Source organism: Adhaeribacter soli (genome assembly GCF_008727925.1).
GTDB classification, from domain to species: Bacteria; Bacteroidota; Bacteroidia; order Cytophagales; family Hymenobacteraceae; genus Adhaeribacter_A; species Adhaeribacter_A soli.
The window spans coordinates 346,030-391,335 of record NZ_VTWT01000005.1 but is presented as its reverse complement, the minus strand read 5'-3'; the positions used below and the strand labels follow the sequence as shown (position 1 = coordinate 391,335).

At 48.1% G+C, this 45,306-nt stretch carries 36 protein-coding genes and 1 riboswitch (1 of these 37 only partly in view); of the genes, 14 read left to right on the top strand and 22 right to left on the bottom strand.

The features are described 5' to 3' along the window. Positions 1 to 452: 452 nt before the first annotated feature. From F0P94_RS11335 to F0P94_RS11310, 6 genes are all read right to left on the bottom strand, one after another. Positions 453 to 1,730 carry a M16 family metallopeptidase gene (locus F0P94_RS11335; protein ID WP_150903991.1) on the bottom strand — a complete coding sequence of 426 codons (1,278 nt, stop codon included), beginning with the start codon at positions 1,728 to 1,730 and terminating at the stop codon, positions 453 to 455. Positions 1,731 to 1,736: 6 nt separating this feature from the next. Beyond that, the gene (porV, locus tag F0P94_RS11330) at positions 1,737 to 2,936 is read right to left on the bottom strand and encodes a type IX secretion system outer membrane channel protein PorV (RefSeq protein ID WP_150903990.1); all 1,200 of its coding nucleotides are present in this window, start codon (positions 2,934 to 2,936) and stop codon (positions 1,737 to 1,739) included. A gap of 48 nt (positions 2,937 to 2,984) precedes the next feature. Next, complete coding sequence (gene porU / locus F0P94_RS11325; protein ID WP_150903989.1) at positions 2,985 to 6,902, bottom strand: type IX secretion system sortase PorU; 3,918 nt, start codon at positions 6,900 to 6,902, stop codon at positions 2,985 to 2,987. A 129-nt stretch (positions 6,903 to 7,031) separates the two neighbouring features. Further along, entirely contained in the window at positions 7,032 to 7,283 is a 252-nt protein-coding gene (gene purS / locus F0P94_RS11320) for a phosphoribosylformylglycinamidine synthase subunit PurS (RefSeq protein ID WP_150903988.1), read from the bottom strand. Then, a complete protein-coding gene (pssA, locus tag F0P94_RS11315) occupies positions 7,280 to 7,990 on the bottom strand; it encodes a CDP-diacylglycerol--serine O-phosphatidyltransferase (protein WP_150903987.1) in 711 nt (236 codons plus the stop codon). The genes purS and pssA overlap by 4 nt, the downstream gene beginning before the upstream one ends. 30 nt (positions 7,991 to 8,020) lie before the next feature. Then, on the bottom strand, positions 8,021 to 8,656 hold the full coding sequence (locus tag F0P94_RS11310; RefSeq protein WP_150903986.1) for an MBL fold metallo-hydrolase: 636 nt from the start codon (positions 8,654 to 8,656) through the stop codon (positions 8,021 to 8,023). Positions 8,657 to 8,927: 271 nt separating this feature from the next. Between F0P94_RS11310 and F0P94_RS11305 the strand changes: the two genes are divergently transcribed. The 5 genes from F0P94_RS11305 (at position 8,928) to F0P94_RS11285 (ending at position 16,138) form a co-directional block, all read left to right on the top strand. Then, a complete protein-coding gene (locus F0P94_RS11305) occupies positions 8,928 to 10,277 on the top strand; it encodes a T9SS type A sorting domain-containing protein (protein ID WP_150903985.1) in 1,350 nt (449 codons plus the stop codon). 175 nt (positions 10,278 to 10,452) lie between these two features. Beyond that, positions 10,453 to 10,611, top strand: a complete 159-nt coding sequence (locus F0P94_RS19680; RefSeq protein WP_191907019.1) for a hypothetical protein — start codon at positions 10,453 to 10,455, stop codon at positions 10,609 to 10,611. A gap of 142 nt (positions 10,612 to 10,753) precedes the next feature. Beyond that, entirely contained in the window at positions 10,754 to 11,830 is a 1,077-nt protein-coding gene (locus tag F0P94_RS11295; protein ID WP_150903984.1) for an NAD(P)/FAD-dependent oxidoreductase, read from the top strand. Further along, positions 11,827 to 14,988: a hypothetical protein gene (locus tag F0P94_RS11290; protein ID WP_225307192.1), complete on the top strand. Its 3,162-nt coding sequence runs from the start codon at positions 11,827 to 11,829 to the stop codon at positions 14,986 to 14,988. Before F0P94_RS11295 ends, F0P94_RS11290 begins: the two co-directional genes overlap by 4 nt. A gap of 4 nt (positions 14,989 to 14,992) precedes the next feature. Then, positions 14,993 to 16,138 carry a serine hydrolase domain-containing protein gene (locus F0P94_RS11285; protein WP_150903983.1) on the top strand — a complete coding sequence of 382 codons (1,146 nt, stop codon included), beginning with the start codon at positions 14,993 to 14,995 and terminating at the stop codon, positions 16,136 to 16,138. Positions 16,139 to 16,738: 600 nt separating this feature from the next. Here F0P94_RS11285 and purQ read toward each other — a convergent pair. Next, positions 16,739 to 17,431 carry a phosphoribosylformylglycinamidine synthase subunit PurQ gene (gene purQ / locus F0P94_RS11280; protein ID WP_150903982.1) on the bottom strand — a complete coding sequence of 231 codons (693 nt, stop codon included), beginning with the start codon at positions 17,429 to 17,431 and terminating at the stop codon, positions 16,739 to 16,741. 173 nt (positions 17,432 to 17,604) lie between these two features. Between purQ and F0P94_RS11275 the strand changes: the two genes are divergently transcribed. Together F0P94_RS11275 and F0P94_RS11270 are read left to right on the top strand one after the other, a co-directional pair. Next, on the top strand, positions 17,605 to 18,492 hold the full coding sequence (locus F0P94_RS11275) for a YicC/YloC family endoribonuclease (protein ID WP_150903981.1): 888 nt from the start codon (positions 17,605 to 17,607) through the stop codon (positions 18,490 to 18,492). A gap of 114 nt (positions 18,493 to 18,606) precedes the next feature. After that, complete coding sequence (locus F0P94_RS11270) at positions 18,607 to 19,869, top strand: M43 family zinc metalloprotease (protein WP_150903980.1); 1,263 nt, start codon at positions 18,607 to 18,609, stop codon at positions 19,867 to 19,869. Between the two features lie 102 nt (positions 19,870 to 19,971). On the opposite strand, the gene F0P94_RS11265 is transcribed toward F0P94_RS11270, so the two are convergent. Continuing rightward, on the bottom strand, positions 19,972 to 20,256 hold the full coding sequence (locus F0P94_RS11265; RefSeq protein ID WP_191907018.1) for a DUF2798 domain-containing protein: 285 nt from the start codon (positions 20,254 to 20,256) through the stop codon (positions 19,972 to 19,974). Between the two features lie 273 nt (positions 20,257 to 20,529). Between F0P94_RS11265 and F0P94_RS11260 the strand changes: the two genes are divergently transcribed. Beyond that, positions 20,530 to 20,829 (top strand): hypothetical protein, encoded by a 300-nt coding sequence (locus F0P94_RS11260; protein WP_150903978.1) that lies wholly within the window; start codon positions 20,530 to 20,532, stop codon positions 20,827 to 20,829. 108 nt (positions 20,830 to 20,937) lie between these two features. On the opposite strand, the gene F0P94_RS11255 is transcribed toward F0P94_RS11260, so the two are convergent. Continuing rightward, positions 20,938 to 22,011, bottom strand: coding sequence for a DUF5074 domain-containing protein (locus tag F0P94_RS11255; protein WP_150903977.1), 1,074 nt, complete (start codon positions 22,009 to 22,011; stop codon positions 20,938 to 20,940). Positions 22,012 to 22,024: 13 nt separating this feature from the next. Next, positions 22,025 to 23,953, bottom strand: coding sequence for a TonB-dependent receptor plug domain-containing protein (locus F0P94_RS11250; protein WP_150903976.1), 1,929 nt, complete (start codon positions 23,951 to 23,953; stop codon positions 22,025 to 22,027). A 106-nt stretch (positions 23,954 to 24,059) separates the two neighbouring features. Then, positions 24,060 to 24,257: riboswitch (cobalamin riboswitch) on the bottom strand. 195 nt (positions 24,258 to 24,452) lie between these two features. On the opposite strand from F0P94_RS11250, the gene F0P94_RS11245 reads away from it, so the two are divergent. Further along, positions 24,453 to 25,052 carry a DNA-3-methyladenine glycosylase gene (locus F0P94_RS11245; protein ID WP_150903975.1) on the top strand — a complete coding sequence of 200 codons (600 nt, stop codon included), beginning with the start codon at positions 24,453 to 24,455 and terminating at the stop codon, positions 25,050 to 25,052. Between the two features lie 534 nt (positions 25,053 to 25,586). Here F0P94_RS11245 and F0P94_RS11240 read toward each other — a convergent pair. The 4 genes from F0P94_RS11240 to F0P94_RS11225 form a co-directional block, all read right to left on the bottom strand. Next, positions 25,587 to 27,764 (bottom strand): T9SS type B sorting domain-containing protein, encoded by a 2,178-nt coding sequence (locus F0P94_RS11240; protein WP_191907017.1) that lies wholly within the window; start codon positions 27,762 to 27,764, stop codon positions 25,587 to 25,589. 916 nt (positions 27,765 to 28,680) lie between these two features. Beyond that, complete coding sequence (locus F0P94_RS11235) at positions 28,681 to 29,868, bottom strand: THUMP-like domain-containing protein (RefSeq protein WP_150903973.1); 1,188 nt, start codon at positions 29,866 to 29,868, stop codon at positions 28,681 to 28,683. Positions 29,869 to 29,873: 5 nt separating this feature from the next. Further along, positions 29,874 to 31,022: a hypothetical protein gene (locus tag F0P94_RS11230; RefSeq protein WP_150903972.1), complete on the bottom strand. Its 1,149-nt coding sequence runs from the start codon at positions 31,020 to 31,022 to the stop codon at positions 29,874 to 29,876. Positions 31,023 to 31,130: 108 nt separating this feature from the next. Beyond that, on the bottom strand, positions 31,131 to 31,616 hold the full coding sequence (locus F0P94_RS11225; protein WP_150903971.1) for a PH domain-containing protein: 486 nt from the start codon (positions 31,614 to 31,616) through the stop codon (positions 31,131 to 31,133). A gap of 157 nt (positions 31,617 to 31,773) precedes the next feature. Between F0P94_RS11225 and ahcY the strand changes: the two genes are divergently transcribed. After that, positions 31,774 to 33,081: an adenosylhomocysteinase gene (gene ahcY, locus F0P94_RS11220; RefSeq protein WP_150903970.1), complete on the top strand. Its 1,308-nt coding sequence runs from the start codon at positions 31,774 to 31,776 to the stop codon at positions 33,079 to 33,081. A 98-nt stretch (positions 33,082 to 33,179) separates the two neighbouring features. Here ahcY and F0P94_RS11215 read toward each other — a convergent pair whose 3' ends face one another. The 6 genes from F0P94_RS11215 to F0P94_RS11190 form a co-directional block, all read right to left on the bottom strand. Next, complete coding sequence (locus F0P94_RS11215) at positions 33,180 to 33,920, bottom strand: LytR/AlgR family response regulator transcription factor (protein WP_150903969.1); 741 nt, start codon at positions 33,918 to 33,920, stop codon at positions 33,180 to 33,182. A 15-nt stretch (positions 33,921 to 33,935) separates the two neighbouring features. Beyond that, entirely contained in the window at positions 33,936 to 36,935 is a 3,000-nt protein-coding gene (locus tag F0P94_RS11210; RefSeq protein WP_150903968.1) for a two-component regulator propeller domain-containing protein, read from the bottom strand. Positions 36,936 to 37,261: 326 nt separating this feature from the next. Beyond that, complete coding sequence (locus F0P94_RS11205; protein ID WP_150903967.1) at positions 37,262 to 38,302, bottom strand: NAD-dependent epimerase/dehydratase family protein; 1,041 nt, start codon at positions 38,300 to 38,302, stop codon at positions 37,262 to 37,264. Between the two features lie 178 nt (positions 38,303 to 38,480). Further along, positions 38,481 to 39,578, bottom strand: a complete 1,098-nt coding sequence (locus tag F0P94_RS11200; protein ID WP_191907016.1) for a glycosyltransferase — start codon at positions 39,576 to 39,578, stop codon at positions 38,481 to 38,483. 92 nt (positions 39,579 to 39,670) lie between these two features. Next, entirely contained in the window at positions 39,671 to 40,438 is a 768-nt protein-coding gene (locus F0P94_RS11195) for a glycosyltransferase family 2 protein (RefSeq protein ID WP_150903965.1), read from the bottom strand. Next, the gene (locus tag F0P94_RS11190) at positions 40,431 to 41,738 is read right to left on the bottom strand and encodes an O-antigen ligase family protein (protein WP_150903964.1); all 1,308 of its coding nucleotides are present in this window, start codon (positions 41,736 to 41,738) and stop codon (positions 40,431 to 40,433) included. The genes F0P94_RS11195 and F0P94_RS11190 overlap by 8 nt, the downstream gene beginning before the upstream one ends. A 75-nt stretch (positions 41,739 to 41,813) precedes the next feature. Between F0P94_RS11190 and F0P94_RS11185 the strand changes: the two genes are divergently transcribed. From F0P94_RS11185 to nadD, 4 genes are read left to right on the top strand one after another with little or no spacing between them, the layout of a single operon-like run. Next, complete coding sequence (locus tag F0P94_RS11185) at positions 41,814 to 42,425, top strand: sigma-70 family RNA polymerase sigma factor (protein WP_150903963.1); 612 nt, start codon at positions 41,814 to 41,816, stop codon at positions 42,423 to 42,425. A gap of 21 nt (positions 42,426 to 42,446) precedes the next feature. After that, positions 42,447 to 42,722, top strand: coding sequence for a hypothetical protein (locus F0P94_RS11180; RefSeq protein ID WP_150903962.1), 276 nt, complete (start codon positions 42,447 to 42,449; stop codon positions 42,720 to 42,722). A 6-nt stretch (positions 42,723 to 42,728) separates the two neighbouring features. Further along, complete coding sequence (gene gmk / locus F0P94_RS11175; protein ID WP_150903961.1) at positions 42,729 to 43,313, top strand: guanylate kinase; 585 nt, start codon at positions 42,729 to 42,731, stop codon at positions 43,311 to 43,313. Then, positions 43,310 to 43,882 carry a nicotinate (nicotinamide) nucleotide adenylyltransferase gene (nadD, locus tag F0P94_RS11170; RefSeq protein WP_150903960.1) on the top strand — a complete coding sequence of 191 codons (573 nt, stop codon included), beginning with the start codon at positions 43,310 to 43,312 and terminating at the stop codon, positions 43,880 to 43,882. The genes gmk and nadD overlap by 4 nt, the downstream gene beginning before the upstream one ends. 224 nt (positions 43,883 to 44,106) lie before the next feature. On the opposite strand, the gene frr is transcribed toward nadD, so the two are convergent. Together frr and pyrH are read right to left on the bottom strand one after the other, a co-directional pair. Continuing rightward, complete coding sequence (gene frr / locus F0P94_RS11165; protein WP_150903959.1) at positions 44,107 to 44,670, bottom strand: ribosome recycling factor; 564 nt, start codon at positions 44,668 to 44,670, stop codon at positions 44,107 to 44,109. Between the two features lie 126 nt (positions 44,671 to 44,796). Then, a protein-coding gene (gene pyrH, locus F0P94_RS11160; RefSeq protein ID WP_150903958.1) for a UMP kinase crosses the window boundary here: on the bottom strand, positions 44,797 to 45,306 show its 3' portion. It continues 219 nt past the right edge of the window; 510 of the gene's 729 nt are visible here — the last part of the coding sequence; its start codon lies beyond the right edge, outside the window; its stop codon occupies positions 44,797 to 44,799.

The following is a 45,306-nucleotide window of genomic DNA, read 5'->3' as shown; positions in this document are numbered from 1 at the left end:
TCAGGGCAACTTCCAGAGGCGTAAGAGATACTGCTTTCTTCCTCTTCAGACTTGCTAATATCTATGCTTAGGAAAAATCCCACTCAACAATTCAGCTTGATCCCATGTTAGGTGCTAGAAAAATTTATTAACAGCTGAGGGGCATCAGTAACTCAAATGAATCTTTGTTTTTATAAAAAGGGATGAGGCATTTATTGGCTTTGGCATCCTGAGCTTGTGGTGCACAGGTTTTCTTAGTCTATAGCTTAACAGCCGTATTAGAACTATATTACTTTAGGGCATACAGAGCCAGTTCAGGCACGTGAGGCGGTCAGTTGAAGGATGATTGGGGTAAGTTTGTTTGGGGCTATTTGCCTCATGGCTACCACGTTTAGTAAGATTCAGTTTATTAAATAATTTAGCCTTAAGAGAAGTAAAAAGAAAAGGCTGAATCTAAATTCAGCCTTTTCTTTTTATGCTCCCGCTATAGTGGTTACCAGATCTTCTGTAAAGTATTTTCTGGTCAGGTCTCGGATTTCTTCGCTGGTAGATTTCCGGATGGTTTGCAGATACAGCTGATAGTGATCTTGCGGCAGTTCGTGTAATACGATATGCTTATAACGGTCTGTCTGATCAAAAATATTGTTTGTCTCACTCAGGAACTTACCGATCATGTAATTTTTGACGGTAGCTAACTCCTGTTCAGGAACCAATTCATTCTTTAGCCTCTCAATCTCCTTGAAAATTTCTGACACTGTCTCTTCTGCTGCCGAACCAATTACATCGGTGCCGATAAAAAAGAGGGTGCTGTATTTCCGGACAGACAAAGAAGAGTAGATGCCATAGGTGAACCCCTTATCTTCCCGAATATTTTTCATAAGCCGCGATCCGAAATACCCGCCTAAGATTCTATTTACTAACGTAAGGGGCAGATAGTCCGATGAATTAATTACCGGGAAAATTTTCCCCACCCTTATTGCAGCCTGAAGACTGCCTGGCACTTTTACATCACCCAAATTCGTATCCGGGTTTAATGCATGAGAAAGTTTGGCTTCGTGTGAAACGTTTTTCGGGTTTTCATGTGCGCCGAAATATGCTTCGGTTAGTTGTTTAATTTCCGGTTTAATATCGCCGCAAAGGAAAATTTCCGTCCCACTGAGTAAATAACTTCTGGAAAAGAAATCCTTGATGGAACCCAGAGAGACCGCTTGGATATCGGTTTCCTGCAGTCCGCTTACATACGGGTGGTCCAAACCATACACTTTCTGGGTAAAGCGCTCCATTGCCAGATAAGCAGGTTTTTTTCTTTCCACGCCTATGTTCTGGATCGTGCGTTTTTTAAGGAGCTCTAATTCATGTTCAGGCAAAGCGGCCTCGCTTAAAATTTCCTGAACCAGCGGGAAAAGGTCCTTGTAGAACTTCGATAGGCAGTAAAGGGTTAAAGTAGCCCAATCGAAACCTTGGTTGCATTCCAGCGAAGCGCCGTAAAAATCGAGAATATCGGCTATTTGTTTGGCGCTCTTCTTACTGGTTCCTTCCAGCAACAGTTTAGAGGTAAAATAGGATACACCTTTTTCCGGCTCGTACCACTTCCCGGCCGGAAATACTATTTCCAGTCTTACTACCGGCTGAGTAGCGTTCTCTAAATAGTGAATTCTTACATTATTGCTTAGCTGAATTACTTCGGCCGTAGGGAGCGAATAATCTTTGATTTCCTGAACGGAAGGGGCTATGGATCGATCTAGCATCATCTTGATTTATTCTACTGGAGCGGCAGTTTCTTCGGCCGCAAGGTTAAGCGACAAGGTGAACCGGAGAGTTTGAGCTAATGGGTTATTCTGGTTATTAGGAATAAGGTAGGCCGCATCGATACCAATCTTCTGATACTTTAAACCTAAGCCCATCGAGAAATATTGGCGGTTACCTTTATTAGGGTCTTCGTAGAAATAACCTGCCCGGGCGGCAAAGAGATTGTCGTACCAATATTCGATACCGGTAGAAAGGTTTATTTCACTTATCTCTTCGCTGAAACCATCGGGAGCATCGGAGAAGGAGCTGAACACGCCGGCCAGAACGCCTTTGTTTCGGCGCTCAAAATCTTTATCAGGATCTCCGGTAGGCGATGGTACCAGTAATTTATTGCCGTCTAAGGTCCAGGTTACTTTGTTGTACGGGTCCAGCTCCAGGGTTAAAGCCGTTCCCAAACGTAAATTGGTTGGAATAAAGTCTTTCTGATCCGGTGTGGTATAGCTGATCTTTGCTCCCAGGTTCGATATGTTACCCCCAAAAGCCATGTTAAAGTTCTTGCCCGAGAGGGTCATGTCTTTGGTATAATAAATACCTAAGTCGGCAGCTACCGAGTTACCGGCCTTAGCTTCGGAGGTTCCGCCGGTTCCGGATACAGAAATGCCGCCGGCTAAGTTCGAATGTATGAACCGGGCACCTAAACCCAGTGAAAGGTTTTCGCTCAGCTTTCTACCATAAGCCAGATCCACGGTATATTCCTTCGGTCGGAAATCCTGTAAGGGATTGCCTCTGTCGTCGGTTAACTGAATAGACCCTAAATTGAAGTAGAGAAAGGAAACGGAAAAGGCGGAAAATTCATCCAGCTTTTTGTACCCGGAGCCATAGGCCAGGTACATGTCATTTACAATGTTGCGGAGCCAGGGCGAGTAGGAAAAGCTCAGGCCGATATTGTCCTGCACAAAACCAAGCTTGGCCGGATTCCAGTGGGGCGTATTGGCATCCGGTGAAATAGCCACCCCCGCATCGCCTAAGGCCGCAGAACGGGCATCCGGCGAAACGGTTAAGATAGGAACGGCCGTAGTAATGGCACGAAGCCTGTCTTCCTGACCGGCGGTGCCGGTACCGGGAGTAGACTGGGCAAAGGATGATACTCCGTTTAAAGAAGCGACGCTTACAAGAAGGCCGGCAGCCAATAGTTTTATTTTGTGCATAGATATAAGCAGGTGGTTTTTATTGCAAAATCAAATATAAGTATAGTTTTAATTTAAAATAACGAGCTTTTCGTATTTCGAAACCTTGGAGCCATCTTTTGCCGAACGAACCGACAGTTTATATACGTAAACGCCTTTGGCCAGTACATCATTATATTCATCGCGGCCGTTCCAGCTTATTTCCGCCACATGAGGCTTACTGCCCAGGCTAAAAGCATTTAACGTGCGTACCAGCTTTCCAGATACAGTAAAGATCTGAATTTGTATGTCAAGGTCTTCTCCGGCCCGGTTATGGTCGAAATGGAAGGTGGTATTGGTGGAAAAAGGGTTCGGGTAATTCAGGATGTGATCGATGGCAAAGGTTTCTGAATTGGCTACAATAAATTCTATACGTTTTTCGGCCGAGTTGTTGTGCGTGTCCCAGGCCTTTATCCGTAATTCGTGCGGGCCGGGCGTTAAGTTCTTGAACATGTACCGAACCTTGCCGGAACGGAAATTATCCAGATCGGCAGTATAGTATTCATTCAGCACCTTAACGTTTTCTTTGTTTCCGTCTAAAGTAGCGGTTATTTCGTGGCCAATGCCTAAACCGGCGGTGTTAATGCCGCTGGAATCGGAAAGGTGGGAAATAAGCATAGAATTATTGCCGGTAAGGCCCCCGAATACGAACGACTCATTATCCATGAACAGTTTAATTACCGGCGGAACAGTGTCTAATGGAATGTTGCTGCTGGAGCCGCCCACATAAATGTCGTTTTTGGAGCCGTGGGCATCCGTATTGTTGCCGGCTGCATACATGCTGATCTTTCCTAAACCAACATTGTAATTAATATCTTTCGGAACAATAAAAGTGCTGCTGAAAATACCGTTTTTGGCAGTGGCAACCCCTTCGTAAATAATGCTTTCTCTTACCGGAATATTTGTAGGAATGGATCCGTTATCCCCAAGCGTTCTAACCAGCGTTTTTTTCTCAAAAACGGTAATGTTTACCTGACCGTTAAAATTAGTTAAGGGATTGTTCTGTTGATCGGTAACGGTTCCGTTCAGGGTAATAGTGGATAGGGCTTTAAGCGTATCGGTGCTGGTGCCCGCTGGTTTTTCCTGAACGGAAGTAACGGAAATTTTTTCCGATGGGTAAGCTAGCCGCATAGATGGATCGCAGAGTAAGCTAAAGTTCCGGTTGAACACGCCATCGATGCTGGTATTCTTGGTATTCTGGATCACGTCACCCAGCCGGGGCATCCGTCCGTTAATAGGTTCTAAGATGCATTTAATTAAGCTTGCATTTAACGTTTTATTGGAGTTTACATATACAGGCCGGGTGGTAGTAACCAGGCCAACCGCGCCCCCATTAGGGTTCAGCAAAGCGAACTCCGCAGCTGAGTTCCGGCGCGGATCGTCGTAGCGGCCGAATTCGCAGGTAGCGGTTACCATAAACGTAGGATTGGCAGAATTCTTCCAGCTATTGATCTGGCCAATGGTAAGGATCTGTTCTGCAGCCAGCCCGGTTTCCCCTCCATGCCCCATGTAATTGGTTATCAGCGAGCCCTGTTCAACGGCGCGGTCAAATTCCGCGGCGCAATCCGGGGAGCGCTTGCCATTGGGCACCGGCACCTGCCGGAACATATCCAGGTATATTTTATGCACATTGTAGTCCGGATACTTGTTTTCTACGGTACCCGAAATTTCTTCTGAGTCCCGAAGGTGCTGATTTGTATCCTCGTCGTCGGCCACGAAAGTAACCCGGTTGCGCCATTTGCCGAAATGGTCCGGGTTGCTGTAGTTTATAATTTTGGAAACCATTACATCCGCATCGCCCGGGGTATGCGCCGGAATGCGGCCTACGCCGAGATCCATGAGCTCAATTCGGTTGAAATTGTTTTCATACCAGGCGCCTTCGGTATCATCCAATAAACCAAAATAATCTTCGGAAGAAAAGGTCCAGGTTGCGTTTAACGATTCGTATGATTCGTAGACCGGCACGAAGTTTTTGTTATTCTGGGTGCGGTTTAACCTGGCATCGGCAAATTTAGACTTGTAATCGTAGGAGGCATCCCCAAAAAGCAGCAGGTAAATGGTACTGTCGTTGGTTTTGGTATTCATGGCATTCCGGCGGTCATACACCATCTTCATCAGGTCGCGGATAGCCGAAACATCCTGGGCGCCGGAAGAGAATTCGTTATATACCTGGTTCGGACTTACTACGGCCACTTTCAGGCGGTCGTGCTGCATCCGGTGGTTGGCTAAGCGGTGCGCCTGGTTCCAGAATTTAGGATGGGCTACAATTACCATATCCAGCTTTCCGTCCAGGTTCAGGCTGTGCAGGTTCTGGTTTGCTACCCGACCGAAGCTTTGCGGCGCCGGGAAACCAGAGCCGGAAAAGACGGTAAATTCCCGAACAGTATCGGTTTTGGCAATAAAAGTAGCATTGCCGTTAGCGAACGAAACATTTTGCCGCATTGGCTGCGTCGGGTTCGAAACATCCCAGACTTCGGCTGCATTGCCGTTTACGTTTGCCACCTGGAACGTGCTGAAGGCATTGGTTGCAATATTTTCCAGGCTTCTGAAATTGGTTTGCAGACCCAGGATAGGGCTGGAATAAAGTTTTAACTGGCGGTCGGCATTTATTTCAAGAAAGTTAAGATGCCCGGTGGTTGAGGCCTGGCCCATCTGATCGAAGTTTAAAGCGACCTTCAGTTCGGCATTATTATAAGGAATGGTATTCAGGCTTGGCGTAAAGGTTCTCACGTTCGGTACGCCGGCATTGTGGTAGCTCCCGCCGCCGTGTCCTGCCATGGCTTGGGTACCCAGGGCTACGTTATTCAGATTTACGGTAAACCGGGAGCCAATTAAGCCTTCACTTACTGCCGAAATGCCAAGCACGGAGGAAGTAAGGCTGACATTCGAATTAGGTACCAGGTCGGAAATGGGGAAGGTGAATTCTTTTGACAGCGAGTTGGAGTTGAATTCTTCGCCGTACCATTCGCGGCCTGAAGTGAGCAGGTTTACCCTGTCGCTTTCGTGAAATAGGCGTTCTTTAAAAGTGGTAATGGTTTTGGTAGGTGTACCGGAAACGGTAGCCGAATTCACTCTTAAACCAGGCTGCTGCCCAACAGTAATAAAGTAGTAAGTAGTATCGGTGTAAATATTGAGTTTATGCTGAAAGCCGTCTTTGTTAGGGTTTAGCTCCCAGGTATGCGGCCCCTGGGCATAAAAAAGAATATAATCGTCGTTGTCGAAGCTGCCGTCGTTCTCGCCGGCTACCATAATGGCATTCTGAACCAGGTCGTCGTGGCGGAAGGCGGCGTTGGCCTGCGGCAGCATGCCTATGCCATTGCCATACACCTGGATCCGGCGCGGGTCGAGGCCCTGCGGGTTTATGCCGATGTTTTGCAGCGTGGTGCGGTCTATTTTGTGGATACCGCTTTGCGTTACCCCGATCTTAAACCAATCGCCGGTGCTCAGTACCGAATTTTGTTTGTAGCTGCGGCGGCTGCCGGATCGTTTGCGCTGGTTATTGGTGGTGGCGTAGCTATACTCAAAGCTTTCCAGTTTCTCAACCTGGCCCGATTGCGGGTTCAGGCGGATCGGGGCAAAAGTGACGAAGCTGATCGTTTTTCCGTTGGCAATGCCTGCTTTGGTAACGATCTCCGGCGAAGCCTTTAACTTATCCTTGGGAAAAGATTTGGCTTCTTCAGGAGTGAAAGGTTTATATACCGGATTTTTAAGGCGGAAGTCCGAAATTTCGGCACCGGGAATTCGTAAGGTGTAATAAGGCAGTAGTTCTTCGGGTTTAATTTCCGAGCCCGAAAAAACGGGAATGTTTACTGCCGCCTTTCCCGGAATTTTTACCGGTGTAGTTCCTTGCCAGGTAAGGGTAGCCTGCCCGGAGCCCTGCGCAAAAGCTGTTGACAAAGTGAAACAAAAAAATAGCAGAACAAGCAGCGGGGTAAGGTGCAGCTTCATAGGCTCGTTTTTATTAAATAAGTATGGAAAGCTAAGAATTGTTTCAGCAACAAGCAAATAGCCCGACGCGTTCAACCGTCGGGCTATTACATAACTGTAGATAAAAGCAAATATTGTATTGTTCTATAATTAGTTTTGGTGCAGCTTAAAGCTATACGATTCCATGATCAGGTTGGCCAGTAATTTCTTGCAGGCATCCTCTACTTTGGTTTGCGCTTCTGCCTCCGAATCGGCTTCCAGCTGCAGGGTTATGTGCTTGCCGATGCGTACGTCCTGCACGGTGTTCAGGCCCAGGTGCTCTAAGCCCAGCATTACGGCTTTGCCCTGCGGGTCGAGCAGTTCTTTTTTCGGCATTACGTCAATTTCAGCGGTGAATTTCATGAATAAGAAGGTTTTAGTATGGATAAAATGATGTATAAAGCAATGATGAATGGTACTGCCGTAAAGCCGAAAAGTACGCTAAGCATGGCGGCAAGCAGCACAAAAATAAAACGCACGGAATTATCTTTCCAGCTCAGGTTCTTGAATTTGAGGGCAAACAGCGGAATTTCGGCTACCAGCAGGTAACTTAAAAGAAAGCACAGGAAAGCCAGCAGGAACGGGTTCAGCACCACTTCGGCAATCCCGAAAGCATCGTTGGCCAGGATTAGCGGCAGCGAACTTACAAAAATGGTACAGGCCGGTGTAGGCATGCCAATAAAGGAAGTAGTCTGCCGGGTATCGATGTTGAATTTAGCCAGGCGCAAAGCGGAAAAAATGGTGATAAGGAAGCCCAGGAACGGAAAAACGGTACTGGAAATGCCCAAAAAGGTATCCTGCTGCGCTAAGGCTCTTTCGAGTAAATGGTACATGAGCACGCCCGGCACAAATCCAAACGAAACCATATCGGCCAGGGAATCGAGCTGTTTTCCGATCTCTGAATAAGCTCTTAGCAAACGCGCCAGCATGCCGTCCATAAAATCGAGCACCGCCGCCAGGCCAACCAGATAAGCGGAGTAAACCAGGTTTCCGTGAAAAGCAAAGTAAACCGCCAGGCAGCCGCAAAACAGGTTCAGGCAGGTAATGGTATTCGGGATATGTTTTTTCATGCGTACTTTTTTCTTTAAAAAGCTACCGATTTAGCGAAGGAAGGGGTTGTTCTTTTTCTCGAAGCCAATGGTAGTGCTCGGGCCATGACCCGGATAAACCGTTACGTCTTCCGGCAACACGAACAGTTTGGTTTTAATGCTCGAAATCAGCGTATCAAAATCGCCGCCCGGCAGATCGGTGCGGCCAATGCTCTGATGAAACAACACGTCGCCGCCGATCAGGTGCTTGCCTTGTTCGTCGTAGAAAACCACGTGGCCCGGTGCATGCCCCGGCGCGAAGATCACCTTCAGTTCGGTATTGCCGAAGGTAACGGTATCGTTTTCGATTAAAAAAGCGGCCGGCAGCTGTTCTTCGTAATTCACAAAACCATAAGAAGGCGCATAAGCCGGAATAGCACGCAACGTAGGCAGATCGGCTTCGTGCATCTCCAGGCCAACTCCGTAAGTATCGGCTACAAATTTATTGCCCAGCACGTGGTCGATGTGGCAGTGCGTGTTCAGCAGCTTCACCACTTTCAGTCCGTTATCCGAAATGAATTTCTGCAGCGTTGCTTTTTCGGCGGCATCGTAGCAGCCCGGATCTACTACCACGCATTCCTTGGTTTCGTCGTGGAGCAGGTAGGTGTTTTCGGCAAACGGATTAAACGTGAGGCAGGTAACGGTCATGGGTAGAAGCAGTTTAGAAACGTACCGTAAAATTGCGTTTATATTTACCAATTTCCAATTTAAGTTAAAGCGATCGTGATTTGTGCTTGGGTGAAATCTTTGTTCTAAGTTTCCAAATCTCACAGGTTTTAAAAACCTGTGAGGTTTTATTCCTCCTCGAGACTTTTTACTGCTTCAGCCGAAAAGCTAAAATAACATTGAAGTATTTGTTTTATTAACAAAGAATTATACTTTTGAAGCACGCTCACCATCACTTTAAAAACCTTCATCTATGAAAACACCTTTACTGGCTTTTCTGGCGCTGCTACTTTTCTCCGTTTCTGCTCCAGCTCAGGTGCTTTGGAGTAAAACCTATGGCACCCCTACCGGAGTACATCTTATGAATAAAATGACACCATTGCAAAATGGGGGGTATTTATTAGCGGGGGTAAGGGCTGGTTATACTTATATTGTAAGAACAGATACGAATGGAGATACTACCTGGACACGATCCTACTTGTTAACAGGGTTCCAATTTGCACCTGCCAATGATGTGGCAGAAGATACCGATGGTAACCTGATAGTTATTGGAAGTGGCCATAAAGGAAATACCAGCAACTATGATGGCTTCATAATGAAGCTGAAGCCCAATGGCGACACCCTCTGGACTAAACAAGTTATATCTCCGCAAGCTGACAGCTATGGGAATGTAATTATCGCAAATGATGGCAATTACCTTGTAACCGTAGTGGTGAACAATTTGGCCTATCTGCAGAAATTAAGTAAAGGGGGCAATGTTTTGTGGACCAGGAGCTACATGTTCTCGACAACAGAACAAGGAGGGCCGGGGGCTCCGGTTGCTTTAGGTAACGGCTATTTTATTTTTATCTACTCAGGATATCAAACCGCTCAGGTAAGAACCACGCGTATAGATGAGTCCGGTAATGAAATGTTTAGCCATTTGAATTATGCCTGGGGGATTTATGATGCAGTAAAAGATCCTGCTAATAATATGCTTGTGTGTGGGGCAGCCCGACTTTTTAAAATGAACCCTCAGGGAGATACCTTGTGGAGCATCAGGCCCCGGATAAACATGCAAGATATTTCCATAATGTCAGCCAAACCAACTCAGGATGGTAATTATATAGCCGTGTTTGACCGCTCTAACGGAATGGACGGAGATGTAGGCCTGATGAAAGTAGCCCCGGATGGTACAGTTCTAAAAGATACCGTGCTTTACCGCTTCGGTTATTACGAGAACAGCAAAAGCATTGTAGTAGATGCCAACGGCGATTACATATTTTCAGGTTATGCACAGATTATTCCTGGACAACATAACTTCTTTCTAGCTAAGCACCACAAGTGGAATCATGCCTTAGGTTTGAAAGATGACCGGGAGCTTGCATCAAGCTTAAAACTTTACCCTAACCCCGCCCAGCAGCAAATCGCTCTGGAACTTGAGAAGCCTTTCTCCGGCGCCTTAAGGCTCTACAACCTGCAGGGGCAAAAAATATGGCAGCAAACGGTAGTTAAAACCACTAAAAAAGTAGTGCCGCTGAACAACCTGCCTCAAGGTATCTACCTGCTACAGGGCATTGCCGAAGATGGAACACAGTTCAGCCGGAAAGTGGTGAAGAAGTAATTCCATCATTCATTTAAGATTCAATTTGCCGGCCTGATTTCCAGAACTGCTAGATTTAGTTCTTATCTTTGGGTAATGAGCAGGAAGAAGTTGTATATAATTAGCAGGATGTAACGGTGCCGGCAAAACCACCGCTTCTTTCAATATTTTGCCTGGAATATAAAAAGATATTTACATGATAAATACTGAAACTGCCAAGTTAAGAGCCGATATTCTGAAGGGCATGAAAATATCTGCAGAAAAACTCAAAGCCCTGAAGAAGCAATTAGGCCAGCCAGTTGTAATTAGCGAGAACGGGGTGATAAAAGAGATTCCGGCACAAAGCCTGAAATAATTAATAGAAATTCAGTTTAAACGGTATCGTTTTATCAAGAAAAGCATCCTTAAACCTCCCGGGTTTCCGAAACCTGTGAGGTTTTTTTATTCCCCTTCCATAGAAATTACCAAATATTCCATACTTCCCTTAACTTGCCTCCATGCTTTACGATTACCTCATTGTCGGTCATGGGCTGGCCGGTGCCATTCTGGCGCGCACCCTGGAGAAACTTGGAAATACGGTTGCCGTCTTCGATGCCGAGAAACCCAATTCCGCTTCTAACGTTGCCGCCGGCCTCATAAACCCCGTGGCCGGCAAGCGCTTTGCCAAAACCTGGCAGGCCGATAATTTCATCCCCGCCGCCGAAGCCTTTTACCGCGAGCTGGAAGCCGACCTGAACACCGCACTTTTTCACCAGAAACCCATTCTGAAGCTTTTCTCCAGCATAGAAGAACAGAACAACTGGATGGGCAAAAGCGCCGAAAGCCACTGGAACGAGTACATCGAAGCCACGTACCCGGAGTTGCCGCCTTCCGAAGAAGTTCACCAGGAACTGGGCGGCCTGAAAATTACGCGCGGCGGTTTTGTGGAGCTGAAGAAAATGCTATCCCTGCTGCGTGAAAAACTCGAAGCGCAAAACCGGCTTGTTTCCGGCACCTTCGATTTCGGAAAATTGCAGCTTTCAAAGAATGGTATTGTATACGAAAACCTGGAGGCGCGGCGGCTTATCTTCTGCGAAGGCTACCAGGCGGTTAAAAATCCTTACTTTAGCTGGCTGCCGTTCAGCCTGAATAAAGGGGAGGTTCTCAATATTTCAGTAAAGAATCTGGGCGCTGAATGTATCTATAATAAAGGCGTTTACGTTGTGCCATTAGGGGAAGACTCCTGGAAAGTGGGCGCTACGTACAACTGGCGGGAGCCCGACGAAAGACCAACGCCGGAAGGAAAAACGGAACTCGAAGGCCGGTTAAATAATTTATTGAAATTATCGTTTAAGGTTACGGAACATACCGCCGGCATCCGGCCGGCCGTCCGCGACCGAAAACCCCTCATCGGCCTGCATCCGGAGATTCCGGTGCTCGGCATCTTCAACGGCATGGGCTCGAAAGGGGTACTCATGGCACCATACCTGGCCCGGCAATTTGCCGAAGCCTTAAGCGGGAACGGAAGTATCTGGCCGGAAGTTTCTATAAGCCGGTATCAGAAATTTTATTACGAACAGGCATTACCTTTATGATAAAAATTTTAAAACGCTTTTTGTTTCCGGTTATGTTGTTGTTGCTCCTGCTGGCCAATCAGAATGCCACGGCCCAGGTAGCAGAGGAGGCGTTTGGCCGCAACCGGATCCAATACAAAACCTTTAAGTGGCAATATTACAGCACCCCGAATTTCGACGTTTATTTCTACGCAGGGGGTAAAGAACAGGCGCTCCGCACGGCCGAGTACGCCGAAAAAGAACTAAAGCGCATTACCAGCCTCATCGGGTACTACCCTTATTCCAAAATAACCTTACTGCTTTACAATTCCGTTACCGACCTGCGCCAGAGTAATTTAGGTCTGAACGACGACCGTTTTCAGAGCGGCAGCGATGCCCTGTTCCTGAAAAATAAGATCGAGATCGCTTTCGAAGAATCGCAGGTAAATTACAAACGGGCTGTTACCTACCGCTTATCCCAGCAATTACTGAACGACATGATGTACGGCGGTAGCCTGAAAGAAGTGCTGCAAAGCAGTTACCTGCTCAAGCTGCCGGAATGGTTCCTGACCGGGGCCGCCGCTTATATTGCCGAAGGCTGGAGCGTGGAAATGGACGGTTACATGCGCGACATGATGGCTCAGACCGAAGGCAAAAAGCCCGAAACTATTTTCCTCCGCAACCAGCGCCTGGCCGGCCAATCGGTCTGGAATTACATTGCCGAACGCTACGGGTACACTTCCATTCAGAATATTTTAAACCTGACCCGCATTACGCGCGACATCGAAATTGGTATTTCCAGCAGCCTGAACGTGCCTTACCGCAAATTCATGCGCGACTGGAACAATCATTACCTGCAGATGAACACCATGCCCGATGCCGAACTGGTATCCGTATCCCGCGAAAATCAGATCAGCCCGACGAACCGTCGCGGCCGCCGGTATTCGCAGACGGTGATCAGTCCGGATGGTAAGCAGGTTGCCTTCGTGGATAATGATCTGGGCCGCTACAAAGTAATTGTCCGCGATCTGGCTACCGGAAAAGATAAAGTAATTCGCCGCGGCGGTTATAAAACCCCGGACCAGAAAGTGAATTACAACCTGCCGGTACTGGCCTGGCGGAACAACAAGGTGCTGAGCGTAGTGGAAGAGAAGAAAGGCCAGCTGGTACTTACCGGCCTGAACCTCGACAGCGGAACTCCTACCGTAACCAACCTGAGCCAGTTCAGCGCAGTAAACAGCATTAATTATTCCGACGACGGTAAACTGCTGGTAATGAGTGCGGTGAAAAACGGTCAGTCCGACCTTTACCTTTTCCGCAGTTCGCGCCAGCCGGAGCAATTAACCAACGATATTTTCGACGACCGTTTTCCGGTTTTCCTGAAAGAAAGCAATACCATTGCCTTTTCCTCGAACCGCTGGCTCGATTCCCTGGGAACGGTAACCGGCAGCTTCGACAAAACGGTAGATAATTACGACCTTTTCCTGTACTTCCCGGACCGCAATACCTACCGCTTCCGGCAGCTAACTTCTACCATTTCCAACGAAACGCAGCCGGTGGCCGTGCCGAACGGTTTGGTTTATATCAGCGAAGAAAGCGGGATCCGGAGTTTGCACCGGTATAACTTTGCCGGTGGCCAGAGCGGCCGCGTTTCAAATTTCCTGCAGAACATAGAGACCTACGATTTTCATCAGTTAAGCGGAAACCTGGTCTTTACTTCCACCGAACGCGCCCGCCAGAATGTGTACCAGTTCCGGGAATTTACGGCCACCGTTCCGGCCGTAGCCATGAAAACCGTGCGCCAGGAAACACTGGAAAACCGCAGCCGTCAGCCGGTAGTGCGGGAAACGCTGAAGAAGATTGCGCCCGCCGATACTGCTGCAAAGCAAACCAAAGCCGAAAAACCGATTGCCGGTAAACCTGCCGGCGATAAACCGATCGATGTAAAAAATTATCAGTTCGATAAAACCAGTCCGGAGAAGCAGCCGGTTAAAGAAACTGCCAAGGCGCCTGCGCCGGCTCCCCCCGCTACAGCCGAAGCGCTCCAGATAACCGGGCCATATAATTACGATCTGCGCTTCAGCATCGATAATGTAATTTCTTCGGTTTATGTCGATAATTTAATGGGCTTCGGGTTGATTGGGCAGGTTAACATGTCGGATCTTTTTGAAAATCACCGGATAAGAGGCGGGGTGTTTGCCGTAACCGATCTGCGCACCAGCGACTTTTACGGCGAATACACGAACCTGCGCAAGCGCTACGATCTGAAAGTAGCCTACCGGAAGCAGACCATTTTTACCCAATTGGATAATGGCGGTTTTTACCGCTTCAGCCGCCACGAGTTTAAACCTTCGGTTAGTTACCCGCTTACCCACAACGTAAGCATAAGGGCTACGCCGCAGTTTATAAACATGCGGAGTTCAGCCGTAACCAACCTGCCCGAAAAAGACAGCGTTTATGATTTTGGCAGTTTTGGTGGGGAACTGGTTTTCGATAATTCCATAATTACGGGCATAAACATGCTGGAAGGTACCCGCATGAAAGTCGGAATTGCCACTTATAAAGGGCTGAGCAACGACAAAAATAGTTTTGGTAAGTTTTATGCCGATCTGCGCCACTACCAGAAAATTCACAAGCAGCTAATTTTTGCCAGCCGGGTGGCTTACGGCGCCTTTTTAGGCAATTCGAAAAAGCAGTTCCTGCTAGGGGGGATGGATAACTGGCTGTTCTCAAGCGAAGAAAAGTACTTCGACCAGCTTCCTTCGGCTGCCGACGTATTTTTCCTGCAGTTTGCTACGCCGTTGCGCGGTTTCCCGTATGCCGCCCGCCGCGGGCCGAAGTACCTGCTTTACAATGCCGAGCTGCGCCTGCCTATTGTCCAGTATCTATTCCGGAGTCCGGTTTATTCGGGCTTCTTTAACAATCTGCAGCTTACCACCTTCTTCGACGCCGGTACTGCTTATTCCGGCCGGAACCCTTTTAACCGCAACAACTCGTTCAATACCCAGGTAATTGGCGGCAACGGCAATGGCTTTGAAGCAACCGTTACTAATTTTCAGAACCCTTTCCTGATAGGCTATGGTTTTGGCGCCCGCACCACTTTGCTGGGAGTTTACGGGAAGCTCGATGTGGCCTGGGGACGGGAAAATAACCAGGAAAGTAAACCCCGTTTTTACCTGACCCTGGGATACGATTTCTAAAAACATGAAAAAATTAAAGCTTGCAGCCGTTGCGGCGCTGGTTCTTTTAGGAGCCAGCGCCGCAACGCTTTATATAACCGGCAAAAATTACGTTTACCGGGCGCTGTACTACAACTTTGCCGGCATAGACGATAACCGGATCTTTGAAGAACGCATTTTGCCGGCTCGGGCGCCCCAGCCCTGGCCGGTTTCCAGGCTTTACAACCGGCAGCCTTTACCAGCAGCTTTTGCCTCAAAACAGGAACAACTAAAGGCCGTGGCTTTTCTGGTGATTCACCGCGATTCGCTTCTGCTGGAAAAGTACTGGAACGGCTACGGTCCGGAATCGCTCTCCAATTCGTTTTCAGTGGCCAAGAGCGTAGTAAGCATGCTGGTGGGCGTGGCGCTGAAAGATGGCAAGATTAAAAGTATAGACCAACCCGTTGGCGATTTTCTGCCGGAGTTTAAGCAAGGGCGGAAAAGTAAGATAACTCTGCGGCATTTGCTGGCCATGAGTTCCGGCCTGAACTGGGACGAATCGTACAGCAACCCGCTTTCCATGACCACGGAAGCTTACTACGGCAATGACCTGAAAAGCCTGATCCACCGGCAGGAAGTGGAAACCGAACCCGGAAAAGAATTCTTCTATAAAAGCGGGAATACGCAGGTGCTGGCATTGGTACTGCAGGCAGCAACCGGGCAATCGATTAGCGCCTACGCGGCCAACCGGCTCTGGAAACCGCTAGGCGCCGAGCATGCGGCCGAATGGAGCCTCGACAAAAAAGACGGGGTAGAAAAAGCGTATTGCTGCCTTTACTCCAATGCCCGCGATTTTGCCCGTCTGGGCCAGCTTTACTTAAAGAACGGCATCTGGAAAGGCGATACGCTCGTGCCGCCTGCCTATGTAAAAGCTTCTTTAACTCCCACCCATTTACCCGATAAACTAAGCGGCGCAAAAGGCGATTTTTACGGCCTGCACTGGTGGCTTATTCCGGATTATAAAGGCCTGGAGATTTTCTATGCCCGTGGTATTTTAGGTCAGTACATAATTATGGTGCCGGAAAAAGAACTGGTAATTGTACGGCTCGGCGAAAAACGTGGCGAGAAAAAAGGCATGCACCTGCAGGATGTATATGACCTGGCGGATGCGGCGTTGGGGATCGTAAAGTAGGAAAGGGTAGCGTTTCGGGCTGAAAAAGTACTTAGGCTTTCCTGACGCAAGGCAGTTGGTTTACCCCTCCCAACCCTCCCCTAAAAACAGGGGAGGGCTTTTTTGGCGGTGCTTTTGTTAAATTTTTGTGATTAAAATGATCCGGTTTTGCGGGGAAAAGGTGAATCATAATTTTTGGGATTTGGGATGTACGGACAGGGCTTGACCTGTCCCACGCATTCCTGAACACGTATTCCCAATTAAATATTCAAAATCAAAGAGATCCTGTTTATCTGGAAAGCCATTTAAATCGTGTTCAAAAGATTGTCGCAATAACGTGGGGACAGGTCAAGCCCTGTCCGTACATGAATCGTGGGATTCAGGAGAATCATAAGAATCGTAGATCAGACATTATTCCTGAAAATCCTTAAATCCCGAGAATCCTGATTCAGGCAACCTGCAAAGGCCGGCTGAACACTTGCGCCATCGTGTTCTTTTTTTCAGTTAAGATAAACAAAAAAGCGAAGCAACTTTCACAGCTACTTCGCTTTTAAAATATGGTACACACCTGAAACCTCAGGTCTTGCTACCTGTGTCCTGATATTTGTGTCTTAAAAAGGCTTACGCCAGCACCCCGGCCAGCAGCGATTCAAAGATCGCTTTGCCATCGGTGTTGCCCAAATCCGGATCGGCGGCGCGTTCCGGGTGCGGCATCATGCCAAACACGTTGCGGCCCTCGTTGCTGATGCCGGCAATATTATCCAGCGAACCGTTGCAGTCGAATTCCGGGGTTACCAGACCATCGTGGGAGCAATAGCGGAACATTACCTGGTCGTTGTCCTGAATTCTTTTCAGGGTATCGGCATCGGTGTAGAAGCGGCCTTCGCCGTGCGCAACCGGAATTTTATAAGGCTTGTTGGTATCGAGCAGGCTGGTTGGCAGCAGGTTTTTGGTTTCGGGCTTAATGTACACGTTTTTGCACAGGAATTTCTGCTCCTGGTTACGCAGCAACGCGCCCGGCAACAAACCGGCTTCGGTCAGGATCTGGAATCCGTTGCAGATACCCATTACGTAACCGCCGCGGTTGGCATGCTGAATTACTTCCTGCATGATCGGGGAGAAACGGGCAATGGCGCCGGAGCGCAGGTAATCGCCGTAAGAAAAGCCGCCGGGCAGCATAATAAAATCGCAGCCTTGCAGGTCGTGGTCTTTGTGCCACAGCTTTACTACCTGCTGGTTCATGGTCTGGCTCAGAACGTCTATTACATCCTGGTCGCAGTTGGATCCGGGGAAAATTACTATTCCAAATTTCATAGCTCAAAGATAAATAAAAAACGGTGCTTCTGCAGGGCTAACTTACTTTTATGCAGTTTTTTATACCGTTTGCTTTCAGATTCCCTAGATAATACAATGTGGCTATATTTTCAGACAATAAAGCGGCAGGCAACGGAAAAAGCCGTATTTTTACCTGTTTTTAAATTGCAGATATGTTACAATCCATGACCGGTTTCGGGCTTTCGCGCCTGGAAGCCGATACTTATTCCCTTACCATAGAACTAAGATCGCTGAATTCCAAAAGCCTGGATCTGAGCTTACGGCTGCCGCGTTTTCTGATGGAAAAAGAACTAGAGATCCGGAACCTGATAAGCAAAAACCTGATCCGCGGGAAAGTTAACCTGAATATCGACTATACCCTTAACAAGGCGGCTAAGGCCAAGAACCGGATAAATCACGAGTTGCTGCAGGCTTATTACCGCGACCTGGAAACGGCCGCAGACAGCGTAGGCGCCAGTAAGAACGAGCTTTTCCGGCTGGCGCTGCAAATGCCCGAAGTAATGCAGGCAGACCAGGCAACGGAGGAAAGCGAAGCCGATATGCTTACCTGGGAGCAGGTGTTGCCGGTGCTGCAGGAAGCGTTGCTGAACCTGAACCACTTCCGGCAGGACGAAGGCAAAGCCTTAACCGCTGAGATCATTTCGTATATAGACCGGATCAGGATATTGCTTTCAGAGATTGAAAAGCACGATCCTTCGCGGGTGGAGCAGATCCGCCAGCGCATTCAGGGGCATCTGGCCGAGATCAGCGCTTCGGAAAGCTTTAACCAGAACCGCTTTGAGCAGGAAATGATCTATTACATCGAGAAGCTGGATATTGCCGAAGAAAAAGTCCGTTTGCTGAACCACCTGCACTATTTTACCGAAACCGTGTACCTGCCGGAACCAACCGGGAAGAAATTAGCTTTTATAGCCCAGGAAATAGGCCGGGAAATAAACACCATCGGCTCCAAGGCCAACGATGCCACCATTCAACACCTGGTAGTGGAAATGAAAGAGGAACTGGAAAAGATAAAAGAGCAGATAAATAATATATTATAAACCAGAATTCCGTAAATTAGTAGCTTTTTATTGCCGCCCGTACCTTTAAACCTGAACCCAAACTTTTGCTTTTTCAACCTGTTTTATTTTTTTCATTTTATATTTTAGTGTTTTATGTTTAAAAAGTTACTGTTTGGGTTAGGACTTACTTTTTTTAGCTTGCAGGCGGCCCAGGCCCAGCGCACCTGCGCTACCATGCCCAACCTGGAAAGGCTGGAGCAGCAATACCCGGGAACCAAAGCCCGCTTAAACAAACTGGACCGGGAAATTGCCGCGCAAACGCCGCAAAACCATGCCCGCGCAGGTGCTGCCGTTATTACCATTCCGGTAGTGGTTCACGTAATATATGCCAATGCAACCCAGAATATTTCGCAGGCGCAGATTCAGTCGCAGATAGATGTGCTGAACGAAGATTATAATAAACTGAACCCTGATACGGCGAACATACCGGCACCTTTTAAAAGGTTGGCCGCTGATATGCAGATCCGTTTTGAAATGGCTAACCGCGACCCGAACGGAAACCCGACCACCGGCATTACCCGCACGTCAACTACTCAGAACTCATTCCTGGACGATGATGCCGTGAAATTTGACAGTCTGGGAGGTAAAGACGGCTGGGACCGGAATAAGTACCTGAACATTTGGGTATGTAATCTGGATTGGGGCTTGCTGGGGTATGCGCAATTCCCGAATTCCGGACCGGCTTCTACCGATGGGGTCGTAATCGGGTACCAGTATTTCGGCAGAACGGGTACAGTTTCCCGGCCTTTTAATAAAGGGCGGACCACAACCCACGAAGTTGCGCATTGGCTGGGCCTCTATCACATCTGGGGCGATGAGCCCGCCTGTTTCGACGATGATCTGGTAAACGATACGCCGCTGCAAAAAGGAGAAAATTATGGCTGCCCAAGGTTTCCGCTGGTTAACGGAGCCGGAGCTGCCTGTACCGGATTTAATACCAACGGCGCCATGTTCATGAATTACATGGATTATGTAGACGACGCCTGCATGATGATGTTTACCACCGGGCAAAAGAACCGGGCTCACTCTTTCCTGCTTACCGTTCGTGATAGCTTGTTTTTTTCTAGCGGACTTATTGTCTCTGGTCTTAGAGAAGATGCTTCCGCCCAGGCCTTTAAGCTGTACCCAAATCCGGCAAATGGTTTGGTTAAATTGCAGTCGGGAATCGGTATGAAAGGGAACGCCGCAATTGAGATTACAAATGTGCTGGGCCAGGTAGTGCTTCGCAAAACGGTAAAAAGCCAGGAAGGTGAAACCGTTGAGCTTGACCTTTCCGGGAATGCGCCGGGCGTATATGTGGTAAGAGTAAAAACTCCTGAGAAAGTTTACGACCAGAAACTGATGCTCACCCGGTAAAGGGTAGCAATTTGAAACGAAAAGGCCCCGGTTATTAAATAGCCGGGGCTTTTTGTTTGGGTTTATTTGCGTTCAGGTTTTCAGGATAAAGATTCGTTTTTTTCAGAAACGCAGCCAGCGGTTTGATACGTAATTTACCAGCGGAATAATGCCCAGAACGGTACCACTAATAAGTAAAAAAATAACCATTAAAGCGCTGAACCACCGTACGAAAAAGCCATCCGGGAAACCAAACACGTACAGCTCCAGCACCAGCGAAGTAAAAAAGCTCAGCAGGAAAATTACGATCAGGGCGCGCTGTTGCTTTTCCGATAGCCACGGAAGTTTCCTGGCCGGCGCTTTGGCAGGCTGCCGGCGTTGCGCGTAGCGTGGGGTATTCTGTTTCATTCCTTTTTCTTTCAAAACGCTACGGTTTTGGCGCTTGCTTAAAGCGGGTTTAAATTTCGGTTTTACCGCGCAAAGCGTGCATTTAAATCACACTTCTAAATCAACTACGAAGATACGCGAATTGGCTGGCATTTAATAATGGGTGGCCGGGCAGGCTTTCTTTTCCGGATTAACTAAGGATTAACCAAAGCTCCCTGTTCCCGTAAGAAGGGAGCAACGAAGCCGGCAAACGGCAAGCATCCACTAAACCATCCACTAAACATAGAGAAACCTATGAACTCATTTTTCCAGATTCTGGCTCCCCGCGCTTTCAGCTTAATTTTTGCCGCTTCCATTACCGGCCTGGCGGCCTGCAGTACCGGTACCGAACCCGGCGAAACCAATGTAGAAGAAGGGGATGTAAAAGACAAAAACCCGGATGCCATGGATCGGGGAGGCGAAAACACGAGCAACACCGCTAAAACCCACCAGGATACCATAAATGCCTTAATGGATACGGCCAAAGTGGAAAACGATCCGTACGAAAGATCGAAGAAAACACCGCACACCGAAACCCACAACGATAAAAAATAACGATTGCCTGCCTGTAAACAAAGAACCCGGTTAGTTTCAGCTAACCGGGTTTTATGGTTTAAAACGGTACTGTTTTGGGTTTAAATCCAGCCAGCAACAAAAGTACTTTTATTTGAACACGAAGCCGTTCGGCCCTACGCTTACATTAAACGAATCGATAGCCGCCCCACCCGGGTTATAGCGGATCACCTTTCCTTCGGAAGAAAAATCCGGGGCATACGCGCCGTAAATAATATTTTCCTGTGGGTCTACGCCAAGGCCATAAAAACCTTTCGTGCCCCGGTCAACGAGCGGGGTGGCTGGAAGGGCCGCATCGGAAATACCCATGCTGTAGATCTTATTATCGAGCGTAAAATAAAGCCGGTTCTTCTGGCCGTTAATGGCCAGGTCTTGGGGCGAAGCGCTCCTGGCCAGGATCGGGAAATTTCTTTCCACAGCTCCGGTTACCGGGTCTACCTGGGCCAGCGAACCCGGATCGGTGCCATAGGAGGAGCCGCAAAGCACCCAAAGTTTCTTATTGGCATCCACTACAAGGCTGGAAGGTCCCTGGCCAATGGTTATCGGGGCTTCGGCAGTTTCGGTGGTCAGGTTAATTACGGAAATAAAGTTATCGGCGGAATTGGTTATGTAAAGCTTGTTTTCTACAATGGCCATTAATTCCGGCAACTTGCCAACCGTTATGGTTTTGGTAATGGTGTTTGTATTCAGATCGATAATGTTTACCTGCCCGTTACCGCTATACGTTACATAATCGGTTAAATAACCTTTATTGCCGGAAGTTATAAAATAACGCGGAATTTCCAGGCCGCTGATCACTCCAATGCTCTTAAAGGTATTGGCATCTACTATTTCAAGTTTCTTGCTTCCGCCTGCTACCAGGTACGCCTTTTCGTTATGCACCGCCATCGATTGCAGGAACTGCCCTACCGGCCGGTTGTTCTCATCCTGGAAGATGTCTTTTCTAACTACCTTACTGGAAGGGTTGTAATAGCTGATGGCTCCCAGCGTATTGCCTTCGTTAATTACGAATACGCCATGCTCATAAGGCCCTTTTGCGCCGGGTGGCGTGGGAGCTACCGGGGCAGGGGTTGACTTTGGTTCTTTTTCGCAGCTGCTGAAAAGAAGGCTGCCGCTCAGGCAAAGCCCGGTAAGAAATAAGGAGGGGAACTTAAGTTTCTTCATTGGTTATTTGAGTTTATTTGTTTGAATCGAATTGAAAGCGCAGGCTTAAGCTGTAGCTCCGGCCCGGCATGGCCAGATATTCCAGGTTCTGATAAATGGTATTGCCCAGGTTATGGATCCGGCCTAAGGCCTGCACCTGGTAGCACTTCATTCTAAAGGTTTTTCCGGCAGTAATATCCAGCAAACCATAAGCTGGCAACCAGCGGGTATTCTCCGGATTTATAAACCGGTAACCGGTATATTGCCAGTTCAGGGTCAAAAGCCAGGTTTTGTAGGTCAGGTCCGAAAAAGCAGTACCAGTGGTAACGGGAACATAAATAAGCTGCTTGCCTGCAAGCTCGTCGGAACCTACATAAGTTTGTTCCTGTTTAGAAAGCGTATAAGCATAGTTGCCGCCGGTAATAAGTTGTCCCCCATTAAATCGGTATCGTATTTTGGCTGAAGACTCAAAACCTTGTGCTTTTACTTTCTTCAGGTTTATTGGCGTAAGCTTGTTGTGCTCATTCGGGAGCCACTGGATCCAGTTATCGACCAACATGCGGTAGGCGGTAAGCTCCGTTTCAAAACTTACTTTTTCGGCTGTGAATCCGTAAGCCAAACCAGTTTCGTAATTCCGGCTGTCCTCGGGGTGCAGGTTTGGGTTGCCGGGAGGCCAGAAACGGTCGTTCAGGGTTGGTACGCGGTAACCCCGGCTCATATTTCCTTTCCAGATTAAAGCCGACTTTTCGGTATTTAAAAGCCCGTAACTGAAACCGGCAGCCGGCGAAGGCGGCGGGTTAAACCCTTGGATAAAAGTCTGCCGCCAGTTCAGGTTCAGGCTTAAGTTTTTCAAAACTTCGGCTCGCAAAAGGGCGAAGGCGGAAGCGCGTTTCTCGGTTACCTTCCTGCCATAATCTGCTACTTCAGCATCGAAAAGCTGGGCATCGCCGCCCAGGTTCAGCCGGAGCCAGTCTTTAAAAAAGAAGCCCTGTTCAGCCTGCAGCTGGTAGGTTTTTACTTTGGAATCGGAAGGAAGAAGGCCATCCTGGGTGTAGCGCATAAAATCGTGAAAGTAAGCTACCCGCACGTTAGTATTTCCTAACCCCGACCGCTGTTCCCACTCCGACATCAGACGTAAATTCCGGTTCAGGTTGCGGGCGTGGTTGTTTTCGGACGCCATGTTGGGCTGTACTTCCACGTCGCTGCCGGTGTACCAGTTTCGGATAAAAAGTTTGCTTTTGGGGCTAAGCCTGAGGGTCAGGTTATTGGTGAAGCCTGTTTGCCGGGAGCCGGCATTTTCCTGCCGTTCTTCCGGGCTACCGAACCTGGCAGTATTGGTAAAGGGAAAATCATTTTTAGTTTCTTTCCGGAAAACGGCCGCATCTATGCCAAATTTCCGGGAACCGTAACTACCGCTTACCTGGGAAAACCGCTGGCCGAAACTGCCGAGATCCTGTTGCACATGTAACTTAATTCCGGGTTGAATTTCCGTAGGGGAAGAAAGCAGCACAGCGCCGCCGATTGCGCCCGACCCGAAATTAGAGCCCGCCGATCCGTGCTGCAATTGCACGCCGCTAATGGCGCTTACCGGCAAAAGGGAAAAATCTAACTGGCCTAAAGTTGGTTGGGTAATGTTGAAGCCGTTCCAGAGCACGGCGGTATGGCTGGCGGAAGTGCCCCGGAAAGCCAAAGTAGCAAGCTGGCCTGAGCCGTAGGATTTCACATAAACTGCCGTCCGGTGCTGCAGGATATCGGCCAGGTTTCCGGCATTGTTGTTTTCCAGGAAAGCTGAATCGATAACCGTCTGGCGGCTGCCGGGAGCAAAGGTTTCGGGCCGGCGGGCGGTAATCTGAACCTCTTTTATTTGTTTACCGGCAAGCGTATCGGTTCCCTGGGCCTGCACCTGTGCTGCAAGACAGGAAGCCAGAAATAAACCTGCCAACGCAAAAAGCTTAAACGTCATTCTTTCCTTCAGAAAAACTTCTTCGGGAACAAATGCAGCAAAGCCGGAAAAATGAAGATCAGATTTATGAGCCGAGCTGTTTCTGCCTTTTTTCCCGAAAGCATACCACAAACAATTCAAAAAGGCAGGTCTCCTGGCTCTCTTCCCCGGTTTAGCCTTCCCATCCTTTCAGACAGTGGCTTCAGATTAAACCGGACTGGTTCGAAGATTACAGTTGCGGGAACAGCACAGGTATTGCACCTGTTTCCCTTTTAAGACGTTTCCCGCGGCAGCGGAATTCATCACCTAATCTGCTGCAAAGGTAGGAATAATTTGAAGATTAGAAGATTTGGAGATTTGAAAATTTGAAGATTTGAAAATTAGATAATATGGAAATGAGGAAATGTGAAGATAAGGGAATAGATAAAATACGAAAAAGGCCCATTCATTGAAACCTTCCTGTTAAAACGCGTACCTCACTAATCACTAATCACTAATCACTAATCACTAATCACTAAAAATGAAGCTTCCGAAAGAATTTTATACCCGGCCGGATGTGGTGGAAGTCAGCCGCGATTTGCTCGGAAAATTCCTGTACTCGAACATCGATGGTGTTTTAACCGGGGGCATGATCGTGGAGACGGAAGCCTATTGCGGGGAGAACGACAAGGCCTGCCACGCGCACCTGGGCCGACGGACCAAACGCACCGAAATCATGTACCAGGAAGGCGGCGTAACCTACACCTATCTGATTTACGGCATGTACACGCTTTTCAATATTATTACGAATGTGTCCGGCCGCGCTGATGCCGTTTTGGTAAGAGCTATAGAACCAACCGAAGGCCTGAAGGAAATGCAGCTCCGCCGGAACTTACCCAAGATTCAGCCCAATTTAACAGCCGGTCCCGGATTGCTTACCCAGGCGCTGGGCATCACCACCAAACACTACGGCGAAAACCTTTCCGGAAACCTTATCTGGCTGGAAGATCAGGGGATCGTAATTCCGGAAACTGAAATTCTGGAAAGTCCGCGCGTAGGGATTGCCTATGCCGAAGAACATGCCTTGCTGGCCTGGCGCTTCCGGGTAAAGGAAAACCCCTGGACGAGTAAAGCGAAGTAAATGAATAACTGACGTAACGAGAGCAGGATTTTTGTTCATCCCGCAAGTTTAGCGAAGCGTAACTTGTGGGTAAACCATTGGTCAGTTTTTAACTGACCTTGCCTGCAAGGCAACCAAAGCTGCTGGCTGCTATGAAATTGAATGACATTGGATCAGCAGCTTTTTGTCATTATAAACCGGCCATCAGAAAATTCACAAGTTGTGACTCCGCTTAAACCTGGCACATAGTTGGTTCTTTTATCCTGGTTGCGTAACGTCGGTGCTTAAAGCCTGCGAATGCGGTAAGATAACCTGATTTAAAGGTCATAGCCTGTCGTAGGTATAGCTGCAATTTGTGACTTTCTTCAAATAGCCAGTTTGTAAAGGCGGTAGTAGCTGATCAAATATTCCAGTTTTCCATAGCAGGCAGGAGGTTTGCCTTGCAGGCAAGGTCAGTTACAAACTGACCAATAAATACCCACAAGTTACGCTTCGCTAAACTTGCAGGATGCGTGTGAACGACTTTATCCGTTCAAGTTGATTTTTTACCTTCCTTTACTTCACCACTTCGATCCATCCCTTATAGGTTTTCCCGGATTCTTTGTTTCGGAGCAGGTAGTAGTAGGTAGCCGCCGGAATATCCTGTTCCGGCCATTGGTTGGTGTAGTTGCTGTTCTGGTAGATGCGGCTTCCCCAGCGGTTATAGATCTCCAGTTGCCATGGTCCGGCTTCCAGTCCCTTTGGGTCGAAACGATCGTTAGTGTTGTCGTTGTTGGGCGTGATGAGGTTGGGAATGAAGGCAGTGCGGTAGCAGCGTTCTTCTTTTACATTTACCGCACCGGAGTAGAAGCAATTCTCACCCATTCCTACTTCAACTTTGTAGGCTCCCGGCTGGCTGACGGTGATGGATTGGGAAGTCTGGCCGTTGCTCCACTTGTAGCTTTTTCCCGGTGGCGCTTTTAAGTGGATGCTTTCGCCGGAACAGAGCAGGGTATCTGTTGGCAGGAGCCTGGCAGGAAGGGGAAGGAGCGTGATCTGTACCGAATCGCGAAGGGTGGTGCAGGCAGTGGTTACATCTACCCAGTAAATGCCGGAAGTTTTGGCTTCAAATACAACATTGCTGCTGCCGTCCTGCCATTTATAGCTGATCGCATCCGGGTGCTGGCCGTTTATCACGAACCTGTTCTGCAGGCAGAGGGTAGTGTCTTTGGGCAGCCAGTTAGTAATGGAAGGACTTCTGTAACTTACCCTAACCGAATCGCGCCAGCTTCCGCAACTGTTGCTGATCTGGGCCCAATAAATGCCGGCTTTGGTAACGGTAAAGGTTGTATCGGTGCTGCCGTCCTGCCAACGAATATTGCCGCCCCGGGTGCTTACTTGCAATTGCAGTCGCTCACTGGGGCAAAGCAGCGTATCAGGGCCTAAGTTTATGGGCGGGGTAGGGATGAGCGTTATATGAATAGAATCCCTGACGGTAGTGCAGGCAGTGGTAACTTCGAGCCAATAAGTGCCGGAAACGGTAGCCGTAAAGGTAGAAGAAGTGCTGCCATCCTGCCATTTATAACTGAGTGCATCGGGATGAGTGCCGTTAATGGTGTATTGCGTTTGCTTGCAGAGGGTAAGGTCATTTGGCAGCCATTGAGCAACAGGAGCAGGACGGTAGCTGACATTGATGGAATCGCGCCAAGAGCCGCAGCTGTTGCTGAGCTGGGCCCAGTAGGTTCCGGGTTGGGTAACGGTAATGCTGTTGCCGGTAGTGGAATCGGACCAGAGCACAGAAGCGCCGGAAGCATTTACCTGCAGCTGCAACTGCTGGCCGGGGCAAAGCAGCGTGTCAGCCCCTAAACTTAAACTAAGCGGCTGATCGAACGTGATAGTAACTGAATCGGTGCGCACGCCGCAGCCATTGCTTACCTGCACCCAATAGGTGCCAGGCTTTGTAACCACGTAAATAGAATCGGTATTGATAGAATCCTGCCATTCGTAGGTGGCTCCGGGCTGGAAAGCACGCAATAGAAGCGTGTCGCCGGGACAGATGCTCCGATCAGGGCCCAGGTTTGGTTTGGTAATACTAACCGGAATGTAGATGGTTTGGTTAAGCGTATCGGAAGTGAAGTTGAAGTGCACGATAGCTTGCACTTGTTTAGGACCGGGCGTGGCGTAGAAGTGCTTCGGATTAAAAGCCGTACTCTTATTCAAAGCGCCGGAAGCCGGATCGCCGAAGTTCCAGCGCACCGAATCTACGTAAGCATTGTTGCTGAGCTGGAAGCGGGCCGTGTCGCCGAAGCAGGTTTGCTGCAGGTCGATCTTAGGGCGGTAAAAATAGCTCTGGACGAAGGAGGGTAAAAACCGTTCGCTAAATCTGGTTCGTCCGGTGCCTGGGTCCAGATCGATTGCATTCGGAACAAAACGGCATGCTTTACCTTTCAGGTTCGGGCGGTTTATGACATTAAGATATCTTCGTGTGCTACTTGCTATCTCGTAGATTTTACCATCTGGCCCGACCTGCATATCATTGAGATGATAGTTGTGACCGTAGGAATAAATGTGTGTTTCGCTGCTGCCAATAGCAGTTGCCGAGCCGGCTGAAAGATCGTATTGGTATAGATGCGCGAACGTTGAATTAATTCCGGCAGAATCATGGCGGACACTGTAGAGCTTTGTCCCGTCGGGAGAAAATTCAAGACCATAGGCTTGAGTAAGGGTCGGAATAGCCAATTTCGGGGATACCATACCGGTAGCATGATCAAAGTTCAGCAGCCGGAGGCTATCTGAATTAAGAGCACTATTTGAAACTGCCAGCGTCTTTCCGTCGGGTGAAGCTTTTATTTCCCAAATAAATCCTAAAGGCGGTACTGAGCTTAAATTGCTGGTTACCGGGGTTGTATTTATACCTGCTGGTGAAATAAGAAAAGCTTTAAAAGTATTTGATGCGACAGGGGAAAAAATGATCCAATAGTCGCGGTTATTCCGATGCTTAACTGAAACAGGTGTAGAGAAGGTACTATCTATCAGGAAGGTGTTTTTTACCGATGTAACATCCCCTAAGCCGTTATTTATGGCCATATCAACCACTGAATAAGCGTTATAGTAAAGGCTGCTAACTGGATTTGGAGTTGATACCTGCTCTGCGTTGAAGAAGAAATATTTCTGCTGCTGCCCAGGCCAGGGAATAATTAAGTTATGGAGGCTTGCTGCATTAAAAAGACCATTCGGCATTGGCTGATGGTTCCTGTTAATAAGATAGCTTTGGTTTGGTCTTGATGGGCCCGATCCTGTAAAATAAAACAGGGTGTTTCCGGCGGCATCTGAAATTGCAGAATTAAACTGCCCTGTTGATGCGCTGTTTAAAATTACGCGCGGTGGGTTGGAATTGAAAGATATGCCGCAACGATGACCAAAATACCAGTTATTGGCTTCTTTCTGGGCATTAGCGGGAAAGCTTAAAATGCAAAAAAAGCAGATTAGAAGCAGGATTTTTTTTTAAACAGAGCGGGAAAGTAAAGGGGTATCCATATGCGTAAGGCTGGTAATAACACCACTAAGTTAAACCTTTTCTTAAAAACGCAATGGATAAAGTGTTATTTGTTTTGCTGCTTAAAACGAAAGCAGTTCATGCCAGCCATTTAACCATGCAACCATTTAACAATTAAACCTTCTCACAAACCAGTACCACCGGTTGTTGATGCAGATCGGTAGTAGCAAAGAGGTACAGGTTGCCGCCTTCTTTCAGGCCGGTTTTCTGCCGGATCTGGGCGACCGTTTCCGGGAAATTGCGCACCGTAATGTTGGCTTTCTTTTCCGGAGCTAATTGCAACAGCGCTTTTTTCTGGTATTTCGCTATCGTTTTCAGCTTAAAAACCCGGCCGGGAAAATCCGGAACCAGTTCTTCGGATGTATATAAATGGCTGTTCCGGTGCAGTTTGCTTAAACTGAAACGTTGGGCAATTTGCCGGAAAGCGCCGGCTTTCATAAAAGCAGCGTTGGGTTCGTAAATGAATTGCTGGGGCTCCGAATAACGTACTTCTGCCGTTTCTTCTTCCGATTTCCGAAAGGTGAACGCCGTATTTTCCTGTTTACTACTCAGGTTTACGGCCGTTATTTCCGGGTCCGGGTTTACGGTATGACCGATCTGGTAAAGCACTTCCTTGCATTCGTTTTCTACGGCAACTACCCAGATGCGCTGCACCGTTTTCAGTTGGGTTACGGCCAGGTTTATGTCCAGTAGGGGAGAGGTCTTTAGCAGAACGCTACGGCTTTTAGCCCGTAAAACCGGGAGCAATTGCAGTACGTCCGGTTCGCAATCTTCCAGCAGGTGTACTTTCTGGCTGGCCGTGCCACGGCGGGCCGGATCGAGGTAAATGCAATCGGCAGTGCTCGTGAAATTCTCCAGAAAAACAGTAGCATTTCCGGTATAAAAAGTAACGTTGCTAACTCCCAGTTTTCCGAAGTTGAATTGTACCGTTTTGCTCAGTTCAGGATTTTGTTCCACGTGGTAAACCTGCCGGAACTGTTGCGCGAAATAAAACACATCTACCCCAAAACCGCCGGTCAGGTCCACGAGCAATTCCCCGGAAACGAGGCTGGCTTTATAACGCGCGGTTTGCTCCGAAGAAGCCTGTTCTACCGATAAATTGGCCGGAAAAAGAAGGTCGTAATTCTCAGCCCAGTCCGGGAGTTTATTTTTAGCTTTCTGCCGCGCCTGGATCTGCTGCACCAGTTCGGCCACCGGCAGGTTGGGGTGTCGTTTGGCCTGGAGCATGAGCGTGGCCGGATCGGCGTTTTTGTTTTCTTCCAGGTATTTCCGGCTTTCCGGCGAAAAAGGAGTAAGGGGCATGTTTGTTAGCGCAAATTCCACTGTAAAGTAATTCCCGGCACTACTTTTTTGTCGTAAACGGCGCCCAGGCTCCAGTTATCGGGCTTCAGTTTATAAAAACCGGTATTGTTCTGCATGGTGGCAAAAGCGTTGTATTCGTCTATGGCCCGGTACATGTGCTGGTTGGTTTTGCGGCTCAGGATTATATTCAGAATCAGGCTGCCACCAGCCAGGCCAACCGCAAGTTTTTGGGTGTCGTTAAAATATACAGCATCATCGCCACTCCACACCTGACTCATGTAAAGCGCAACTGCCCCCACAAACACTACTCTTTCGGCCAGGTAAGCTATTTTATAATTCCGGTACTTTTCCAGTTCTTTCAGGGCATCCGGACTAGCCTGGATGTCTTTCTTGAGGTGCTGCCCGAAAAAGCCGGCATTGCGTTCGCGCTGGTCGGCGCCTACATAGTAATAAAAGTTCGAGTGCATCCCGCCGTTGCCGCGCTGCATGTCTTCCACGGTAAGCGAAACCGTTGGGTATTTAATGGTTTTAGCGCCGGTTTGGGTCGCATTTTGCTGGGCCGGCGCTTCTTTCAGCTCCGGTTCGGCGGCCAGCGTTGGTTTTACCGCCGGCCGGGGCGGAGCTTTATCGAAATAAACCGGGCTGTATTGGTTTACCTGCTGCAGAAAATCGCGGATCAGTTTTTCGTAGGTATCGCTTTGCAGGGTATAGGCCCGTTGCTTCGCGGTCATGAGTTTGGCGGTGCGGTTGTAAGCGGTTAGCAGCAACACATAAGAACCCTGCGCGCCGGTTCCGCCAATGTCGGTAATGTCCAGGATAAGCAGGTTGTTTACTTTCAGGCTGTCATATTGTTTGAGCAGGCGCTGTTTTTTGGCCGGTTGCAGCAATACGTTTTTATCGGCGAAGTGTACCAGTTGCAAACCCAGCCTCTGGTTGTCGCCCAAGAGTTGGGTACTGTACTGGTTGAAAACTTTGGCATCTTCTTCCGGCGTGGTTTCTTTGTTTGTGGTGTAGCCGATCAGGACGGCGGTGCGGGCCGCGTACAGGTTTTTCGGCAAGTCGCGCACGTATTTCAGCGGCACCTGGTCCTGGGCCTGAGCAACCGTAGAAATTAAAAGAAAGAGAAAAAGGTATCGTAGAAGTTTCAGAGTCATAGTTTATAGTAAATTCGGGCGGTAAAATTAGCGAATGCAGGCGGCACGGCCATCGTTTATGTTCTTGCCTGGCGGCTTTTTCGGTCGAAAAAACCACCGTTTTCAGCATCAGGCGGCAAGCGGGGTTGGTTTCTGGTTCTGCAAGTTATCGATCATGTCAGGGTTGTCCGGCGAAAGCAGCAATTTTTTTCCCGCATAAGTTTCTACCAGCACTACGTTCCGGAAGTTATTCAAGTACCAGGTCATGCCGCCAAAGGTTCGGTTCCAGAATTTTCCGAAGTATCCGAAGAAGCCGCCGGAGCCAAAGGTCCGCACGGTTGTCCAGCGAAGTTTCCTGGCTTCCGGCAGCAATTCCACGGTTTTAATTTCGCTTCGTTTCAAATGTACGTCTTTAAACAACCGTTTAATTACCAGTTCTTCGGGAGTAAGCAAATAATACTGCGGGGCAAAGCCGTAACTTAAAACCAAAACGCCAGACAGGATTACCACCGGAATGGTTGCCTCGTCCAGGAAAAATAGTAAAACCACCGGAAAGGCTATTGCCAGCAGCGTAATTATCCGGGCCAATTTATCGAGCGAGGCTTTGTATTTCATACCGAAAACTTTTATACCTGATACTGATACGGTTATAAATGCCTGCCGGATTTAGGGAATTAAACCGACAGAATGGAAGTTAGAAACAAATTCCGTAATTTTGGGGGCTCGTTTGCGGGCACTTACTGAAATTGAATATAATCTTAAAACTGAAATAATGGTAGAGACGTTTGTTCCTTACAAAGTAAAAGACATTTCGCTGGCCGAATGGGGCCGCAAAGAAATTAAACTGGCCGAAGCTGAAATGCCGGGCCTGATGGCGATCCGCGAAGAATTCGGCGCGTCTCAGCCGTTGAAGGGCGCCCGTATTGCCGGCTGCCTTCACATGACCATTCAGACGGCTGTGCTGATCGAGACTTTAGTTGCTTTGGGCGCTGAAGTTACCTGGTCTTCCTGCAACATTTTCTCTACCCAGGATCACGCTGCTGCAGCCATTGCGGCGGCCGGCATTCCGGTTTACGCCTGGAAAGGCATGAACGAAGAAGAATTTGACTGGTGCATCGAGCAAACCTTATTCTTCGGCGAAGACCGCAAGCCCTTGAACATGATCCTGGACGACGGCGGCGATTTGACCAATATGGTTTTCGATCGTTATCCGCAACTGGTTAATGATATTAAAGGTTTATCGGAAGAAACCACTACCGGCGTGCACCGCTTATACGAGCGCATGAAAAACGGTACGCTGGTTATGCCGGCCATTAACGTAAACGACTCGGTTACCAAATCGAAATTCGACAACAAATACGGCTGTAAAGAATCGTTAGTAGATGCGATCCGTCGTGCTACTGACGTAATGATGGCAGGTAAAGTAGCAGTTGTGGCTGGTTACGGCGACGTAGGAAAAGGTTCTGCTGCTTCGTTAAGAGGCGCCGGCGCCCGCGTAATTGTTACTGAAATTGACCCGATCTGTGCGCTGCAGGCAGCTATGGACGGTTATGCTGTTAAGAAAATGGCCGATGCAATCAAGGAAGCCGATATCGTAGTAACCGCTACCGGTAACTGCAACATCATTCAGGGTGAGCATTTCCGTGCCATGAAAGATAAAACCATCGTGTGCAATATCGGTCACTTCGATAACGAGATCGACATGGCCTGGTTGAACGAAAACTACGGCCAGACCAAAGACACCGTAAAACCACAGGTGGATCTTTACAACGTAGATGGCAAAGACATCATTATTTTAGCCGAAGGCCGTCTGGTGAACTTAGGCTGCGCTACCGGTCACCCGTCTTTCGTAATGTCTAACTCCTTCTCGAACCAGGTACTGGCCCAGATCGAACTTTGGACCAATTCAGACCAGTATGAAAATAAAGTATACACCCTGCCGAAGCACCTCGACGAAAAAGTTGCCCGTTTGCACTTAGCTAAAATTGGGGTGGAACTGGAAGAACTGACCGACGAGCAGGCTGCTTACATCGGCGTTGAAAAACAAGGCCCATTCAAATCGGACCTGTACCGTTACTAAGATCTGAAAGCAATAATTTAATTCTAAAAAGCCAGGCCGGTTGCGCCTGGCTTTTTAGTTTAAAATGGTACTGTATTGCGGGTAAAAGTAGAATTCTCTCAAATGATGTTGAATTTAGTCATTAACTCTTTGCGGAAAGATTTCCCGATCGGAATAGATTTTTCATTGATGATCAGCGAACCTTCTTCAAAAGCATCTACTTTCTCCAGGTTTACGATGTAAGAACGATGCGTGCGCACAAAAGACGTGGACGGCAGCTTGTTTTCCATTTCCTTCAGCGTAGAACTGATCAGGTATTTATGCCCCGGCGTAATAATGAAGGAATAATTGTCGTAAGCCTCTACCCACAGAATATCTTTCAGGGCAATTTTCACCATGCGGTGCTTCACTTTCACAAAGAGGAATTCGTTTGTAAACGTGCTGTCGTTAATCGGCGTGGCGGTTTTAGGCTCGAAGCGTTCCTTGTCGCGGCCGTGCTTATAAAGCGCAATTTCAATGGCCGAACGCAGATCCTTGTCATCGAAAGGTTTCACGATAAAGCCGTATGGCTCAGTGGTTTTGGCCCGGTCAATAGTCGCTTTGTCGGCGTAGGCGGTAAGGAAAATAAAAGGGATATCGAATTCTTTTTTTATCTGGGCGGCCAGTTCCACGCCGTCAATTTCCCCTTTCAGGTGAATGTCGAGCAACAGCAGGTTGGGCTCGGTTTCCCGGATAATGTCGATCAGGTGGTCGCCGGAATCGATGGCGCAAATATAATAACCCAGTTCTTCCAGGCACGAAGCTATATCTTCGGCAATAATGATTTCATCTTCAGCAATTAGGATTTTTGGAGTGGCCATACGTATATTTTTTAACTATTGTGGTTGTATTATAAATTGCAAGCGGATCTGCGTGCCGCCTTCCGAATAAAAGCGCAGCTTCCCGTGGAGTTTTTTTACTAATGAGCTAACCAGTTGCAAGCCAAAGCTGGCTGCCATTTTTTCTTCAAAATTATCCGGCAAACCGGTACCATCATCGCTGATGGTCAGGGTGTAGTCAGTTTCTGTTATGCGTAATAATTCAATTAACAGCGTGCCTTTGCGATGTTCGGGGAAGGCATATTTTAACGTATTCGAAACTAATTCGTTTACAATTAATCCTAAGGTAAGTGCAGTATCTATGTCTAAATACAGCGTTGGTATATCAAATTCCAGGCGTACATGGTCTTCGCGCACGCCATAAGAAGCAAAAAGGCTCCGGCAAAGCGTCTGTACATACTCGGCCAGGTCTATGCAGGAAAGTTCTTCCCGCTGGTAAAGCCGCTGGTGCAGCATGGAAATCGACTTGATCCGGTCCTTAATTTCCCGTAATGTGTGCAAAGCTGCCGGATCGGTAACATGCCGGCTTTGTAAGTTAAGCAAGCTTGTTATAATCTGAAGGTTGTTTTTTACCCGGTGGTGTACTTCTTTTAACAAAATTTCCTTTTCCAGGTTTTTTTTCTCCAGTAAAAGCGTTCGTTGTTCTACGCTTTCTTCCAGGCGAGTGTTTATCTTTTTCAAATTTTGTTCCCGCCACCGCACAAAACCGAAGACCACACCTGCTGCCACCAAGAGCACCATGCCGATCAGCTTATCTTTGCTCCAGAAGGGCGGCTCAATAGTAAACGCAAATTTTACAGGCTCCTGGTTGCATTCACCTCCTTGCACGCAGGCTTTCACACGAAAAACATATTTACCCGGCGAAAGGTTAGAATAAGTGGCAAAAGTATCCCGGGTAGGAGCCGACCAGTCCAGTTCCAGGCCTTCCAGCATGTAGGAATAGGTTACCTTTTCCGGATGGGTCAAATCGATTGCCTGGTAACCGAAGGTCAGGTAATTTTCGTCGTGATTCAGGGTTAGTTTATCAGGGAAGCCGGTTTTAGGGTTAACAGGCTGGCCGAGGTCCTTCCAGTTGGTTTTCTGAAGCAGCAGCAGGACATTGCTAATGGCCAGTTTTGGCAGAACAGTATCCTTTTTCTCATAAAAAGGCAGGTACTTTATTAATCCGCTCACCGTTCCGAACCACATGCGGCCATCCAAACCCGTTACAATGCTGTTTGAATTTACCTCTACGCCCCGGAAACCATCATTCACGGTAAAGCTTTTGGGCCGGAATTGCTGCTTTTGCTGGTACTGTAACAGGTTTATGCGGCTTATCCCTTTTATGGTACCGATCCAGAGTTGATCCAGGGAATCGGTTTGCAAGCTATTGATGCCATCGCTCAGTAGTCCGTTTTTCTGGGTGTAAAACGCTGTTCGTTTGTTGGGCGCATCCGGCGTATAGCGTAAAAGGCCTGTGTTGTAGCTGCCGATCCAAAGATTGTTAAAGCGGTCCTGGGTAATGGCGCAAACGTTAGCCAGACCAAATCCCTGCAACTCCGGCGGACTTACAAATTTGTTGTCCCGGAATTCGTAAAGCCCGGTTCTGGTACCTACCCAGATCCGGCTTTGGTGATCTTTAAACACCGATTGCACAAAGCTGGCATTACGCCCCCCGGGAATTTTGAAGTTCTGAAAAGTTTTGCCGTTAAAAATGGAAAAACCTTCGTTGGTACCCAGCAAAACCCGATTTCCGGAATCAGGAAAACAGCTGTTTACAATCTCATAGATCAGGCCATCGTTTTCGTTATAATTACGGAATTGCTTTCCGTCGTACCGGCAGATTCCTTTATTCGTGGCCAACCATACCTTTCCGGTTTTGTCTATTTTCAGGTCGTTTATAATATTGCCCGGCAAGCCGTCGGCCTGCGAAAACCAGGTAAAGCCCTTTCCGTCTATAAAACGGGCCGCGCCCCCATCGAAGGTACCTACCCAGAGTTGCCCGTTGCCGTCTTTGGCCAGCGAGGTTACATTTTCACTTTTCAACCCATCCAGTTTCGAATAGTAAAGAAAGCAGCTGGGCGTGTAGCGCTGCAGGCCGCTGTTCACCGTTCCGATCCAGAGGTTTCCGCTCCCGTCGTGGCGTAATGTGGCAATGTAATTGCTTTCCAGACCGTTATCGGCAGTAATGTAGTGTAACCTCTTGCCGTCGTACTTCAATACACCGCCGCCATCCTGTCCGATCCAGATCGCTCCGTTCCTGTCTTCGCTCAGGCTCATAGCCCGGTTCAGGTTCAAATCGCCTTCCGGTACAAATTGCTTCATAGACTTGCCGTCGTAACGGGTAAGTCCGCCGTAGGTGCCTATCCAGATGCTTCCGTCCCGTGCTTCCAGCAGGGAGTAAATTATTTTATTGGTTAAACCATCTTCCAGCGAAAAACGGGTAGCTGAGGCACCGTTGTAGCGGTAGAGGCCATCGCCTAAGGTTCCAAGCCAGAGATTGCCCCGTTTATCGGCCAGTAAGGCAGAGTAGGGTTGCGCCGGCAGGTCGGGCAGGTTAGGAAGAAGGGTTATTTTTTTATTTTTATAAGAAGCAATACCTTTGGAAGTGGCGATCCAGATGGTGCGGTCCGGCGCCTGGGTGATGCTGGTTATACCACCGGCAGGCAAACCATCCTTTTCGCCCAGATGCGTAAATTTCCGGCCATTATACAAGCTTATCCCCCGGTCGGTTGTGCCTATCCAGATATTCCCTTCCCGGTCTTCCATCAGGCAACGAATGTTGTTGCTGCTCAGGCCGTGTTCTTTAGAGAAATTCTGGAACCGGAACCCATTAAAGCGGCTTAGTCCCCCCAGCGTGCCCAGCCAGAGGTAACCATGACGGTCTTGCAGCAGACAGGTAATTTCAGATTGAGGCAGCCCGTCTTCGAGGTTCCAGGTTTTGAAATTGTATTGTTGTGCCGATAAATGGGTGGTGAGCCATAGAATTAATAGCCCTGAAATAAAAAAAATGCGCATTCAGTTTGTTAAAAGGCACTTATGCATTTTTAACAGACTAAATATAGCATTTTCTTTACCAGCTTTTGCAGTATTAACGACTGATTATTAGTGAAGAATGAAAAATATTGGGTGAATAGCCCACTAATCAGGTATGTAAGCGCCAGGGCGAAGCTGAAAAATACCTGGTAATTTATATTCAGGGGAAGGGAAAACCCGTGCAGGAAAACCGGAAGCATTTCGGCCTTGCATGCCTTAACCCAAAATTAGAGATTCAGGCCAATGAGGAAAGCGATACTGAATTATAGACGATTTAACATCTTGCCTGCTTTGATCCGGCTTTCACCTTAAGCATAATACTGCCGGTACCAGGTCGTGAATTGGGCTAAACCTTCCTGTAAGCTGGTAGCCGGACTGAAACCCGTTATTTCCTGTAAAGCGCTTACATCGGCATATGTACTTACTACATCGCCGGGCTGCATGGGCTGCAGGTCTAAAACGGCTTTCTTACCCAGAAGATCTTCCAGGGTGTTTACCATTTCTAATAAAGGAGCCGGTTTGCTGTTGCCTATGTTGAAGATCCGGTAAGGGGCATTGGAAAAAGCATCTTTGGGCGGGTGTTGCGGATAGGCAGTGATCAGTTTCTCAATTCCTTTTACCACATCGTCTATATACGTGAAATCGCGGAACATTTCGCCGTAGTTGTAGATCCGGATCGTGCTGTTTTCCAGAATGGCTTTCGTGAAGCTGAAATAAGCCATGTCCGGCCTTCCCCAGGGGCCGTAAACGGTAAAGAACCGCATGCCCGTGGTAGGGATCTGGTACAAGTGGGCATAGCTGTGGGCCATTACTTCGTTGGCCTTCTTAGTGGCAGCGTAAAAGGAAATAGGGTAATCGGTATTGTTTTCGGTAGAAAAAGGAATGTTTTTATCTAAACCGTAAACCGAACTGGAAGAAGCAAAAAGCAGGTGTTTAATTTTATACTTCCGGCAACACTCCAGCAGATTTGCAAAGCCAACCAGATTGCTGGATACGTACGATTGCGGATGTTCCAGGCTAAATCGTACGCCTGCCTGCGCCGCCAGGTTTATTACAATATCAAACTGCTGGGTCCGGAACAGGTTATCCAGGGCGTTTTCATCGGCCAGGTCCAGCTGCACAAACGAAAGATTGCTGTGGGCCTGGCTGGGAATTAAGCGGTTATATTTAATGAGCGAAGACTCAAAACCCTGTTCTTTCAGCCGGTCGTACTTCAACGAAACGTCGTAATAGCTGTTGATGGAATCCAGGCCGACCACCAGCGGAGATATCTGCCGTAATGCCAGCATTAAATGGTGCCCGATAAAACCCGCGCTGCCTGTAACTAAAATTTTTAAGTCTGCTGCCATGGCACTTGGTAAAACGATCCTGTCTGGTAGGTAAATTCTTTTTAAGCAGGAATAAACCAGGCACAGCCGGAAAATAGTTGCCGGATCAGGCCTGTTTATCCCGGCAAAGGTAGGCTTTTATTCTAAACGAAAGAACGGCGGCAGGCCAACCAACTACAGGAAAAAGGAAAGAAAAAGCTTATGAGCTGATTAGTGCCTGCAGCCGGTCGAGGTTTTTCCGGATATCGAATTTCTCCCGGATAAGCTGCTTTCCATTTTGAACGATTTCCTGCCGGAACGCCGCATCCGTGGTTAATTGCATTACATAAGCAGCCATTTCTTCCGCCGAGAACGGGGTTGCCAGAAAACCGGTCTTGCCGTGTTCGATTATCTCGGGGTTGGAGCTGATATTGAAAGCAACGCTTGGAATTCCCTGGTGCAATACTTCAATTAAAGTGTTGGCGGAACCCTCGAATAAAGACGGAAATACAAAAACATCCAGGGAATTCAGGAAGCCGGCCATATCTTCCACATGGCCAAGTAAGGTGATTTCGTTTTCCAGGTTTTGCTGTCTGATCAGCTCGGTCAGAGGTTGTTTCAGCTTCCCTTCGCCGGCAATAAGCAATTTAAAGTTTACCTGCCGGGCTTTCAGGACCTGCGCCATTTGAATAAGGTATTCCTGGCCTTTTTGGGCGGTAAGCCGCCCGGCATTGCCAATAATAATTTCGCTGCCTTGTTTCTGGTAAAGCTTATGCGAAGCTTCGGTATGCTGGTTAATATCTACCCCGTTATTTAACAGGAAGAGTTTATGAGCCGGGAACCAGGTTTCATTGTTTGTGGTAAAACTGCGGCCAACTTCTTCGGAGTTCACAATTACGTGCGTTAACACCCGCTGGTAAATAAAGCGGTTCAGCAGGGTGTCGCGGAGCGGGTGGGGAAGCCCCCGGCGGTACATGATTTTTTTTACCCCGGCCAGTTTGGCGGCAATGCTGCCGGCTTTTACATCCGAAGAAAGGTTCATGATAACCACATCGGTTTGTTGTTGCCGGAAGTAGGAGTAAAGCTTGTAGATCTTATAAGGGTTGAGAAAGCTTAAATTGGTAATGCGGACCGGCAAAAAAGGTAACTGCGCTTCTGTGCATTTCCGGGCCAGGGCAGAACCCGGGTTCGTTACCAGAAAGGTTTTAAAACCCCGGCGAATGAATTCTCTGGCCGTTGAAAAGTGCCATTTTTCGCCTCCGCCCCAGGCTTTGTTTGAGTTGAAAAAGCAGATTACTTTAGCGGGAAATTCACTCATAAACATTCTTCAATTTTAATAGCAGGCGGTTTTTTACTCCTTTTCTTTTCTGCCTTTTACTTTTTTGGGTTGAAAAACTACCGTTTCAGGGATTACTGATTGTCCTTCATGGTTTCGCCGGCCTGCATTCGCCAGACAATGAGGTAACGTAAGAAAACGCTGTAAGCCGACATAGAGGCGATGATAAAACCTACCTTGCCATCTAAAAAACCCAGCTTCAGGATATACTGCCGGAAAAAACGGAATAAAGGTTTCAGGGCCAGGTGGAAAAGCGTTACCTGCTTTGTCTTTTTAGCCCGGTCTCTGGCCGACCACCAGCTGTAACGAATGTATTTTTCAAAATAGTGTTCAAAGTCGCGGTAGGTATTATGGATCAGTTTATTTTTCAGGGAACCTACCGGCCCCGAGGTCTCAATTTCTTCATGCACGCTCCGGTCGGCATAGGCGCCCCGGGTCCTATCGAGCAGCCGGATCACTTTATCGTTTTGCCAGTTGCTGTATTTAACCTCCGAGCCCATAAAGTAGTTCTTCCGGTAAATCCAGTACGCAGCTTTGTCGGGGCTGCCGGCCAGAATTGCCTTAATTTCAGTTGCAAGCTTTTCGGTAACCCGTTCATCGGCATCTACCACCAATACCCAGCGGTGGCTGGCCTGCGTAAAAGCCCAGTTCTTTTGGCGCGCGTGGTTATCGAAAGGGCGCTGTAAGATCCGGACCGGATACCGAGAAGCTATTTCAAGGGTTTTATCGGTGCTGAAGGAGTCTACTACCAGTATTTCGTCGGCCCAGGCAACCGAGTCGAGAACCCCGGCAATGTTGAGCTCCTCGTTCTTTGTAATTATTATGGCTGATAGTTTATGCATTTTCGGGCCGGTACTGACGGAAAGTTAAACCGATAAGCGCCATAAAAGAACAGAAAGCCGTGCTGTCGGTCTGGTTAAACAAAACAGCATCGGGCATCATGTTCAGAATGTAAAAAAGCAAAAAGGCGCAGGCAAAATAAAATTCAGGGCCGCTTTTACGCATGCGCCAAAGCCAGTAACCCAAAATGAAAATAAAAAGACAGAGTCCCCAGATCCCGATCATGGCCCAGAACATAAGAAACTGATTATGATTGTGAACCGGCATCGGGTATTTGTCATCGGTATAGGCTTGTTCTAAGGCGTCGGTGTAATCGCCGGTGCCCACTCCCAGAATTGGGTTTTGCTGCACGACCTGCCATAAGTTCTGCCAAGAAGCCACCCGGCGCAGGGTAGTAAAATGTTCGTAGGAATACTGCGTAAACTGGCCTGTCTGGTACATTTCCATTTCCCAGCGGGTTTGGTCTACGCGGCTTTGCACGGGTTTCAGATACGTATAAGCCGCCCAGGGCAATCCGATAAGCGCGGAAGCCAGGCAAAAAACAATTAACAGGGTTGCCAGTGGGTTCCCGATCTTCCGGGATAAGACCGGCCGGAATCTCTGCTGCGCAAAAAGGTAGCCGTACAGGCCGAAAGCAATAAGAAAGGCAAGCAGCGCCCCCCGGGCTCCTAAAATAAAATGTGTAAAGAACAGCAGGGCAAATAGCGCTCCGTTCAGAATGCGTTTATACGAATTGCTGACCAGATATACCGCCGAAAGCAATGCAAGGGAGATTAAACTACCCAGCTGAAGCCGGCCTGTAAAGGGGGAATAAATACCAAAGGCTGCTCCGGTTTGATCTTTGTAATAAGGCAAGACAAACCCCAGCCGATCGGTTACCGAAGCTGCTGTTTCCGGAGGAAGGATGTAAAAGGACAGGGTGATGATGCAAACCGCGGCCACTGCTGTTACATACACCTGAAGATATTGAAAAAAATGCTGCAGAAGCCAGCGGCGGTGCGCCAGAAAAATAAGCGGAATTATTAAAAAACGGTGATAGCGCGATAATACCTTAAAACCATTGCTTAAATTTTCGGTATATGCTAATCCCAATAATAAAGCCAGAAAGATCAGGCAAAGGGCGGAAACGTGGCGGTAGCGGTACAGATCGGTCCGGAAATCCCGTGTGCCGAGGGCAGGAATGGCCAGTACCAGCAATGTTACTTCAGTAATGGCAGATAAGGCTTTAGAGAAAGGGAGGGCTATAAAATATAACACCCAGGCAAAATGCAACACGCCCGGATGCCGTAAAAAGCGAAGCATAAAATATTGTATAGCCGATATAATTAAAATTTCTATTTTTGCGTATAGATGTGTAAATCTACAAAATTTATTTAGATGAGCGAGGAAAAAGCCAACAAGCTGAGTAAAGAAGAAAAGGACAGACGTTTCGAAGCCGAGCTCATGCCGGTGATCGGACCGCTCTATAACTTTGCCTTCCGCCTCACGCTGGACGAAGACGACGCCAACGACCTGGTGCAGGAAACCTACCTCAAAGCCTACCGCTTTTTTGATTATTTCGAGCAAGGAACTAATGCAAAAGCCTGGCTGTTCCGCATCCTGAAGAATTCGTTCATAAACGACTTCCGGAAAAAAAGCAAGCAGCCGGCCAAAGTAGATTACAACGAAGTAGAAAGCTACTACAACACCGAAGATGTTGAAGGCGAGGGCGAAATGGCTGCCACTTCCGACATGCGCTCCCAAGCCGTGCAGGAATTAATTGGCGACGAAGTTGCCAGCGCATTGAACTCTTTACCGGTAGATTTTCGTACTGTAATTATACTCTGCGACCTCGAAGGTTTTACCTACGAAGAAATGGCTAAGATCCTCGATATTCCGATCGGAACCGTCCGCTCCCGCTTACACCGCGCGCGGAATTTCCTGAAGGAGAAGTTGGAAAAATACGCCAGAACCATGGGCTACGATGCGGATTCTGAAACCGAAGAATAAATTTTAACCATTTACACCGATATGGAGACTACTACTACCGAACTGAAAGGCGACGTGACTGCCGCAAGCGATGACTGTCAGAAGATCATCAGCATCCTCGAAATGATTATCGACGACGAGGCAACGTCCGACGACCAGACCTATTTTTACAAGCACCTGGAAGAATGTGCAAACTGCTTCGAAGCGCACCGGCACCAGAAAATGCTCAAAGACTTCCTGAAGCTGAACGTAAAAAGAAAAGATGCGCCTGCCAGTTTGATCTCCACCATCAAAAAGATCGTTCAAGAAACCGTTTAATCCCGCGTGCAAGGTAAGATTATTATCTTCTCGGCCCCGTCAGGAGCCGGCAAAACCACTATTGTAAAACACCTGCTTAACGTAAATTCGCAGCTCAGTTTCTCTATTTCGGCCTGTACCCGCGACAAGCGCGGCCGAAACGAAACCCACGGCAAAGATTACTACTTCATTACGCCCGAAGATTTCCGCAAAAGAATCGAAGAAGATGCTTTTGTAGAATGGGAGGAAGTGTATGAAGGCGCTTTTTACGGCACGCTGAAATCCGAAATAGAACGCATCTGGAGCCTGGGCAAACACGCCATTCTGGATGTAGATGTAAAGGGAGGCCTCGCTATAAAGAATTTCTACAAAGACCGCGCACTGGCTATTTTCGTGAAACCGCCTTCGGTAGAAGAGCTGGCCAAACGCCTCGAAGCCCGTGCCACCGATTCCGCTTCCAGCATTTCCAGTCGGGTGTTCAAAGCCAAGTTCGAGCTTAGTTTCGAAAACAAGTTCGACCGCGTAATTGTAAACGACGACCTGGAAAAAGCCTTTGGCGAAGCCGAAAAACTGGTGAACGATTTCCTGACCTCCGAAGAAGCCATTGTATGAAAGTAGGCTTGTTGTTCGGTTCCTTTAATCCCGTTCACATCGGCCATCTTATTATTGCAAACTACATGGCCCAGAACACCGACCTCAAACAGGTCTGGTTCGTTGTGTCGCCTCAGAATCCGTTCAAGCAAAGCCATACGCTGCTGCACGAGCAGGACCGCCTGCAAATGGTGCGCCTGGCAATAGATGATAATGCCGCGCTTAATGCCACCGACATCGAGTTCAACATGCCGCGGCCCAGCTACACCATCGATACGCTGGCCTATTTGCAGCAACGTTACCCCAGCTACGAATTTGCCCTCATTATGGGCGAAGACAACCTGCCCACGCTGCCGAAGTGGAAAAACTACGAGCAGCTCCTGGCCAATCACGAAATATACGTTTACCCGCGCAGCCGCACGGCCGAAACCGTACTGAAAAGCCACCCAAAAGTAAAACTGGTGCCCGCGCCCAACCTGGATCTTTCCGCCACCTTCATCCGCGAAACGGTAAAAGCCGGCAGATCGATCCGGTATTTAGTGCCGGAAAGCGTAGAGAATTACATTAAACTGAAAAAGTTCTGGGTATAGGAAACTAGAAACGCTATTAAATAAACAAAAAACCTGCTGTCTGTGGTCTATCCGCAAACAGCAGGTTTTTTTATTTGCTAAAGAAACTGATTCCTTATGAATATAAATTGAAGCAGGCTTTGGCTTACAGCAAAAAAAAATACGATCAAACAAAAAAGCCTTTCAGCACGCTGAAAGGCTTTTTTGTTGATGAAGTCTTGATACTTAAGTCTTGCTACCTGTGTCTAGATAGTCATGATCTCCGCTTCTTTCTTGCTCAGCAGTTCGTCTACTTTCACAATGTAAGCGTCGGTTAATTTCTGGACTTTGGCTTCCGCATCCTTAATGGCATCTTCGGCAGCGCCATCTTTCAAAAGCTTTTTCAGGGAATCGTTCACGTCTTTGCGAACATTACGGATGCGCACTTTACCGCTTTCGGTTTCATTTTTCACCTGTTTTACCAGGTCGCGGCGGCGTTGCTCGGTTAAAGCCGGAATGTTCAGGCGAATGCCGTCGGCTTCCTGCATAGGCGCCAGGCCCAGGTCGCTGTTCTTAATGGCTTTGTTTATTTCGCCCAGCATGTTTTTCTCCCATGGCTTAATCATTAAAGTACGGGCATCGGGCGTAGTTACGTTGGCAACTTGAGAAATTGGGGTTGGTGTACCGTAATAATCCACACGAATGTCTTCTACCATGGCCGGCGAAGCTTTGCCCGCACGGATCTTAGTTAATTCAATTCCGGTATGGTTCAACGCCTTTTGCATCGATTCTTCGGCGTCGTCTAAATACATCTTAATTTCTTCGGTCATCTTATTCTATTTAAATAGCGTAGTAAACTCAAATTTTATTTAATGGTTTCCGGCTTGTGCCGAAACAGTAGCAAAAATGCACCAAAAAGTCGAACAATCGAAAATCTGACGGTCGAAAATTCGAAATTAAATCGGCTGCTCGGTAGGTTCCATGCTTACCAGCGTACCAATTTCTTCGCCGTCCAGCACTTTGCTCAAGTTGCCTTTCTTGTTCATGTCGAATACGATGATCGGCAGGTTATTTTCTTTGCAGAGCGTAAAGGCAGTCATATCCATTACGTTCAGGTCTTTTTCGAAAACTTCCTGAAAGGTAATGTTGGTATAACGGGTCGCTTTCGGATCTTTCTCCGGGTCGGCAGTATAAATGCCGTCTACGCGCGTACCTTTCAATACCACATCGGCTTCAATTTCAATCGCCCGTAAGCTCGCTGCCGAATCGGTGGTAAAGTAAGGGCTGCCAATGCCGGCACCGAAAATTACCACGCGGCCTTTTTCCAGGTGGCGCATGGCCCGGCGACGAATATAAGGCTCACAAACCTGCTGAATGTTGATACCGGAAAGCAAACGGGTATTTACGTTAATTTTTTCCAGCGCACTCTGTAAGGCCATACTATTGATCACGGTAGCCAGCATTCC

Bases quoted from the DNA above. Each gene is read 5' to 3' on its own strand.
- F0P94_RS11335 (WP_150903991.1), bottom strand. From the start codon at position 1,730: ATGATGCTAGATCGATCCATAGCCCCTTCCGTTCAGGAAATCAAAGAT.
- porV (WP_150903990.1), bottom strand. From the start codon at position 2,936: ATGCACAAAATAAAACTATTGGCTGCCGGCCTTCTTGTAAGCGTCGCT.
- porU (WP_150903989.1), bottom strand. From the start codon at position 6,902: ATGAAGCTGCACCTTACCCCGCTGCTTGTTCTGCTATTTTTTTGTTTC.
- purS (WP_150903988.1), bottom strand. From the start codon at position 7,283: ATGAAATTCACCGCTGAAATTGACGTAATGCCGAAAAAAGAACTGCTC.
- pssA (WP_150903987.1), bottom strand. From the start codon at position 7,990: ATGAAAAAACATATCCCGAATACCATTACCTGCCTGAACCTGTTTTGC.
- F0P94_RS11310 (WP_150903986.1), bottom strand. From the start codon at position 8,656: ATGACCGTTACCTGCCTCACGTTTAATCCGTTTGCCGAAAACACCTAC.
- F0P94_RS11305 (WP_150903985.1), top strand. From the start codon at position 8,928: ATGAAAACACCTTTACTGGCTTTTCTGGCGCTGCTACTTTTCTCCGTT.
- F0P94_RS19680 (WP_191907019.1), top strand. From the start codon at position 10,453: ATGATAAATACTGAAACTGCCAAGTTAAGAGCCGATATTCTGAAGGGC.
- F0P94_RS11295 (WP_150903984.1), top strand. From the start codon at position 10,754: ATGCTTTACGATTACCTCATTGTCGGTCATGGGCTGGCCGGTGCCATT.
- F0P94_RS11290 (WP_225307192.1), top strand. From the start codon at position 11,827: ATGATAAAAATTTTAAAACGCTTTTTGTTTCCGGTTATGTTGTTGTTG.
- F0P94_RS11285 (WP_150903983.1), top strand. From the start codon at position 14,993: ATGAAAAAATTAAAGCTTGCAGCCGTTGCGGCGCTGGTTCTTTTAGGA.
- purQ (WP_150903982.1), bottom strand. From the start codon at position 17,431: ATGAAATTTGGAATAGTAATTTTCCCCGGATCCAACTGCGACCAGGAT.
- F0P94_RS11275 (WP_150903981.1), top strand. From the start codon at position 17,605: ATGTTACAATCCATGACCGGTTTCGGGCTTTCGCGCCTGGAAGCCGAT.
- F0P94_RS11270 (WP_150903980.1), top strand. From the start codon at position 18,607: ATGTTTAAAAAGTTACTGTTTGGGTTAGGACTTACTTTTTTTAGCTTG.
- F0P94_RS11265 (WP_191907018.1), bottom strand. From the start codon at position 20,256: ATGAAACAGAATACCCCACGCTACGCGCAACGCCGGCAGCCTGCCAAA.
- F0P94_RS11260 (WP_150903978.1), top strand. From the start codon at position 20,530: ATGAACTCATTTTTCCAGATTCTGGCTCCCCGCGCTTTCAGCTTAATT.
- F0P94_RS11255 (WP_150903977.1), bottom strand. From the start codon at position 22,011: ATGAAGAAACTTAAGTTCCCCTCCTTATTTCTTACCGGGCTTTGCCTG.
- F0P94_RS11250 (WP_150903976.1), bottom strand. From the start codon at position 23,953: ATGACGTTTAAGCTTTTTGCGTTGGCAGGTTTATTTCTGGCTTCCTGT.
- F0P94_RS11245 (WP_150903975.1), top strand. From the start codon at position 24,453: ATGAAGCTTCCGAAAGAATTTTATACCCGGCCGGATGTGGTGGAAGTC.
- F0P94_RS11240 (WP_191907017.1), bottom strand. From the start codon at position 27,764: ATGGTATCCCCGAAATTGGCTATTCCGACCCTTACTCAAGCCTATGGT.
- F0P94_RS11235 (WP_150903973.1), bottom strand. From the start codon at position 29,868: ATGCCCCTTACTCCTTTTTCGCCGGAAAGCCGGAAATACCTGGAAGAA.
- F0P94_RS11230 (WP_150903972.1), bottom strand. From the start codon at position 31,022: ATGACTCTGAAACTTCTACGATACCTTTTTCTCTTTCTTTTAATTTCT.
- F0P94_RS11225 (WP_150903971.1), bottom strand. From the start codon at position 31,616: ATGAAATACAAAGCCTCGCTCGATAAATTGGCCCGGATAATTACGCTG.
- ahcY (WP_150903970.1), top strand. From the start codon at position 31,774: ATGGTAGAGACGTTTGTTCCTTACAAAGTAAAAGACATTTCGCTGGCC.
- F0P94_RS11215 (WP_150903969.1), bottom strand. From the start codon at position 33,920: ATGGCCACTCCAAAAATCCTAATTGCTGAAGATGAAATCATTATTGCC.
- F0P94_RS11210 (WP_150903968.1), bottom strand. From the start codon at position 36,935: ATGCGCATTTTTTTTATTTCAGGGCTATTAATTCTATGGCTCACCACC.
- F0P94_RS11205 (WP_150903967.1), bottom strand. From the start codon at position 38,302: ATGGCAGCAGACTTAAAAATTTTAGTTACAGGCAGCGCGGGTTTTATC.
- F0P94_RS11200 (WP_191907016.1), bottom strand. From the start codon at position 39,578: ATGAGTGAATTTCCCGCTAAAGTAATCTGCTTTTTCAACTCAAACAAA.
- F0P94_RS11195 (WP_150903965.1), bottom strand. From the start codon at position 40,438: ATGCATAAACTATCAGCCATAATAATTACAAAGAACGAGGAGCTCAAC.
- F0P94_RS11190 (WP_150903964.1), bottom strand. From the start codon at position 41,738: ATGCTTCGCTTTTTACGGCATCCGGGCGTGTTGCATTTTGCCTGGGTG.
- F0P94_RS11185 (WP_150903963.1), top strand. From the start codon at position 41,814: ATGAGCGAGGAAAAAGCCAACAAGCTGAGTAAAGAAGAAAAGGACAGA.
- F0P94_RS11180 (WP_150903962.1), top strand. From the start codon at position 42,447: ATGGAGACTACTACTACCGAACTGAAAGGCGACGTGACTGCCGCAAGC.
- nadD (WP_150903960.1), top strand. From the start codon at position 43,310: ATGAAAGTAGGCTTGTTGTTCGGTTCCTTTAATCCCGTTCACATCGGC.
- frr (WP_150903959.1), bottom strand. From the start codon at position 44,670: ATGACCGAAGAAATTAAGATGTATTTAGACGACGCCGAAGAATCGATG.